The organism is Collinsella sp. AF14-35, assembly GCF_003464565.1.
GTDB lineage: Bacteria > Actinomycetota > Coriobacteriia > Coriobacteriales > Coriobacteriaceae > Collinsella.
This window is the reverse complement of the sequence record NZ_QRZD01000004.1, coordinates 57672-114056: the sequence shown is the minus strand read 5'-3', so window position 1 is coordinate 114056 and position 56385 is coordinate 57672. Positions and strand designations below refer to the sequence as shown.

The following is a 56385-nucleotide window of genomic DNA, read 5'->3' as shown; positions in this document are numbered from 1 at the left end:
CTCGAGGCTGGGGTAGAGGTGGTAGAAGCCGTCGAAAAGGCTCTTGAAGCCAAAGGCTTGCTGCCAGTCCGCCATTCCTGCGCGCGCCATGCCCGCACGGTTGTAATGGTTGAACCCGGCGGCGCTCGACATGCCCGAGCCGATGCCGACGATGATGGCGTCGGCATCGTCGATAAGGCTTCGAAGTTTATGTGCATCTCTTTCTAGGGGCGGCATCGGGCGATCTCCTCGAAAGCCGGGGCCATATCGCCGTCAATGAGAATCGTCTCGCACGATGCGTCGGGCGCCATGGCCTGGCTGTAGTTGAACACGATGTAGGTGGCGTGCTCGCAGACGTTCGCGATCTGGGCGAGCATGTGCTTTATGACGCCGTTGCGCAGTCCCACGCCAAGTTCGAGGATGGCAACCCTGTCGTTGCGATGGGCTTGCACAAGGCGCTCGAGCTCCTCGAGCTGGGCCGTGGCGAGGGCGTCTGGATGGGCGAGACGCCGCTCGTCGATCGACGTGCGTATGCTCCCCTCAGTCTCGAGCACGCGCTCCTCGTCGAACCCGGCGCGCGCGAAGTGCCCGTCGATGTTGCATGTGACCACGAAGGTGTCGGCGTGCTCCGTAAGACGCCGCAGCCCGTTCATGAGCGAGCCGGGCTCATATTCGAGATACTCCTTTTGATGGAACCGATCGGCCCATCGGCGTCGCACGCTGGCATCCGGGGAAGCGAGCCCCTGCAGTATGCAGCCGATGCCGTCTGCCTGAGCGAGGTCGCCGTACGCCTCTTGGAAATGAGCATCGGCGCAGAAAAGGTTGAGCCCCTCCGCCATGTCGAGTCCGTTGCTAGCGCCGATGATGACAAGATCCGCTTCGGCTAGCGCCCTGCCTATGCGAACTGCTTTCGCCGTCTCCATGCGCTACCTCCCCAGCGTCTTGCGCACGTCGGCATGCACGTCGGCGATGTCGGCGCGAACGGCGAGCCCCCGATCCTCGATCGCGCGGGGGAGAAACTGCGTCTTGTTGTTTACGGCGATGTAGCTGGCCTGCGGTAACTGCGCCGTGAGGGCCCAGAACGGCTCCTGGATAAACGCGGGCGTCATGCGGCCCACACCCAGCTCGAGGAAGAGGATCCTCTGCCGTGCGTGCGCGTCGAGCCAGTCGGACACCTTGCGGTACTGCTCCTCGTAGAGTTCGCCCTGCAGGAAGTTGCCGTAGCCGCGAACCCAGGGGAACGCCTCTGCCCCGCAGTGCGGGCAGCGCGGCACGAGCTCTGTCGGAACCTCAAGGCCGTCTCCCATGGCCTCTACCATGCGGGAGACCGGCTCGACCGCATCCCACACCGCGTCGGTGCAACAGTGGGAGCACTGAAAGAAGCGGTGGTCGCCTTGGATCTCTGCCACCTTCTCCCAGGGATAGAGCTTCACAAACTGCGTGTCCTGGTTGGTGGTGAGCACGAAGAAATCCTTCTCGGCGATAATGGTGTCGAGGTCCCTGTAGGGCTTGCGCAGCGGGGCGTTGAGCGTGGTGTCGAGGAAGGTGGCGAGGTATCCCCAGCGCGCCTCGGCGGTGGGCCAGCGGTAGAACGACCCCTCGAAAGCGCCCTTGAAACCGTAGCGCTCGGCGAATTTGCCGAAATGCCTGCGATAGGTTGCGTTGTCCTCGTAATAGAAGTCGCCGCCGCCCGCCGCGGAGAGCCCAGAGGCCCCGCCCACCAGCACGCAATCGGCTTCCTCGATCATGCGGGCGAAGTCCCTGATTTGCTGGTCGTAGGGCTCGGGCTCGCGGTCACTCAGCTCATAGGGCGTGCCGCCGCTGCGGTAGGCGGCCTGAAGGGAAAACGATTGGTTGGTGAGCTCGATAACGAGCTGCTCGTACAGGGTCACTGGATACCTTCTTTCAGCTATTATAAACAGGTGTCTATAAAAAGTATCCATGTCGATTTGCTTAAGAGCAATGAACAGCTTCGGCCTGCTGTCGATAAACGAGCGTTTGCCGGGCATTGTCGAGCGTTGCAATTGGAGGGGTAATGGAAGCGGGGAAGATCGATCGTCGCCGACGCTATACACTCTCGGTCATACGGGAGGCGTTCTTCGCGCTGCTGGCCGAGGTCGGCTTCGCGAAGATGACGGTAGCGGATATTTGCCGCCGCGCCGATATCAACCGTGGCACGTTCTATCTGCACTACGAGGACAAGTTCGCCCTGCTCGACGCGCTTATCGACGAGGCCTTGGCGGCGGTGCCGCCGCTCGAGGGAACGGAGGCGGGTGCCCTCTGCCAGCGTCCGCCGGCAAACGATGACTATTATCTGCTCTACTCGGATGACGACGCGTACGCCCGGGTGGCACAGCGCGTCGTCGAGCGCGGCGCCGAGCAGATGGTTCCCTCGATCATGGAGGAGACTGGGCTTTCGCGCGAGGACGCCTATCTGCTCTTCGTCCACAACGTCCAGGGAAATCTCGCGGTCAACCGCCTGCTCGGTTGGAGGCGAGGGCCCGAGTTTGCCCACGCTCAGGAGCTGCTCAGCGCCTATTCCGAAGGGGGCATGCGGGCGGTATCGGCTCGTCACGATCCTCGTAGCTCGTCTTGACCGCATGTCATTTCAGGTAGGTGGCGTTGCTATGGGCCCTCTTTGATTTTCGACGTTGTATAAGGCAATCGCAATCGTCTTGAGCTTCTTTAGGGAACTTGAACAAGAGATATGGCCTGCTGGCGATTGATTAACACCATTCGTTTTGGTTACAAGAAAGCATGCTGCGCGCCTGCAGCATGAGGGAGAGGGAATCCTATGAATATCGTTGTATTGAGCGGCAGCCCGCGTAAGGGCGCTAATACCGATACCATGGTCGAGGCGTTTGCCGAGACCGCGCGTGAGGGCGGCCATACGGTCGAGGTCATCCGCGTTGCCAGCAAGAAGATCGCCGGCTGCTTGGGATGCCAGTACTGCTTCGCCCATGAGGGCGTCTGCGTGCAGAAGGATGACATGGCCAACGTGATTGAGTCGCTGAAAGACACCGACATGGTTGTCTTCGCTTCGCCTATCTACTGGTTTGATATCACTGCGCAGGAAAAGACCGCCATCGACCGCCTGTACGCCTTCGGTGCCACGGGATTCCCGTTCACCAAGACGGCCCTTTTACTCGATAGCCACAGCGAGGGTGTCTATGATGCGGCGATCGCTATGTACAAGTCAACCTGCGCGTACTGCAAGTGGGAGGACCAGGGCATTGTCACCATCAGCGGTATGACCGAGCGCGACAGCATGGCATCCTCGCCCAAGTTGAAAGAGGTGCGAGAGCTCGCTCGCAAGCTTGCCTAAGGACAAGAAGAACGCATGGCGATCAGCGTTGGTGGAAATGCTTGCTGTCCTTACCGAGAGATAGGGGCGAATTCCCTCAAGTGCCGTATAGAACAATTTTTAAACGCAGAAAAATAACTGAAAACAAATTAATCCGCGTTAAAATATTGTCAAATAGAAGTTCATGAGGGAAGGTTACGTATGCGTCGCAAGGCAGACGAGCTCCTTAGGGAATGGCGAGACAGAGCTGATAGAAAACCTTTGCTGGTCAAAGGCGTGCGCCAGTGTGGCAAGACCTATTTGCTCAGAACGTACGCCCAGGATCTTTTCGAATCGGTTGTCTACGTTAATCTTGAGAACGACCGGTCGGCGCGAGCGGATTTTTCGGGCGGTCTTGACCCTCATTCGATTGTGCGCGCGATCGAGGCTCGTACGGGACAGCGTATCGTGCCTGGCAAAACCTTACTGTTCATTGACGAGATCCAGGCATGCGAGGAAGCGCTCACTTCCCTTAAATACTTTTGCGAAGATGCTCCCGAGTATTACGTTGCGGCTGCCGGGTCGCTTCTTGGGGTTGCCATTAACCATCAGTCGTATTCGTTCCCCGTCGGAAAGACCGACTTGATCGAGATGACTCCACTCGATTTCGAGGAGTTTCTCTGGGCAATGGGGCACGATCAGCTGGTCGATGAGATACGCTCGTCATTCGAGTTAATGGGTCCTCTTGCGCCAAGCCTTCATGAAAAGGCGCTTAGGCTCTATCGACAGTATCTTGTTGTTGGCGGAATGCCCGAGGCGGTCCAAACGTATATCGATGATCAGTCAATCATTGATGTGGCCGAAAAGCATCGGATTATTCTCGACGGATATTCCGCCGACACCAATAAATATGCTGATGAACGCTTGAGCGCAAAGACGCGTGCGTGCTTCGATTCCATTCCACAGCAGCTTGCCAAAGAGAATCGCAAATTTCAATACAAGGTAGTGCGAGCGGGGGGCAATGCGTCTCTCTTTGGAGATGCTCTCGACTGGCTTGTATTGTCGGGTACGGTGGCGCGCTGCAGCCTAGTCGGGCAGATCGAAAGCCCTTTAGAGGCCTTCGTTAACCCTTCTGCTTTTAAAATCTATCAGGCGGATACAGGGCTGCTCGTCTCCAAGGCCGGTGCTCAACGCGCCGATATTCTTGCCGGCATCGGCGGCACATTCATGGGTGCACTTACCGAAAACTACGTCGCCCAACAGCTTTCAGCCATGGGCTATCCGCTGCATTATTGGGCGCGAGATAATCGTGCGGAAATCGACTTTGTAGTAGAGAAGCAGGGATGCTTGTCTGCGATTGAAGTCAAGGCGGGAGAGAACACAAGATCTCGAAGCCTGTCCTCACTTAAAAAGACCCATCCGGGCGTACGCCTTATCAGGCTATCGACTAAGCCCTTTGGAATGAATGATGGGCTTATGTCTGTTCCACTTTATGCGGCATTTTGTCTATAGGGATGATGCTGGTGTAATGCATGGGGCCCAGGGCGCAGCGTTTACTGCGCTCCGGGCCCCGCTGCTTAGTTAAACCATGACGGTTTGGTCGCCGTCGTCCTAGTCAAACAAACTCGGCATGTCGTTTTCCTTCATGAGGGCACCGGCGGAGGGCAGGCTCTGCGCGGTGAACTTCTCGGCCGAGACGCCGGCGCCAAGGATTTCCTCGGTCGTGCCGACGGTGGTGACCGAGCGGCCCTTCTTGGCCGTAAAGGCCTGGACGCCCTGCGTGTTGGTGGTCGTCTTGGTCTTGAGCAGCGACGTGTTGAAGTTCATCAGGCGGTAGTCGCTCGAGACCAGCGCGAGGTCGCGGTCCTCCTTGAGCACCTGCGCATACAGCAGCTTGCTGCCGCCGTAGATGGCGTTCTTAAGGCGCTTGCGGTTGGTCTTGGTAACGTATCCAGAAAGCGCGACACGCACCACGCGGCCGTTCTCAAAGACGAACAGCACGTCGGCCTTGTAGTCCTCGGGGTCGATGACCCAGATGACGCTCTCGTCGGGTTCCATCTCAAGATCGGTCGGAAGGTACGAGCCCAGCTGGGCCGACTTGGTATCCTCAAACGCCGCGACCTTGCACTTGTACACCTGGCTCTTGTTGGTAAAGACCAGCAGCTCGTGAGTGTTGGAGGACGGGAACTCGATAAAGGGTTTGTCGCCGTCCTTGTACTTGAGCGTGGTCGCCTTCTTGAGCACGCGGTCCGTCATCTTCTTAAGGTAGCCATCGTGCGAGAGCATGATGGTGACCGGGTACTCCTCGACCTCGGGCTCCAAGCTTACCTCGATAACCTCATGGGGCTCGATCCTGCCCGTGCGGCGCGGCATCACGTACTTCTTGTTGACCGCGGCCAGCTCGTCGCTGATGACCTTCTTGATGTTCTCCTCGCTGGAGAGGATCTCCTCAAGCTCGGCAATCTCGCCCTCAAGCTTGGCAATGTCCTTGGTGCGGTTGAGGATGTACTCCTCGTTGATGTTGCGGAGTTTGAGCTCGGCAACAAACTCGGCCTGGGTCTCGTCGATGTCGAAGCCGCGCATAAGGTTGGGCACGACCTCGGCCTCGAGCTTGGTACCGCGGATGATGGCGATGGCCTTGTCGATATCGAGCAGAATCGCCTCGAGGCCGTGCAGCAGGTGCAGACGCTCGGACTTTTTTCCCAGGTCAAAGTTAATGCGGCGACGCGTGGACTCAATACGCCACTTGACCCACTCGTGCAAGATCTGGCGCACGCCCATAACGCGGGGATAGCCGTCGACCAGCACGTTGAAGTTGCACGAGAATGAATCCTGCAGCGTGGTCGAGCGATAGAGCTTGGCCATGAGCTTGTCGGGGTCGACGCCGCGCTTAAGGTCGATGGCGATGCGCAGGCCCGAAAGGTCGGTCTCGTCACGGATGTCGGCGATCTCCTTGACCTTGCCCTCTTTGGAAAGCTTGACGATCCGCTCGATGATGACATCGGTCTTGGTGGTGTAGGGGATCTCGTACACCTCGATGATGCGCTCTTCGGGAATCCAGCGCCAGCGGGAGCGGATCTGGAAGCTGCCAAGGCCGGTCTCGACAATCTTTTCCATCTCCTCGCGGCGGTAGATAATCTCGCCGCCGGTCGAGAAGTCGGGCATGGGCATGTACTCGAGCAGATCGCAGTCGGGATCCTGCAGGTAATGCATCGTGGCGGTGCAGACCTCGTTGAGGTTGAAACCGCAGATGTCGGACGCCATGGCGACGCCGATGCCCTTGTTGGCCGAGACAAGGATGTTGGGGAACGTGGTGGGCAGCAGGCGCGGCTCCTTCATGGCGCCGTCGTAGCTGTCGACGAAGTCGACCGGGTCCTTGTCGATGTCCTTGAAGATCTCGGCGCTGATGGGGGAGAGCTTGGCTTCGGTATAACGCGAGGCGGCGTAGCTCAGGTCGCCCGAATAGTACTTGCCAAAGTTGCCCTTCGACTCCACGAAGGGGGCGAGCAGCGCCTCGTTGCCGGTAGCCAGACGCACCATCGTCTCGTAGATCGCGGCATCGCCATGCGGGTTGAGCTTCATGGTCTGGCCCACGATGTTAGCGCTCTTCTGGCGCTCGCCCTTGAGCAGGCCCATCTTGTACATGGTGTAGAGCAGCTTGCGGTGCGAGGGCTTAAAGCCGTCGATCTCGGGGAACGCACGCGAGACGTTGACGCTCATGGCGTAGGGCATGTAGTTGACCTCGAGCGTCTGCGTGATTGGCTGGTCGGTGACCTCGGAGTGCAGGCCGATGACGTTCTCGGCGTTGACCTGCTTTTTCTTTGGCTGGTTCTTCGTCTTCTTCTTTGCCACGATATCCTCTTGAACTTCTTATGGGCCGTCGTTATCGATTTGCTGCTATTGCAGGTCCAGCTGGTCCAGGTATTCCTTGCCGTGCTCCGAGATATGGCGCTTGCGGCCCGCCTCGTCGTTGCCCAGCAACAGGTTGAACATGGTCTCCATCTTGGTGACGTCCTCGGGCTCCACCTTGATCAGACGGCGCGTCTCGGGGTTCATGGTGGTGAGCCACATCATGTCCGGATCGTTCTCACCAAGACCCTTGGAGCGGTTGATGGAGCACTTCTGGTCGCCGATCTCCTTGAGGATGCCGTTCTTCTCGAGCTCGGTGTAGGCAAAGTAGGTCTTCTCTTTGCAGTTGATCTCGTAGAGCGGCGATTCGGCGATATACACATAACCTTCGTCGATAAGCGTGGGCACCAGGCGGTAGAGCATGGTGAGCACGAGCGTGCGGATGTGATAGCCGTCGACGTCGGCGTCCGTACAGATGATGACCTTGTTCCAGTTGAGGTTGTCCAGGTCAAAGGCACCAAGGTTCTTGATGCGCTTGTCCTTGATCTCCACGCCGCAGCCCAGCACGCGCATAAGGTCCATGATGATGTCGGACTTAAAGATGCGCGGGTAGTCCTCCTTTAGGCAGTTGAGGATCTTGCCGCGGACGGGCATAACGCCCTGGAACTCGGCGTCGCGCGACGTTCGGATGGCGCCAGCTGCCGAGTCGCCCTCTACGATGTAGATCTCGCGACGGTCCTTGTCTTTGGAGCGGCAGTCGATGAACTTCTGCACGCGGTTGGCCATGTCGGTCTTCTGTTGCAGATTGGTCTTGATGCTCTGGCGCGTCTTCTCGGCGTTCTCGCGCGAGCGCTTGTTGATGAGCACCTGCTCCATGATCTTGTTGGCGGCGTCTTTGTTCTCGATCAGATAGGTCGAGAGGCGCTCCTTAAAGAATGCCGTCATCGCCTGCTGGATAAAGCGGTTATTGATGGCCTTCTTAGTCTGGTTTTCGTAGGACGTCTGGGTGGAGAAGCAGTTGGTCACCAGCACCAGACAGTCCTGGACGTCCTGCCACTTAATGCCGCTCTCGTTTTTGTTGTACTTGCCCTGTTGCTTGATGTAGGCATCGATGGCGCTGGTCAGAGCACTACGGGCGGCCTTTTCGGGCGAACCGCCGTTCTCGAGCCATGACGAGTTGTGGTAGTACTCCTGCATCATGAAGGTGCGCGAGAAGCACATGCACGCGGTGATCTTGACGTTGTAGTCGGGCAGGTCCTCGCGGTCGCGACCGCGGCGGTCGGCCTCGATAAAGAAGGGCTCGGTGAGGTAGTCGGCACCGACCTTCTCGAGCACATAGTCCTCGATGCCCTTGGGGTAGCAAAAGTCCTCTTCGGAAAACTCGCCATCGTCGCCCTCGATGCGCAGGCGGAAGGTAACGTTGGCGTTGACCACGGCCTGGCGGCGCATGGTCTCGCGATACCAATCGTGGGGGATGCTGATGGAGGTGAAGACCTCAAGATCGGGGCGCCACTTGATGGTGGTGCCGGTGCGGTTCTCGTCGCTGGGCTCAATCTCGAGCGCCTTCTTTTTGGCGCCGACGACCTTACCCTTCTTAAAGTGCAGAGAGTATTTGTTACCGTCACGCCAAACCGTGACGTCCATGTACTCAGAAGCGTACTGGGTCGCGCAGGAGCCCAGACCGTTGGTGCCGAGCGAGAAGTCGTAGTCGCCGCCCTGGTTGTTGTTGTATTTGCCGCCGGCGTAGAGCTCGCAAAAGACGAGTTCCCAGTTAAAGCGCTTCTCGGAAGGGTTCCAGTCGAGCGGGCAGCCGCGGCCGTTGTCCTCTACCTGGATAGAGCCATCGCGAAAGGCGGTGAGGGTGATGAGCTTGCCGTAGCCCTGGCGTGCTTCGTCAACGGCGTTGGACAGGATCTCGAAGGCGGCATGCGCGCAACCATCGAGTCCGTCCGAGCCAAAGATGACGGCGGGGCGCAGGCGTACGCGCTCCTCGTCCTTGAGCTGGCGGATACTGTCGTTACCATAGTTTGCGGTGTTTTTTGCCATACTCGCTCTCTCGGTGCTTCTTTTGCTGCGTTTAAGTCATATAGATAGTCAAGGTAGCATAGCCCAGGCCGTGGGCGATTCCAACCAACACGAATTCCATCGAACAATAGTTCGATTAGATAATGGATGCTTGGGATGCGGGTGGGGTCTGTCCTATTCAAACATCTGCGGCAGGTCGATGAAGACGGTTCGATCGCTTTCGTCAGCTTCGAAGCCCGAACGGGAGAAGAATCCGTAGCGATGGCATTTGAGCCCCGTTGCCTCGACTTGGGTGATTTCCTCGTCGACCATTTTTTGCGTGACGGGGGATTTGCGGAACTTTGCTTCGTAGAATGCGTAGCCCTCGGGGTCTTGCGTTACCACATCGAATTCGCCGCTCGTTTTGTTTGCGGGATCGTCGTACCAGTACTTGCCTATGGCATCGAAAGCCGGTTCGATCTTGCCAGTCCTGTTTTGCCGTACGAGGTATTGACGGCAGATCTCCTCGAACATATGTGGAGTGTAGTTTTCCTCGAAGTCTTGGGAGACGTGACGATCATAGAAGACTTCCGGGTCGAGCAGCTGACGCGCAGAAGCATTGCGGAAGACGTAGCGATAGTAAAAGAGCGAAAGTGGGTCCACCACAAAGTAGCCAGACTTGCGCTTATTCGTAGGGTCGTTGATGGGTGCACGCTTTTGGACGATTTCGAGTGACATGAGCTTGTCGAGTACGTCTGCCATGGCCGGACCGCTCGAGACGTGCGACTGTGCCAGCACGTCCCCCCAACGGGAGTAACCTTGTGCGAGAGCCCCGAAAACTTCGTTGGCGTTGGTCATCTTCGAGATCTCGGCGTTGAGATAGGACGGTACTTCGCTTTCTAAGCGGGCGCCAGGTTCTGTGACGAGCTCGATGATATTGTCGCGTACGCTTTGGGACTGATCGATGAGGCGATTGTAAAAGGGGATGCCGCCAAAAACGCTATAGAGCCGCACCTTGTCCTCGGGTGAGAACGCGGGATAGAACTTTGCAGCGTCAAAGTAATCCATGGGCTTAAGCTCAAGCGCGAGATCAATTCGCCCGTAGAGGGGGCTTTCATGCTCGATGAGAGATTTCATAATCTCAACATAGGAGCCGCACAGGACAATGTTTAAACGTGAGTCTTCCCTGTGAGCGTCGATTGAGGTCTGGAGAATGCTGTCTAAGCCTTTAACCGCATCTCTCAAGTAGGGGTATTCGTCGAGAACGAGGGTAATGTTCTTGTCTTTGGCTTGGGCAAACAGAAATTCGATGAGCTCGCGGATGCCCGTGAAGGCGAGCGGAGGAAAGCTTAGCGCTTCAGCAGCAAGGGCGGACAGACTCTCGAGGTTGTCTGCCTCGGAGGTTTGGCGGCACTCGTAATAGATCGTTGCGACGTCCGATAAATCGGTTAGCGCCTGCTTGATGAGCTCACTTTTGCCGACGCGACGCCTTCCGTAAATGAGAACATTGCGCTGCTCGGGCGCATTGAGTGTTTTCTTAATACGGGCGAGTTCAAGCTCCCTGCCAATGAATTCCACTTACTCGGTTCCTTCCGACTCGGTTTTGTCCGAGTTAATTGTATCGCATGAACAAGTTTATGCTCGAGTTTACTCGGACAAAACCGAGTCGGTTCTGTCCGAGTAAGTTTGAATAGCGAATCGAAATTGTTATGTCCACATGGCGATGGCGAACATGGTTTCCATAAGCGCCGCGTTCGCGCTTGTTATTGCCGCAATGCGCTGTGTCGCTGAGGCGCAGATCGTACCGCTCGAAAGCGTCTTTTGGTTGGCGAACCTGGCCACGGGCGTGTTCTGCGGTGCGACGATTTTCGCGGCCACGTTTGCTGTCCTGTGTGCAACGTTTTTCACGGCGAAAAGACGCCGTGCCAAGCTCGAGGCAGAACTCGACTCCTCAGACGACATCTAATGCGCAATGGGCCGGCTCTGGGTATCCAGAACCAGCCCATTTTGATGTTCGATTAGCCGAGTCGGCGCCTCTCACAAAAGTAAGTAGGAGCTAGCGAGGCCTATCCGAATTGACCTCATTGGCGGTGTCTTTTTCGAGCGCCGTGCGGCGGGCGCTGTAGGCGACAAGGCCGGCACCAACTGCGGCGAGCGCTGCTGCGGCTGCGGTTAGGGGGACGTTGCTGTCGCCCGTGCCCGCAAGCGCGCCCACTTTTCCGGAGCGCTTGTTATTGCCGTGGTCCTTGCCACTGCCGGAGCTGCTTCCGCCGGAGCCGCCGCCCTTGTCAGTACCGCCGCCACTCGAGCCACCATCGCCGTCTACTGTCATCGGGGCGTCGTGAAGTCCTGTCGTATCCGCGCTGTCGCATACGCCGACCTGCACTTCCGAGCGTTCGCATGCCGCGTCGGACACATGAAGCTCGTGCAGAACGGCACCCAGCGCCGAGTTTGCGTCCGGTCGGATCTCCTCGAGCGTTACGGGATCGAGCGCCACCAGATTACGCGCCTTCGCATACAGCGTGACGCGCTTGCCCACTTCGTCGCTCCAGCTCTCGGGGATGGCGAAGCTCATGCGGAACTGTGCCGTGCAACCCGGTGCCAGCACGGCGTTGCCGTTGTCGGCTACCAGCGGGTGCGTTGCAAAACGTGCGCCCAGCGTCTCGAGTGCGTACTTCGCGTGTGCCATGTCGTTGGCCGAAGCGTCCTCGGCAAGCTCCGGATCGTAGATCGATGCCATACGTGCGTTCACTCCGAATCCGATGGATGCGCTGGAGAACGGCTGGCTGGAGCCCTCTCGGTACAGATCGATTGTGCCGGCAGTCAGCAAAGTGTTGCCGTCGTTTCGCACCGTGACCATGAAGGATTCGCCTGCTGCTCCGGGCACCACCGCGCCCGAGGTGGCGACCGCGCCCGTCGGAGTGGCACACGCCACCAAGGGCACTTCGATGCCGTGCAGCTCTGCCTCGCTCTTCTCCGCGCTCACAATGTGCGTGGCGAGCGCGGAGAGCATGCCTCCCGACGTCAAAAATGTCGTTATCTGATCGATGGGATGGTCCAGCTCGCACATCACGAACGGCTTCGTGAACAGATCGCCTGCCAAGGTGCTGGCGAAGATGCGGAAGTGCTTGCCCATCACTGCTACCGGGTTGCCTTCTTCGTCGTAGGTTTGCCCCACCTTGCCATCGGTGTTCTCTACATAGAGCGCGCACCTGCCGTTGTTGCTTATGCTAAACGATGCCGGGCCACAGCCTGCGGCACCCACGGGCTGCGTTGCAAATGCCGATGCGCCTCGCGTCCAAGTAATATGCTGCAGCTGCTCGTTGACGGTGGCCAAAAAGCCCGAATGTTGTGGCCACGGCACCGCATGGGGCACCGTGGCGTCTGGTGGCATAACGCCCCAGCCCGCAATGGACTGGCCGATCACGGCGTACGATGCGCAGCCGCAACCGTCTGCGGTCTCGTACGCAACGGGCACCACCATTTTGCCGTTGATATTCTCGGGCTCGCTCAGCTCGATACTCGACGGTGCCTGCGGAAAGCGAAGAACTTGGCGGAACGTCAGGCTGTCGCCCAAATCATCTGACCACAGGGTAAAGCATTCCAGCGCAACCTCGGCCTCGCTGCCGAGCGCCTTCTCTGCGGTGGTTCCGCGGCGGTGGAGGTAGGCACCCGACAGGCGTCCGTCGACCAGCGTCTTGCCTACCGTGATGCGCGGGCACTGCAGGCAATGGTAGCCATCCTCCTGCAGGCGGCCGCGCGAGATGCTGCGCCACGACGTGTGCGATATCACTCGAACTCCGTCGTTGCTTATGCGCAGGCGCACAACGGACAGTATGCCGGATGTGCTCGCCGTATCGAAAAGGGTGTTGTCGCCGGCGGGGCGCTCGCCCGAGACCAGCAGCACGTAGGCGTCCTGGTTTCCTCTTCCGTCCGTATATTCCACCACGTCGAAGTCGTAATCGAATATGCCGTCGCGCTCCACGTCGCCCTCGCCAAACCCAAGGGGAAAGTCCACGGGCGTGGGAGCGGACCACGTGCCGTTTGCCTTTGTGTGCACCACCAGGCGCGAGCGGCCATTGTCGCCGTAGCGCACCGAGGCGATACGGAACAGGCATTCTACGCCGGCAATCATCGTTAGCTTCATGTGGGCTTCGCTGAGCACGCCGGAAAACAGCACGTTGTCGCTCGAGGGTTTTATGCCGCCACGCTCGTCCTCCGACACGCCGGCAGAATTGGCGTTCGGGTCCGCAACGGCGTTCGTTGACTGACCGATGTAGGTGTACTCATACATCGGTGCGGCATTTTCGTCGTTCTCCATCAGCGCATGGACGAAATGTTCGACCTGTCCCGTGTCGTCGCTCTCCGCGTTCGCCTCGAGCTCAATGCGCGTGACCGCTTGATCCCAATCACGTACGGTAGGCGCGATGTTTATCGCGGCGGCTGCAACCTCGGCGCGTGCGAGCAGCTCGGAATTGGTGACGATGGTGGCCGACGCGATAAACTGCGGCACGCCACCTGCCTCGGTGTTGCCGGGCGTGCCGAAGCAGGCATCCAGCGTGTAAGGCGTATCTCCACCCAATGCCAGCTCAGAGCGTTGGAGCACATACTGGCCGCCATTGTTCACCGACATATTCCACGAATCGATGAGTGTGGGCCACGACCCCGACCAAGCCTTGGTGGTCCACTTGAACATTACGAACTGGAGTATCACATCGACATCGACGTCTGCACCTACGCGCAGCCGCGGAAGCTGGTGTCCATCTGCCTTCTCGTACCCAATGAACAGTGTGAGGGATGCGGCGCCACGCACAGCGGACGAAGCGACGCCTGCAATGCCGGCTCCAAAGGTGACGGCAAGTCCGATCTGGATGGTGAACGAGCCCGACGTGTTGGAATAGTCGAGCGAAATGTTCTTGAAAAACGCCGCGCCGCTGCCGTGCGTGTGGGCGCCCACGGCGAGCGCCAGTTTTGCCAGCACCCAGGGGTTGACGTTTAGGAAAAACGGCACCGGTCCTAGGGTAAACTGCTCGGTCCAATTGAGGTCGGTTCTTACCTGGACGAGGGCCTTAATGTTGCCGTATGCGGGGTCGTTGTTGTCACCCCAGGTTTTGCCCACCCAATCGTAGGCGAGCGAGCCGTACAGCTGTGTGGCGATATCCATCGTGAACAGCGGCGTGCAATGGTGGCGAAGGAGCTTGGTGTTTCTTGGATCGGTGCCCGAACCGGCACTCATACTTTTGTACTGATTCCACTTCCCCTCCATTTCGTCGAGGTAGCGGTTTGCCTGCTTGGCGCCCGACTCGCGCGGTGACTTCTTCCAGTACTCCGGATCCGGATTGCCCGAATCGTTCATATAGCTGGCTGGTTTGTATCCTCCGCCAAACAGCACGTATCCAGCAAACGAGAAATCGAAGAGGATCGGAAATGTGGGCATCCAGCACGTGAACTTATTACCACCGATGCCGGGAAACGATGCGGGGAAATCAAACGGAGTGATCTCTTGGTCCATAGTGGTGGGGACGATAGTGGTCGATCCGGATTCCGCCTTTGCCGCCGGCGCGGTAACAACGGCCATGGGGGAGGAGAGCGTGTAGGTTTTGCCCTGGTAGTCGAGGACAAAGCGCAGCTTGCATCCTTCTTCCAGAAGGCTCGACGTTGCATCGAGGAACTTGTCTTCGAGTGTGAACGTCGCCAGACTATCTGCGCCCGATGCGCTGGCCTTGATCTGACCAATCTGCGTGACGGTTTCGGTTGAGCTGCCCGCAGCGGGCATCACTTTATTGATATGCAATGTTGCCTGCCCGCCCTGCGGCAGATGAGCCTGCACGGTAAAAGCGTGCGTGTCGGGCTGGTCGTTTGCTGCTTCGTCCGCTGGCATTGCCATAAACGTGGCGTCGGCGTACTGGATGTCCCATTCGTCGAACGTGAGCTGGCGGAAGTACGGCTCGCCGTCGGAAAGCGGACGTGTGGGTGCGGTTATGGCGGTGCCGCCCTGGATACGCGCAAGGGGAATCTCGACATCACGGTAGCCCGCCATGCTAATGGAGATGCCGCCGTTAAAGTCGTACGCGTCAAGGAGCGTTGCCTCGTCCACGTAGCCTTCCGAAAGAGGGGCGACCTCAAAGATGGCCGTGCCTTCGTCATCGGTCGTGGCGGTTAGCTGCTTGCCTACGGCATAGCGCGATGTGAGCGTGACCTGGGCACCTGCGATGGGCGTATTCTTGTTGGCGACGTCGACCACGACCACACCAAACATGGTGCGCGAGAGAACGAGCACCTTGAAGGGGTCTTCTTCGTCGGCATAGGCCGCGGTGGGCGCGAACGGCAGCAGGAAGGCATTTTCGCTTCCCGGCACGCGAGGCAACATAATGCTCGCCAGCGAGGACGCTCCAGCAACAAGTAACGAACGGCGATCAAGCATCTTGGGCTCCCATCCCGCAAATATCGGTGGAAATAATCCAATTTTGCGAGAAGACGCTTCGTGGCGGTAGTGCCGTTCAAGGGTCAAAATGTCCAAATTGATCGAGAGAAGCGCCGGGTTCCGGAACGCGTTCGATGCGCTTGGCAGCCCGGTCGCTAACGCAACATGTGCGCGACCAGCTCGGCGCGTGTGCCGATGCCAAGCTTTGCGTATACGCCGGATAGGCGGTTTTTGACGGTGCCCGGCGATACTCCCATATGGCGTGCGATTTCAGCGTTGGTCCATCCGCGGCAGGCGAGCATGGCCATGGTGAACTCTGTGGTTGTTAAATCGTCGGCAACGTCCTCGCCCGAATCGGGGTTGTGGATGCGCCGCCAGCCGTAGCTGAAGTGGTACGTGATCTCGATGATGCGTGCGAAGTCGTCAGGGTATTGCGTTTTTAGGCATGCCTCGATGAGCCCCTGCAAAAGGCCGTGGTGCTCGCCGATGAGCTCGATAAGGCCGTCGGGACGCGCAATGTTCCAAGCAGCTCCGAAATGCGTCCTTGCGGCGTCGACGTCTTTGAGACTCATGCAGGCCATGGAAGCTGCCAGGTGCAGGAACAGCTCCGAGATGGGATAGCTACCCTGTTTCATGATCAGGGCGTTTTCCGCCATGCCCAGACTGCGGCCATATTCGCCGCGCAGGTACAGGGCATGCGCCATCACGTAGCTGGCGAACAGTCGCAGGCCTTCGGGCAGATGCGCCGCAAGCGGATAAAACTCTTCGGCAGAATACGGGGAAGGCAAGTGCAGCAGGACGCTCGCGGCCGAGGCGAACAGGATATGCGTGGCGTGGACGGCGGGTGATTCCTCGTCGGCCGGCGTATCGAGGATGCCAGCAAGGCAACGGCGGGCATCGGCGATACGGTTGAGCGACAGACTGGCATATCCGCAGATAAAGCATGCGGAATAGCGCAGTGCGGGGTCGGTGGCGTCAAGATAGGGGCGTGCTGTCTTGGCGGCGAGTGCGGCCTGTCCGCGAAAGTACAGCGCTTCCGCCGTGGCGATGGTGCGTGAATCGGGGTCGGAAATGCCTGCAACCGCAGCGTCAATCTGCCCCGGCACAAAGGCGGTGCACATCAACGGCATGGGAATGAGCGGGTAACCATCGCAGTCCATCTTCCATCTCCCATCAGGTGGCAACAATAGCAGCAATTGTACTCCTGTTGCTCGGGACTGGAATTTGTGGGTATCGCCTACGATTATGCCGAACGTATAAAGGAAGAGTCTATTGGCGATGCTCTTAAGGTGGTTGTCGAGGCATGGCTGACCTTGGCATAAGGAAAAACTGCCGCCCCTGCAAAAAGCTCTGCCGAAGCGATGGGAAACGAACCTCGCTCTGCATATAATGAGGTCATATGACAGCGCGTTTGCATATGTGCGGCGCGTTCCATCGACCCGAAAAGGAGCCCTGCATGGATCCCAACAAGCGTCCCGACGATATGGTGCGTATCACCACTCCCGAACTTGCTCAGGCGTTCATCGACGAGCAGGTCACCGCAATCCGCGAGCAGATCGGTGACAAGAAGGTTCTGCTGTGGCCCTTTCTGGCGGCGTCGACAGCTCTGTTGTCGCGGCGCTGCTGATCAAGGCCATCGGCAAGCAGCTTATCTGCGTGCATGTGAACCATGGACTCATGCGCAAGGGCGAGAGCGAGCAGGTCATCGACGTGTTCCAGAATCAGATGGACGCCAACCTGGTCTATGTTGACGCGACTGATCGCTTCCTGGATAAGCTCGTGGACGTCGAGGAGCCCGAGGCCAAGCGTAAGATTATCGGCGCCGAGTTCATTCGCGTGTTCGAGGAGGAGGCCCGCAAGGTCGGTGACGAGGTCAGTTTCCTCGCCCAGGGCACCATCTATCCCGACATCCTGGAGTCCCAGGATGGCGTGAAGGCTCACCACAACGTGGGCGGCCTGCCCGAGGATCTGCAATTTGAGCTTTGCGAGCCCGTTAAGCTGCTGTACAAGGACGAGGTGCGCGTCGTGGGCCGCGAGCTCGGCCTGCCCGAGAACATGGTTGAGCGTCAACCGTTCCCCGGCCCCGGCTTGGGCGTTCGCTGCCTTGGCGCCATCACCCGCGACCGTCTTGAGGCGCTGCGCGAAGCCGACGCCATCGTGCGCGAGGAGATTGACAAGGCAGGTCTGACAATCTGGCAGTATTTTGCCGTCGTGCCCGACTTCCGCGCCACCGGCGTGCGCGAGGGTAAGCGCGCCTACGACTGGCCCTGCATCATCCGCTGCATCAACACCGTCGACGTCATGACCGCCGAGGTGCCTGAGCTCGACTGGGCGCTGCTCAAGCGCATTACCGCTCGCGTGACCGCCGAGGTCCCCGGTATTTGCCGCGTTTGCTACGACCTCACGCCGAAGCCCGTTGGCACGGTCGAGTGGGAGTAAGCTAACTCAGCTGGTAGGCGACGAGAACTAGCAGATGTGACAAAGGGACAGTCCCTTTGTCACATCCTCGATATTATGTGCGGGATGGTACGCCACGCGGCGTGCCATCCCGTTCGTTATTTTAATGAGCCGAGTGCGCGAGTGGGAAGAGTCACGAGCATGGTCGTTCCGCGCTCCGAGCTCTCTTCGACCTCGATGGAGCCGCCGTGGAGTGCGGCAATCTCCCAGACCAGTGCAAGCCCCAGCCCCACGCCGCCATATGCCCTGCTGCGCGATTTGTCGACGCGAAAGAAGGGCTGAAAGATGCTCGTCTGGTATTGCTCGGGAATGCCCGGTCCCTGGTCGCGCACGCGTAGCAGCACGCGGTCGCCTTCGGCGCAGGCGTTGATTTGCACGGTCGAGTTGGGCGCGCTATAGCGTATGGCGTTTTCGGTCAAGTTGAACAGCAACCGATAGATCAGCGTGTCGCTGCCGATCGTTTGCGCGTCGCCCTCACTTGTAAGCGTGATGTCTTTTTGCTCGGCAAGGGGTGCCAGGTCCGTGAGCACTTCTTCGATCATCGGCGCTAGGTCAATCACATCGTTGCAAGGGACACTGCGCAGCTCGCTCATCTCGAGCAGGGTCTTTGTCATGTGCGTCATTCGCTCGGTCTGCTCCTGCAGCAGCCCGAGCAGGCTCGCTGTATCGGCGTCGACGTCGGGGTGCTCGGCGCAAAACAGCTCAACCTGGGCCTGCATGAGCGCAAGCGGCGTGCGCAGTTCGTGCGCCGCATTGCCCGTAAACTGTCTTTGTGCGGAAAATCCCTCGTCAAGGCGGGTAATCATGTCGTTAAACGACGCGCTGCAGCGCCTGAGTTCAGAGGGCACGTCCTCGCTGATTTTTGTGTCGGCGAGGTTGTCGGGCCGCACGCTCTCGACTTGCGTCGCAAAGAAGCGCAACGGCCGCAGCGCATGTCCGCTCACAAAGTAGGCCAGCACGCCACCGAGCAGCGTCACCGCCGCGGTTATGCACCAGCTCGTCGCGCTAAACGATGCTTGGGCGTCACTCACGACGATGGTCAGCTCGTCATCGAGCTCTTTGCTTGCCGGGTCAAATGAGCTGGGCGATGCGGTCTCCACCTTGCTGTGCGCCGACGCTTCTGCACCAATCGAGTCCATGTAGCGCATGCCGGAGTAACCAACCAGACAATTCATAAGTACGCAGGTCGAACATACCAGCAGGGCCGTCATTAACGTGATGCGCCACTGCAGCGACAGCCGCTTCATTTGCCGCCCTCCATAACGTAGCCTTCGCCGATTCGGTTGCGGATGGGGTCGTGCCCCAACGCACCGCGCAGCTTTTTTCGCAGCGACGAGATATGCACGCGGGTCGCGTTGCTAAAGCTGTTGACGCTGCTGTCCCATACATGCTCGATAAGCTCTTCCTGGCTCACCGGCCGCCCCTGGTTAAGCATCAGGTATTCCAAGATGCCGGTCTCCTTGCGCGTGAGGGATAGAACCTCGTCGCCTACGGAGGCGGCGCGTGCTTTAGTGTCAAAGTTCAGCGGTCCGCAGGTCAGGACGACATCGCTTTGCATAAAGCGTCTGAGCGTGAGGCTGCGTATGCGTGCCGCCAGCTCCTCAAGATGGAACGGCTTGGTGAGGTAGTCGTTGGCGCCCGCATCGAGCCCCGCTACCTTGTCGGAGACCTCGCCACGTGCCGAGAGCACGAGCACCTTGGTCTCGCAATCAGTTGTTCTGAGTTGCCTGAGCACGGTCATGCCGTCGACATGGGGGAGATTGAGGTCGAGCACGACAAGATCAAATGTCTCGACATCGAGCAGATCGAGGGCTTGCTGCCCGTCGTAGCAGCAGTCGACGCTATAGGCCAAGTTGCGCAGGCTGCGTGCGATCGCATCGCACAGCGCCCGCTCGTCCTCGACGACCAAGATGCGCATAACGTTCTCCTTGCATAGTCATTCACGCTTAACACGGATTTTATAGTCGGTATGGTCCAATGGGTCGCGAAACGAAAGGAGTGGTCAGATTGTTCAAAGCGATTAAGCCTGTGGCGCAGGTGGCTTTGTTGATCGTTGGGATAGCCATGGTTGGCTTTGGAATTATGCGCGGCGAGGCAGATGCCGTGCTGGCAAAGGCAATCAGGCTGTGCTTGGAGTGTATCGGAATTGGATAAAAGAAAAAACACCGCATCGCATCTTTTAGCGCGATTTCGTGGATTGATTCAGGCGGCGGCGACGCTTGCGACCAATATTCACCTGCCTAACTTTGCCAAGGGAGGCATCTACCAGGGAGCGGGCAAAGCCGTCTGCGTGCCGGGCCTCAACTGCTACTCGTGTCCGGCGGCCTCGGGTGCGTGCCCCATCGGGTCGTTTCAGTCGGTGGTGGGCTCGTCTAAGTTCAGCTTTTCGTATTACGTCACCGGAACGCTCATTTTGATCGGCGTGCTGCTGGGGCGTTTTGTATGCGGCTTTTTGTGCCCGTTTGGATGGCTGCAAGAGCTTCTGCATAAGATTCCCAGCAAAAAGCTCTCCACGAAAAAGCTCAAGCCGCTCACGTACATCAAGTATGCCGTGCTGCTGTTTGCCGTGGTGCTGCTGCCCGTCTTGGTTGTCAACGATGTGGGTATGGGCGACCCGTTCTTTTGCAAGTACATCTGCCCGCAGGGCGTGCTCGAGGGCGCGATTCCGCTGTCCATCATGAACACGGGAATCCGCTCCGCGCTGGGAAAGCTCTTTACCTGGAAGCTCGCGATCCTCATTGTGGTTGCGGTGCTGAGCGTGCTGTTCTACCGCCCCTTCTGTAAATGGATTTGCCCCCTCGGCGCATTTTATGCACTCATGAACAAGGTGTCGTTGCTGGGGATTCGGGTCGATCATTGTAAATGCGTCTCGTGCGGCAAGTGCGCCAAGGTGTGCCAGATGGACGTGGACGTTACGCGTACGCCCGACCATGCCGAGTGCATTCGTTGCGGCAAATGCGTGGGCGCGTGCCCCGTCGATGCTATTAGCTTTCGCTACGGGCTGGGTGTGACGGGCGACAAACTCGCGCAGTCCACGCAAGCCTGCGAAAACAAATAGGTACCTATATAAGTTTCGATATAAACGGAGGAACCATGAAACTGTCAAAAATTGCGGCTCTGTTGATGCTGCCCGTGCTGGCGCTGACTCTCGCGGCGTGCTCTGCCCCCAAGGGCGACGCGAAGGATGCCACGAGCGGCGATGCGCAGATTGCCGAGCTTGTGGCACAAAAGCCGTCGAGCGCCGAGGAGGCGGCCAAGCTGTACCAGCAGCTGCTGCAAAAGGAAAACGAGATCTTTGCGAGCGATAACGCCCTATGGGAAAAGGTGTTCCTTGCGGCCAACAAAGACACTCCCATGATTGAGGACGGCAAGAACTACGGTGACTTCTTGCTCGATACCATCGAGGGCGCCAAGGATCAGTTTGCGGCTGACGAGCTTAAGACGCTTAAGGCCGGCGCGCAGCAGGTCAAGGAGATCGAGGACAAGCTCATGGCGCTGGAGAAGGAGTTCCCCGGATGTGGCAGCACGCCCGGCGAGGGAGAGAGCGTCGATGCCTCGACCGCGGGCATGACCAACGGCGAGAGCGGGGAGACGAAGTTCCCCAGCTTTAAGGGCAAGGACTTGGACGGCAACGATGTAAACAGCGACGAGCTGTTCTCCAAGAACAAGGTCACCGTCATGAACTTCTGGTTTACCACCTGCAAGCCGTGCGTGGGAGAGCTGGGCGATCTGGAGAAGCTCAACAAGGAGCTTGCCGAGAAGGGCGGCCAGGTCGTGGGCGTTAATTCCTTTACGCTCGATGGCAATAAAGACGAGGTGGCTGATGCCAAGGACGTGCTTTCCAAGAAGGGCGTGACGTATAAGAACATCTGGTTTAAGTCGGACAGCGAGGCCGGAAAGTTCACCTCCAACCTGTACTCGTTCCCGACCACCTACGTGATCGACCAGAACGGTAACATTGTGGGAGAGCCGATCATGGGCGGCATCAACTCCGCTGAGCAGCGCGAGGCGCTCAACAAACTGATCGATCAGGCACTCGCGAAGAGCGAACAGTAAGTCTGTGGGACAGACAACTGAAGGGGAGTCGCTGGAAACAGCGACTCTTTTTTCTGCTTCGGGGTAGCATCATGGGTATACGTCGAAAGGGCACGCAGCTTTTCGTGCATTGCCTGAGCGGTGCGCGAAGCAACCAAGCTGTGAGTTTTCTTAAGCGTTCTGGGTATGGCAGTGTCAAGAATATCGGCGGCATAAGCGGCTACACGGGAAAGGTGGTGCGTTAGCTATGAAGGTGGTTATCGTTGGAGGCGTCGCGGGCGGCGCATCGGCGGCGGCACGTTTGCGCAGACTCGACGAGCAGGCCCAAATTGTCATCTTTGAGCGCACGGGTTTTGTATCGTATGCCAATTGTGGGCTTCCGTACTACATTGGCGGCGTGATAGAAGAAGAGAGCGCATTGACGCTGCAGTCTCCCAAGGGCTTTTGGGATCGCTTTCGCATTGCGGTCAAGACGAGTCACGAGGTGTTTGCCATCCATCCCGATTCGCATACGGTCGAGGTTCGCAATATGCTGACGGGCGCGGAATTTGTCGAGACGTATGACAAGCTCATCCTGTCGCCGGGTGCAAAGCCGATTCGCCCTGCGTTGCCGGGCATCGACTCGGATAAAATCTTTAGCCTACGCACCGTTGAGGACACGCTGCGTATTCACAGCTATGTTCGAGAGCGGCGACCGAGCAGTGCCGTCGTGATCGGCGGCGGCTTCATTGGCGTCGAGACGGCGGAGAATCTGTGTGAGCTGGGGCTCCAGGTGACCCTTCTGCAGCGTCCCGTCCAGCTTATGAACAACCTGGATTACGACATGGCGACCCTTTTGCATACCGAGGTGCGTGAGCACGGTATCGATCTGCGCCTCAAGGCCGATGTGACAGGTTTTGAGGAAGTTGATGGCCGCGTTGTCACCCATGTTGCGGGCGATGACCCTATCGGAGCCGATATGGTGCTGCTTGCCATTGGCGTGGCACCTGAGAGCCATCTGGCGCAAGAGGCGGGGCTCGAACTGGGCATCAAGGGGGCTATTGTGGTCAACGACCGCATGGAGACCTCTGCTGCCGACGTGTATGCCGTGGGCGATGCCGTGCAGGTCACGCATCAGGTGACCGGCGAGGACGCGGTCATTTCGCTCGCCGGCCCCGCCAACAAGCAGGGGCGTGTCGTCGCCGATGTCATAGCCGGCATGGACAGCTGCTACCGCGGATCGTTGGGCTCATCGGTTATCAAGGTATTCGACTTGACGGCGGCAAGCACGGGACTATCCGAAAAGGCAGCACGCGCGGCGGGAATTGACTGCGACAGCGTGGTCCTGTCGCCCGGTTCGCATGCGGGTTATTATCCGGGTGCAACGCCCATGACCATGAAGGTTGTCTTCGAGAAGCAGGGATTGCGCCTGCTGGGTGCGCAAATCGTGGGCATCGATGGTGTGGACAAGCGTATCGACGTTCTGGCGACTGCCATCCAGGCAGGCATGCGCGGCGATAGGCTTAAGGATTTGGACCTAGCATACGCGCCGCCGTATTCATCGGCGAAGGATCCCGTCAATATGGCGGGCTTTATGATCGAGAACCTCAATCGCGGCATACTGGCGCAGTGGCATTGGGAGGATGAGCCCAACTTGCCACGCGATGGTAGCGTGCAGCTGCTCGATGTTCGTACGGAAGGGGAGTATGAGCGCGGGCATATCGATGGTTTCGTAAACATTCCCGTCGATGATCTGCGCAATCGCCTGGGCGAGCTCGACCGGGCCAAGCCGGTCTACGTGATTTGCCAGAGCGGCATTCGCAGCTACATTGCTTGCCGCATTTTGGCGCAGCATGGCTTTGAGTGCTTTAACTTCTCGGGCGGCTATCGCTTCTTTGCAGCCGTGACTGAGGCTCGCCGCGGCAGCGCTAACGTTATGCCGTGCGGGTTCGAAAAGTAGCGCGCATTGGAATGTGACAAAGTGACAGCCTCTTTGTCGCATCGGGGATGTTATATGCGGGACGGTGCGCCACGTGGCGTGCCGTCCCGTTCGTTTTTGGGGCAGTACGTTACATTTCTCACTGGAGCAGGCCAAAAATGAGGATAGAGTAGGACAAACGCGCCGAACGTGAACGGCGGGGGAGCGGGCGAGCGCGCCCGCGCGAGAGAGGTTGCCGTCCATGCTGGATCTCAGAGTTATTTGCAAAAGGTACGTTACGCAGTCGTTTACGCAGGTAGCGCTCGACAGCGTAAGCCTGTCTTTTCGCGATAACGAGTTCGTAGCCATTCTGGGTCCCTCGGGTTCGGGTAAAACTACGATGCTCAACGTCATCGGTGGACTCGATCATTTCGATTCGGGCGATCTGCTGATCGACGGCATCTCGACCAAGGACTTCAACGACCGCGATTGGGATGCCTATCGCAATAATCGCATCGGCTTTGTGTTCCAGAGCTATAACCTCATTCCGCATCAGAGCATTTTGGAAAACGTGGAGTTGGCGCTTACGCTCACGGGCGTGGGGCATGCCGAGCGCCGCCAACGTGCGCGCAAGGCGCTCGAGGCAGTCGGTCTGGGCGAGCACGTTGACAAGCGCCCGAGCCAGCTTTCGGGCGGGCAGATGCAGCGCGTGGCCATTGCCCGCGCCCTGATCAATGACCCCGAGATTGTGCTGGCTGACGAGCCGACCGGCGCCTTGGATTCAACGACGTCCGTCCAGGTCATGGATTTGCTCAAGGACGTTGCGCGCGACCGTCTGGTCATCATGGTCACGCACAATCCCGAGCTGGCGTACAAGTACGCCACGCGCATTGTCAACCTGGCGGACGGCAAGGTCACCGACGATTCAGATCCCTTTGATGCTGCCGAGGCCGCGCGTCGCGAGGCCAAGCCCACGCGCAAAACCTCGATGAGCTTTGTGACGGCGCTTGGGCTTTCTGCCCGAAACCTCATGACCAAGAAGGGCCGCACGGCCATGACGGCCTTTGCAGGTTCGATTGGCATTATCGGCATTGCGGCGATCCTGGCGCTCTCCAACGGCGTAAACGACTACATCAAAAAGGTCGAGGAGGACACGCTCTCGAGCTACCCGCTGACGATTTCCAAACAAGATTATGACCTGTCGTCCATGATGGGCGGGCATGGGGCTACGGATGATGAGGTGTCCGAGGGCGAGGATTCATCCGACGCCACCGGTGGCAAAGATAAGGGAACCGATAAGATCCCTGTGGTCACGGCCGTAAAAGACATGTTCGCAAGCGTTAAATCTAACGATATGACGAGCTTTAAGGCATGGCTCGATGCCGGTGGCGACGGCATCGATAAAGAGGTCAATGCTATCCAGTACGGCTATGGCGTGACGCCGGTTGTCTATCGTGCGGGCAAGGGCGATGAGAAACCTGTCCGGCTGGTGCCCAACGCTATGACCGAGGCCATGAGCGGCGGCGCAAGTTCGGCGGCAACGGTGAGCATGGATTCCATGGGGACCTCGGTCTTTAACGAGATGATTGACGACCAGAGCCTGCTCGACAGCCAGTACGATGTCGTTGCCGGCCATTGGCCTACGTCTGCCAACGAGGCCGTGATGGTGCTTTCGAGCCGCGGTACGGTGGGCGACTACACCCTCTATAGCATCGGTGCGCTGGATATCGATGAGCTCAACGACCTGGTCAACAGCGCCATGACGGCCGACGGCAAGGTCGAGACGCCCAAGGCCGGCACCGACTTTACCTACGACGATGCGCTGTCCACGACGTTTAAGGTGCTGTCGCCGTCCGATGCCTATCGCAAAAACGAAGAGACCGGCATGTGGACTGACATGTCTGGCGATGCCGACTTTATGGCGGCCAAGGTTGCCGACGGTATTGACGTGCGCATTGTGGGCGTGGTGCGACCCAACGAGGCGGCAAACGCGAGCGCATTGTCCCCGGGCATTGCCTATACGCATGCGCTGACTCGCCAGCTTATGGAGCGTGCTGCCGATTCGCAGATTGTGCAGGAGCAGCTTGCCTACCCCGAGACGGATGTCTTTACGGGCAAAACCTTCGACGAGCTGCAGGGCGAAGCCAAGCAGGGCGTGGATTTGGGCAGTATGTTCAGCGTAGACGAGGCGGCACTGAAGAGCGCGTTCTCTCTCGATTCGTCTGCGCTCTCGGGTGCGGCCGGCGGCATGGACCTTTCTAGCCTTGATTTGTCCGGGCTGGATATTGACCTTTCGGGTGTTGGGCGAGACATCGACTTCGGTGACATCATGGCCAAGGCGCCGGCCCCGGATTTCTCGGGCATCTTTGACGGTCTGGAGCTCACGCCCGAGCAAATGCAGCAGGTGGGAACGCTTGCCAATCAGCTGTTTGAGGGCTTTATGCAGTCCGATCAGTTTAAGGCGCTGTCGCCCGAAGATCTTAAGGATGCGTCAAAGCTTGCTGCCGCATTCTCGGCGTATCTTGAGAATGATGCCGCGGCCCAGCAATACCTGGCTCAGCTCAGGGCACTCGGCGGCGATGCCCTGGCCGAGCGTCTGCAGCAGGTGATGGGCGACTATGTGCAAAAGCAGCTGGCTCCGTATTTGCAGCAGTCTATGGATCAGGTGATGAAGGCGGTCAGCGAGCAGATTGCGACGACGGTATCAACCCAGCTCAAGGCGGGTGCGGCAGGGCTCATGGACCAAATGGCGACGCAGATGTCTTCGAGTTTTGCCAACTTGGCGAGCGCCATGCGCGTGGATGCAAACGCCTTTGCTCGCGCTATCCACTTTAGCATGGACGCTGAGGACCTGAGTTCGCTCATGATGAGCTATGCCAAGGCGTCAAAGCTCACCTACGAAAACAATCTGGCCACGTTGGGCTATGAGGACGAGGCGGACCCCATCTCGGTCAAGATTTTCCCGCGCGACTTTGAGGCCAAGGAGCGCGTGCTCGATCACATCGATGCGTACAACAAGCAGGTCAAAGCCGCCGGCCATGATGAACAGGCGATCTCGTACACCGACTACATGGGTATCATCATGGGTTCGGTGACCGACATCGTGAACACCATCAGCTTGGTGCTCATCGCATTCGTGAGTATCAGTTTGGTGGTGAGCTCCATCATGATCGGCATCATCACCTACATCAGCGTGCTGGAGCGCAAAAAGGAGATTGGCATCCTGCGCGCGATTGGCGCGTCAAAGCGCAACGTGGCCAACGTATTTAATGCCGAGACCTTTATCGAAGGTCTCATTGCCGGCGTCTTTGCCATTGTCGTCGTGGTGGCTGTGAGCCTTCCGGTTAATGCCTGGGCGCTTGCGGCCAAGCAGGTACCCAATCTGATGAGCCTGCCCGTGCAGGATGCGCTGGTGCTTATTGCAGTTTCGGTGCTGCTGACGGTCGTTGCCGGCCTGCTGCCGGCCCGCAGCGCATCCAAGAAAGACCCTGTGGAAGCCCTACGCTCCGAATAATGTGACAAAGGGACAGTCCCTTTGTCGCATTGGGGGCCCAATTACCGTTCGGCACGTTAAGGGTCCCCGCTCCCCGCTTAACACTTGACGAAGAATCTCCATCTTTATATACCTATCGGTAGGCATATAGGTTGCATTGCCGATAGAAACGGAGTAACCATGACTCTTATCGCACCAGCCGAAAAGGACCGCCCCCGTGAGAGCGGCGCATTTGCTTGGATTGTCGTTATTGCGCTCGGTTTAATGTCTGCGGGAACAACCGGCACCTACAGCATCATTGCCGGCTCATTCATCGCTCCTGTATGTGAAGACCTGGGCTTTGACTACACTTCTTTCTCTTTCTATTTCACCGCGATTCTTCTTGGCCTTGCGCTTGGGCTTCCGCTTTTGAGTCGTTTCATTCCAAAAGTAATCGGCAAACCATGGCATATTTGCGTTGAACTCGTCCTTATTGCCGCCGGCGCCGCAATGGCGTTCTACACCGAGGTCTGGATGTTCATCGTCTCCGCCGCAGTGATCGGCATCTGCTTTTCGTTCACAACGGGTGTCTGCATGTCCGATGTCATTGACCAATGGTTCAGTAAATCGTCTGGTCTTGCCATCGGCCTTGCGTGGGGCGTTAATTCTCTCTGCACGCTGCTATTGAGTCCTGTCATTACACTGGTCATCGAGCAGCAAGGCTGGCGTACGGGTTACATCGTACTTGCGGCCGTTTCTGCAGCCATGATATTGCCCACAAGCGCATTTATCATTCGCCTTAAGCCTTCTGATCGCAATATGCTTCCGTACGGAGAGACTACCTCCGAAACCCATGAGAGCTACAGCGCCGATGAAAAGGAAGATGTCTCTTCGGGCATGGCGCTCCGCGATGCCGCGAAAACGCCATCTTTTATTCTCTGCGCCCTTCTGCTCTGCGTGGCGCAACTCACCTGCTGCATGAACCAGCTGTTCCCGACCTATGCAAGCGAGGTCGGCTTCAATCCCATCGTGGGAAGCCTAATGGTTTCGGCGGCTTCGCTCTCCGATATTTTCCTAAATCCCTTCGTAGGCAAAACATGCGACAAGCTCGGTGCTATTAAAGCAACGGTCGCATGGACGGGAGTCAGCATTCTTTCATTCCTACTTCTCATCTTTGGCGGAAGCAACGAGACCGTTTCCATCATCGCGGCCGGCGTAAACGACGTCATGTTCGCCATCGTTGGAACTGCAATGCCGATGATTCTCCTCTCGCTCTTCGGATCACGCGATTTTGGAAGGATCTATTCGATTATTTGCTCAGCGGGCTATGTTGTCGGAGCTTTCGGAATGCCAGTCATGATGAAGGTTTACGGTATGGCAGGGTCTTTCCAAGGAGTATTCGTCTTCTGTATCATCTGCAACCTTCTGATTGCGACATTTGCTTTAGTTTCCGGTATCCTCAATAAGACTACCGCGAAATAACCTGACCAACGAACTGCCCTTCAGCCCTGTCATTTGTCTCCGCAAGTTAAAACGAAATTGGGGCCGATTCCAACATAGCTGGAATCGGCCCCAATTTCTATTCAACAACTTTTGCAATCATCGCGAACACGGGTTTCGAACCATTCCGCGACCCCGCAAGTCGTCGCATCGCGCTTGCCAAGGTGCCTCTGTTATTACGCGCCTATTTAAACATGAGTTCGACGATCCCTGCCCAAACAGCCTTTTCATCGATGTCTTCATCTTGGGCAACGGTATTGCTCGCTCCCTCAAGTACGGTGTAAAGAATCTGCACGTACAGCATGACGTCTGTTTCATCGGAAAACGCGCCAATTTCTAGGCCATGGAGAAGGATGTCTTTAAGCGCGTCCATAGTTCGGTTGATCGCCGTTGCCTGACGTTCCTGAACTGCAGGGATTCGATTTGCCTGAATACTGACCTCGGCCAGCACGCGACGGCGCTTTTCATCACTACGATAGCCGCCTATAACCGAATTGCCGAGCTCGATAAGCGCCGCCTTGAATCCGTCCCTATCGACTATTAGCGAGTAGTCGCGCTGATAGTCGATAGTCGGAAACATACTATCTAAGAGCGTGGTGAAAATATCCTCTTTAGAGGGAAAGTAGTAGTACACCGATGGCTTGGATATACCGACACGGTCGCAGATTTTTCCAATGGACGCCTTGTCGTAACCGACTTCTGCCACAAGATCATACATTGCGTCCAATATTTTTCCCTTTGTGCTCACGCTTCACTTCTCCATTGCAAATCACTTCCGCATTGCCAACATTATTAAGAATGGCAACGGAACATCAATTCGTGTCCAAACACGACCACTATAAACGGTGAACGGTAGGTATCGACAGGCGAATGGCAATTATACAAAAACACCTACCGAACGGTAGGTATAGTAGTACTATAGCTGGTGTAACCCCGCTATTGTCGCGGCCGGACAGCATTGCGGGAAACCCGACGGAAGGACCAACCATGTACGAGAACTATCGTATGCCGGGCGAGTTTGAGAAGCGCTCCAACGTCTATGTGACATGGCTTCCCGATTACATTCGCGCAGAGGGCTTCGATAATCGCCAGCCCTGCGTTGACGTAATTAAAGCTTTGCTTGAGTATGGCGACGTTACGGTCAATCTCAACTGTGGCACCCCCGGCTCCTACGAGGAAGCCTGCTCGCGCCTTAAAGAAGAAGGGGTGGATCTCGACCGTATCCAGATTACGCAGTTCGAAGACTCCAACTTCTACGTTCGCGACAACGGCCCCAGCATCATGGTCGACGACGAAGGCCATTCCTATATGGTCAACCCCGCTTGGACCTATTATGGCGTGTGGGACAAGAACTCCCCAGAGTGCCAGTCCGCACGCAGGGCAGCTGTTCACATGGCGGTTGCGCTCGGGTGCTTCGATATCGTCAATTCCGAAATGGTTTCGGAGGGCGGCGACCGCGAGTTTGACGGTCACGGCACCCTGATCGCCATCGAGGACACGGAATGCCGCAAGCGCAATCCCGAGTTCTCAAAAGAGGAAGTGGAGGCCGAGTACAAGCGCATCTACAACCTCAACAAGGTTATCTGGCTGCCGCAGCCTATGCTTGAGGACGACGACTATCGACTGGGCATCCTCGACGAGAAGGAAGATGGAACTCCTGTCTTCGGCATGAGCTTCGCCGCCCACATCGATGAGATGTGCCGCTTTATCACCCCGAACAAGATTCTTCTTGCCGAGGTATCCGATGAGGAGGCCGCCTCGAGCAAGGCGGGCGCGGAATCGCATCGTCGCATCGACGCCGCCTACGAGATTCTACGCGCCGAGACGGACTGGGAGGGCAAGCCCTTCGAAATCGTCCGCATGCCCACTGCCGAGCCGATCGAGGTTGTCATCGCTCCCGGCGACGAGGACTACGAGCTGTATAAGGGCTTCATCGACGAAATGGGCGGCAAGTTCATGGATGGCACCCCTTGGCCCGAAGGCCCCGTTCACTTTTATGCCGCAGCAAGCTACTGCAACTTCCTCATCTGCAACGGCGTCGTTCTTGGCCAGCGTTATTACCACGAAGGCATGAGCGAAGTCGTGAAGGAGAAGGACGAGCAGGCCAAGGCGGTTCTTGAGAGCTGCTTCCCCGATCGCAAGGTCATCATGATCGACTCTCTCGCGCTTAACCTGTCCGGCGGCGGCGTGCACTGCTGGACCAAGGACGTGGCCGCCAGCTGCTAGCAAGTTCTTAAACTTGCGCTGCCTGATCCAAGCGCCACACTTACAGTCCCCGAGGGATATCCGTGTTTCCCTCGGGGGCGCATTCGACACTTACCCATCAAACAATTGAAAGGAAATAGGCATGAACAACAGCCTTCGCGGTCGCGACTACCTCAACATCCACGATCTTTCCTCTGAGGATTTCCGTTACCTCATCGATCTTGCCTGGAACCTCAAGGCCCAGAAAAAGTCCGGTGTCGACCAGCGCTACTTCCCCGGCAAGAACGTTCTCGCCAACTTTGAGTGGGGCTCGACCCGCACTCGTTGCGCCTTTGAGACCTCTTGCAACGACCTGGGCATGGGCTTCACCTATCTGACCAACTCCCACATGGGCGATTGCGAGACCATCGAGGATGCCATGCGCGTCTTCAACGGCATGTATGATCTCATTGTCTATCGTGCACAAAAGGACGAGCAGTTCCTCTATGATGTCGCCGACTTGGTCGATATTCCAGTCATCAATGCCCTCACCCTCGGCGATCACCCGACCCAGATGCTCGCTGACGCTCTCACGATGGAGGAGCAGTGGGGTGGTCTGCGCACGAGCCGTGGCAAGAAGATGGCCTTTGTTGGCAACTGCGCCGGCGCCCCCGTGTGGTATGGCCGTCTGTGCGCGATGCTCGACATGGACTTCCTCGCCATCGGCCCCGACGACCTCCGTCACCAGATGTGCAAGGAAATGATCGAGGAGGTTGAGGCCTGCTACGCCAAGTACGCGCCTAACAGGACCTTCACCATCACCTCTGACCTTGATGCTCTGGACGGTGTCGACGTAATCGTTACCGAGGAGTGGCGCTACATCAACCCCGAGTGCGGCGACGAGGTTCTGGACCCTGACGACTACAACTCTTGGCTTGGCGACGCCGAGTCCCTGTACCCCTATCGCGTCACCAGTGAGCTGTGCAAGCGCACCAACAACCCCGACATCTTCTGCATGCACGAGCTCCCCTCTGTTCACAACGCAAATCACCGCGTTGGCAAGATGTTGCTCGACCAGTGCAAGAACGACCTGCATCGTGAAATCATCACCGAGGGCTTTGAGATTGCGGACGAGTGCTTTGAGGCCAACGCGTCGGTCATCTTCCGTGAGGCAGAGAACCGTCAGCACACCATCAAGGCCGTTATGTGCGCCCTTCTGGGTCTCTAGGAGCTGTATCAATGGAAAATGCAAAGTTAAAGAGCAGCAAGGTTTACGCATGGGTTCTCGTGATCGCGCTCGGCCTCATGTCTGCCGGTACGACCGGATCCTATAGCGTAATCGCTGGCTCCTTCGTCGCGCCCGTGTGCGAGGAGTTCGGATTTGACTACTCCATCTTCTCGTATTACTTCACTGCAACGCTCATTGGTCTTGCAGCGGCTCTTCCGTTTGTCGGAAAACTCATCCCCAAGGTTGTTGGCAAGTTTTGGCTCCCCGTCGTCGAGCTTATTCTGCTCGCCGCTGGCGCAGGCATGGCCTTCTACACCGAAGTCTGGATGTTCATCGCAGCTGGTGCTTTGATTGGCGTTTGCTTCGCCTTCACTACCGGTGTCGCCATGTCCGATGTTATTGACCAGTGGTTCAAAAAATCTGGCGGCCTGGCAATTGGTCTCGCTTGGGCAGTGAACTCGATTTACATGCTCATCATGAGTCCCGTCATCACCTCTGTCATTGAGGCTGCTGGCTGGAGGACTGGTTATCTGGTGCTCGCTGGCGTCTCCGCCGTGCTCATTCTTCCCGCTTCCATCCTGATTATCCGCTATAAGCCCCAGGACAAGGGCATGCTGCCCTATGGCTATGTCGAAGGCGAGACGGTCGCCGAGACCGAGGAGACGACCGAGGATAGTGCACGTGGCGTTAGCTACGCACGCGCTATTAAGTCGCCTGCATTCTTTTTCTGCATCGGCTTCCTCTGCCTCGTTCAGCTTACTTGCTGCATGAACCAGCTGTTCCCCACCTATGCCGCCGAGGTCGGCTTTAGCCCCATGGTGGGTGGCTTCATGGTTTCCGCCGCATCGCTGTTCGACCTGTTCCTCAACCCGATCGTCGGTACCACTTGCGATAAGTTTGGCAGCACCAAGGCCATTCTGAGCTGGCTCGCCGTCTCGATTCTCTCCTTTGTCATGCTCATGATGAGCAGCGGCAACTCGACGCTCAGCATTCTTGCTGCCGGTGTTAACGACGTCATGTACGTCATCGCCGGCACCGCTCTGACCGTTTTGGTGATGGACGTCTTTGGCTCCCGTGACTTTGGTCGCATCTTCGCGCTCATCTGCTCCGTGGGCTATATCGTCGGCGCCTTTGGCATGCCCGTCATGATGAAGGTATACGAGCTTGTCGGCTCCTTCCAGGGCGTTTTCATCTTCTGTATTGCATGCAACGTCATCATCGGTCTGTTCTTGCTGCTGGCAAAGAAGACTGGTAAGAGCCTCTCTTGGGACGAATAGTTCGATTCGTCTTAGTCATACGCTGTAGGAGTTAATCTGCAGCAGCTTTAGGGCATCGGCTAACGCCGGTGCCCTTTTTCATGGAATGTGACAAAGGGACAGTCCTTTTGTCACATTGGGCGCCTAGCTCGTTTTGCCCATCAACGTGATACGGATGCTTGGATGGGTGTACTCGTCAAACTCGTCCTCGGGATCCGTATCAAACGAGTAATACACCTTGATGGGGTCGTCACTCGTCCTGATAGAGATTCTCTCGTAGAGTGAGCCGTTCAAAAATGCCTGCCTAAACTCTTCGGGGAGCTTTTGCGGTGCTAGGAGCTCGGGACTCACGGTCTTGACGTCTACGGTTTGGACGACAGAGGAAAGTTCGTCCAAGTCGAGCTCGATGCGGGCGAGGTTGTCCTCAAGGCTCGCGTCGGGGTCGATCTCTGCTATGTAACTCACTTCCTTGAGCGTTCCCTTGTTGTCGAAATCCAGGTACGTATAGGTCTTCTGGGTATCGGAGTCGCCGTCGTGAAGGTAGCCGCGGACGTGATAGCCGTAATCTTGATATCGCTCGTAAGGGTCATCGGCGGATACGTACTCGCATGCGGGCTCTAGCGTCTTGCGGGCGATGGCGATCTGCTCGGCCGCGGCCGCGGCGTTCTGTTGCATCTCGATGTTTCCCTGCGCCAGCTGCGGGATATAGGCACCGCACACGATTGCGAGGGGCAGTGCCACAAGCGCGACGATCCACTTTTTTGCACGGGGGATAGGCACGCCACAGGCCTCTGCCATGGCCTTTGCGTTGGCAAAGCTTTCGGCAAGCACGTCTGCCGCGGTGGCGACGGCGCCTACGGCAGCGGCGACTTCTGCCGCACCGCCCAGGTTGCGTGCGGTCTCATTGTCGCTGTTCTTGAGCAGACGCGCGGCGGCCTGCGTGCCAACAACGCCTGCAATTTGTGCCGAGCGGTCTTTTTCGCTCTGCTCGACGGCGAGCCGGTGCTGCATTTCTTTCCACTGCTTGCCGCGCATGCCAAAGCGCGGCGCGAGCGCGCAGTAGCAGAAGATGGCGAGCTCGACGGCGGTGAGCGCCAAGGCGGTCATCATGCCCGTCTCCTGGAAGCTTTCATGATGGAAGACGATATCGTCAATCATTTCGAAGGGAATGATCAAAAAAGGCAGCACAAACGCCATGGCAAGCGCCGCGCCGGCAACCTTGGGACAGATGCAGTATCGCTGGATGCGCTTGCGTTCTTGTTCGGAAAGTGTAGCCATAGCTGCTCCTTGGTGTCGTGGCGGTCGTTGCGGCGCATGGGGTGCGGGGCGCATCAGTTTGAGCTAGCGCTGGATAAGAACATAGAGCAAGATGCTCATCGCGATGAGCAAGAAGCCTGCGATGTTAAACATCAGTGTGGCAAAGTTGCCCACGATGGGGCGTTCGACATAGCTTTTGTCTGGGTTGCTGGGGTTGTAGTACACGGTCATTTGGCTACCGAGGGGCCAAAGCTGCTCCGCGAGGGTGCCTAGGCGGGCGATGGGGCCTGTCTGCACGTGCAGCCAGCCCTTGGCGTCTTCGTAGGCGGTGGCTTGCGTGCGGATGGGGAGTCCCGACAAGCTTTTGGTCTTTATGCCACGGAATTGTTTTTTCGCGCGGTATTGCGTGCCGTCGACGGCGTATTCCAAAACGGGATACATCCTGCCTTCGCCCATAAAGCGATGGTCGATGACCGTTCCCATGGTCACGGCGGTACAGGCCTTGGCTTTCTTGCGAGCGGCGGCTTTCATGAGCGCGCTCACTCCGATAAGCAGGATGCCGATGCCCCCAACCAAGATGAGCGCGAGCAGGGATATCTGCGACGTGGTCACGGCGTTCTCCTTTGGTGCGATACCGTCATATGTGACCCAGTATAGAGGATCCCGCCATCGATGAGCTATTGCGGGGGGGGGTCAATTCTGAATGTGACAAATGGGCTGTTCCTTTGTCACATCGGGGACTGCGGAATCGAGGTCTAATACTTTTCCCGAGAAGTGAACGAGTGAAAACGGACTCCCGAAGCATCGACACTTTTGGCGTGCAATTTCCTGCGGTTTTGCCAGTCAAATCCTGCGGTTTTGACGCCTAAAAATGTCAATGCTTCGGGGGTCCAAATACAGCCGTTCACTTCTCGGGAAAAGTATTAGACCTCGAAATATGGGCGGCGTTCGCGAACGGCAACTAGCTTGCGTCCGGTAGCCGGCACTTGGGGCAAAGGGACTGCCCTTTTGCCCCTTCACCATTGCATCGTATCTGGTGTGGAAAAAATATCGCCTGCGTTCTCGCGCCTGCGAAGAGTTCCTGAACCGCTTGAATGGGACGTGACAAAGGGACTGTCCCTTTGTCACATTGATTTGAGAGTGGATGTTGATGAATTTATCGCTGGCCCCTATGGAGGGGATTACCGGGCATGTGTTCCGTCGCGTGCATGCGGAGTGCTTTGGCGCGCTCGATTGTTATTACACGCCGTTTTTGCCGCCGCCGCGGGTGGGCAACCGCTTTGGTGGCAAGGCGTTTAAAGAGGTCGATCCTGCCAATAACCAGGGGCTTAACGTAGTACCTCAGCTGATGTCCAAGAATGCGGACGAGTTTGTGTGGGCGGCGCAGGTGCTCGCCGAGATGGGGTACCGCGAGGTCAATCTCAACCTTGGCTGCCCCTCGGGTACGGTTGTTGCCAAAGGCAAGGGTTCGGGCTTTCTGCGCAACCTGGATGAGCTCGAGGTGTTCTTGAGCGACGTGTGCGAACGCTCACCCTTGCCGGTGTCGGTCAAGACCAGGTTGGGGTTGGAAAGCGATGACGAGTACGAACGCGTGCTCGACCTCTATTGCCGCATGCCGCTGGCAGAGCTGGTCGTGCATCCGCGCGTGCAAAAGGACCGTTATACGGGCTCGCCGCGTAAAGAGTTTTACGGCGAGACGTTGGAGCGGGCACCGTTTCCTGTGGCATACAACGGCGATATTTTTGATCTTGAGGACATGGATGCGCTGGTGGAGGCTTATCCCGGCACGCGCCATGTGATGTTGGGGCGTGGCCTGCTTGCGAACCCCGCGCTGCCTCGCATGGTTAAGGTCGGCCCTGCCGCCACGGCCGCTGAGCTGCAGCGCTTCCACGACATGCTGTTTGCGGCCTATGCGGACGAGATTGGGGGCAACGCGGTCTTTCGCATGAAGGAGTGGTGGTTCTACGCCAAATGCGCCTTCGCCGATCCCGCGACCGTTCACAAGCTCGTTCGCAAGACCAAAAAGGTCGATGAATACCGCGCTGCTGTCGAGCGCGTCTTTCGCGAGCAGCCGCTTGCGCCTACCGCGCGCTTTTGCGGCTAGTTAGTCATCGGGGACGTTCTTTAACGACTACTCATTTAAGTGCGTCCCCAACGACTATGTTGCAAAAGCTGTACGTCAGCACCCAAAGATGTCGAAAAAAGTCGACTTTGGATGCTGACATACACGTTTGGGTTCGGCGGGGGACTAGGCAATCCTTGCGTCAAGGGTAATGAGCTCCCTGAGCCGCTCTGCGCGTGTCTGCCCATGACGCTTTGCCTTTGCGTCAAATGCTTCAAGAACCGATTCACCCACACGTGCCGATAAAACAACGCTTGGTTCATCGGAAATCGGCGGCCTTCCCAACTTGACGGTGTGGCCCTTTGGCCACTCATCTTTTTCGTATGCCGCTGCGGCTTTTTCTAGCTCACCGGGAGCAAACCCCATCATCTTTTCGAGCTGCTTGGCGTCCATAGTGCCTCCTATCGATCGATTCCGATTTCCCTGAGCACCTTGCGCGTAGGAGGGACAAGGGCGTGGTAAATGATGTAGCCATCCCGATCGGGGCAACATCGAGCGATGAGCTCCATGAGGCGGCTTCTCTTTTTGTATACAATTTTGTAGACAAAAATACAAGTAACTAGTCATTTAAGAACGTCCCCAATGACTACCTGTGGTGGGCCCATGCAAAAAGCTGTACGTCAGCATCCAAAGATGTCGGAAAATGTCGACTTTGGATGCTGGCGTACATGTTTGGTTCGTATGGGTTCGGCTCGGTTGGCGCGAACTGGCCGCAGTGCGCGTGCTAGAGCAAATTCTCCTGCACCCACGCGATGATGTCGCCCGACTCGTAGAGTGGCGTGCCGTCAATGAACAGGCAGGGAACTTGGCGCTTTCCGCCGACGGCGATGAGCGTCTGCTCGGCATCGGAATCGGTCGAGATATTACGCTCGGGGATGGTCACGCCGTTATCGGCCAGGAAGCGCTTGACCTTTATGCAATACGGGCAGCCGGTCATAACGTAGAGCGCGAGCTCGTGATCAGTAGCCATAGGTCTCCAATCGGTTGAGGTTTCGATTGAAATACCCAAAGCCGCCGCGGTCTATGCACGCGTCAACGACGACTCGATTGCCTGTACCAGAAACGCCGTGGCTCCGGTGCCGCAGGGCTTGTCGTAGTAGTCAACAAAGCGCTGGTCGGCAAGATAACCATTGGCGAGGCCCAGGTATGCTTCGTCCTGGGGCTCGTGTCCCCAGTTAAGGCTAACCCATCGGCGGTGCATTGCGACAAGCTTGCGGGCTTCGTTGCTCTTGGGGTCACCGTCGTCCATGGCAATCGAGAGCTGGCCCAAAATTGCGCGCTCGAGTTCTTTCATGTCGTTCCAGGTTTCGGGGTCCATATCCAACAGCGCCTCGTTTGACACATCAATGGCCTCATCGCCATAGCGCGCCCGGGCTTCGGCCCCGTAGCGCTCCTCGTTTTCCTGCACGGTGCGCCAGCGCTCCAGTTGGGGCAGCACGGCGCCCATGAGCGAGACGGCTTCGTCGAGCGACATGCCGGTGTTTTGTGCCAGCCGCGGAGCACAATCCTCGATCATTGCCTCCATCGTGGTGTCGTAGGTGTACTTGCCGCGGTCGTAGCACCACTTGCAGTAATGGTCGGTCGTGGCGCCCGTGGCATCGGTGCCGCAGTCGTCGGGCGTGAGCATCATGCCGCAGCTCTGGCAATAGTGCTCGGGCATTTCGAGCAGGTGGGACAGCGGCTCTCCGGTTACGGCGGCAATGAGCTTCATCATGTCGATGCCCGGGGTGACTTCGCCGCGCTCCCAGCGGCTCACGGCCTGGCGCGTGACATAGAGCTTGGCGGCGAGCTGCTCTTGGGTGAGGCTGTTGGCACGACGGACGGCGATGAGTTTTTCTGCAAAGGCCATGATAGCTCCTTTCTGCTGCTTGCGGCTTTAAGCATACGCGGCGGCCGACGCCCTTCCAAGCAACCGTTGGTTGCAAAAAGGGCGGTCGTGGTGGGGGATTGCACGCAGCGTCCATGCCCTCATGCCGTACAATGACCGGCATGGAACCTATTGCACACATACATACCGACCTGCCGCAGAAGTTCGGCATTCCGCGCAACAGCTTTTTGGCGCCCCATCTGCAGGGGCGCATCGTCTTTGAGCCGGAATTTGCCTCCAATGCAGCGGTTGAGGGCCTGGACTCCTTCTCTCACCTATGGCTGCTCTGGCGCTTTGAAAACGGAACGCCCGGCGGCACGGCGGAAGACATCGCCGCCGATGCCAAGACGCAGGACAGGTCCGGCACCAACGCCAAGTGGTCGAAGACCGTGCGACCGCCGCGCTTGGGTGGAGCCGAGCGCGTGGGCGTATTTGCCACACGCAGCCCGTTTCGCCCCAATCCCATCGGTCTTACCTGCGTCAAGCTCGATTGTGTCGAGCTTACCGACGACGGCCCCATCATCCATGTGCTGGGAGCAGATCTGCGCGACGGCACGCCCATCTACGATATCAAGCCCTACATTCCGTTTGCGGACTGTCACCCGGATGCGACCGGCGGCTGGATTGAAGATGCGCCATGGCAAGAGCTCGACGTTGAGTTTCCGCATGCGCTGCAGGAGATGGTCCCGCCTGCAAAGCTCTCCGGCTTGATAGAGGTCCTTCGCCAAGATCCGCGCCGCGCGGGCAGCAAGCACGAGCCAAACCGCGTGTACCACTTGGCTTACGCCGGGCTCGATATATCGTTTACGGTTGACGGAACCAGGCTGACGGTAACCGCCGTCGACGACGCGCAGGACTAACCGGCCATTTGTCCGCATTCCCATAGTGGTGCCGCGAGCATGGCTGCGATATTCAGTGGCTGCTCGACGAGGGGGCGCGTGTGGGCGTGGGCTATCAGGACGGCCGTCCATTCCATGGACCTTGCCACATTCGCGTGAATCTGGCGCTGCCGCTTTCGCGTGTAAGGGAGGCGTGCGACCGCTTGGACCGCTACGTTTTTAATGCACGGTAAGTGAGCGCTGCATGCGGGGCTGTCTGCCAGATTGGCTGGAAGGCCCCGTATGGTAAAGCATCTGTAACCATTGAGCGCAAGCGCGGTTTTGTCTGCTATTATTCAGCTCTTGAGTCTGTAAACAGGATCGTCTGGAGCTCGATGAAAAGACCTCGTCGCTCGGCCGCCATATCGTTGTTTGTTGCGCTTGCAGTGGTGGGCGCCTTTGTCGTGGCGATAGCTGGCTGTTCCGGGTTGAATGACGGGGCCGCGGCGTCTGCTTCAGAAGGCGCGGCCGCCTCGCAGGTCAAAGACGACAACCTTAAGACGCTCAACGTTGGCAGCGACCTCTATCCACCGTTTGTGTATAGCAACGAGTACGGCGATATCGTTGGCCTGGATGTCGATATTTTGACCGAGGCTTTGGGCCGCATTGGCTACAAGCCAAAGTACCAGCTGATCGACTGGGAAAAGAAGAAAGAGCTGCTGGCGAGCGGCGAGCTCGATTGCGTCATGGGCAGCTTTAGTATGACGGGCCGCGAAGGCGAGTATCGCTGGGCCGGCCCGTACCTTGCGAGCCGCCAGGTGGTCGCGGTCGATCCCGAGAGCGATATCTACACGCTTGCCGATCTTGAGGGTAGGGTCGTGGCGGTCCAGTCCACCACCAAGCCCGAGTCGATTCTGCTCAATCGTACCAGTGAAAACGTTCCGCAGATCAAGGAGCTCTACAGCTTTTCGGACCGCTCGTACCTGAACCCGGCGCTTGTCGAGGGCCTAGTCGACGCCATCGCCGCGCATGAGTCCTCGCTGCTCACCTACGAAAAAGACTATGGCGTGACGTATCGCATTTTGTCTGAGCCGCTGCTAGAGGTTGGTTTGGGCACCGCTTTCGATATCAACGACACACGCGGCATCGACGTTAAGCTCACCCATGCCTACCAAGAAATGCTTGCCGATGGCACCATGGAGCGCCTGGTGTCAAAGTATTTTGATGACCCTTCGCCCTTTTTGAATGTGGAGGGCCTGTCATGATTGATGCGTCCGACCACACCGCTCAGGAGCGGGGCGATCGTTCGGCACGGGAATGGCTCATCGTCGTCCTGTTGGGGATAGCGCTCTCGATTGTTGCCGGCGTGACGAGCTACGCCTACACGACAGCTCAGGCCGAGCAGCGCTTTGCCGACGTTGTCGATTACGTGGCGACACAGAGCCTTTCCTACGATGCGTTCAACAGCGCCTATGCGACCAAAAACCTGATTCGCGTTATGGAGATCGCCGGAGAGGCGGCGCGCGATATGGAGCGCGACGGCTCGGTGGATAACGCTACGTTGGAGCAATATGCTGACCAGTTTAATGTGACAGCGCTGATCGTAACGGATGCATCGGGCAACTTGGTGTCCGAGTCCTCGAAGGATGACGTGGGCTACGAGTCGCTCGCTGCGAATCTCAAAGAGGCGCCTGTGCTGGAGGTGGCAGCCCATCCGCTTAAGTCCTATACCGCTCGCATTACGCTTACGGACGATTCGGTCGCAGACATTGGCTGCGTGGCCCGGCGGGACGGTGAGGGCATCGTTGTCGCGGTGAGGCACCAGAGCGCCAAGGCGGTCGCGAGCAATACGCTCAAGTTGCAGAGCTTGCTCGATGGTTATGAGACTATCGATAGCGGCAATATCGTGATCGAAAACGACGGTAAGGTCGTTGCGACCAACGCTGTCGAGCCCGCCGTGTCAGGCGTGTTCGATTTGCCTGCGACGGATGCCATCGTTGTCAACGGCATTAAGGAGCGTTGCCTGGCTGGTAAGGTCAGATTGGTTAACGACAGCGGTGAGTGGTATCTGGGCACATTTGGTAAAGCGCGCGATTTTTACGTGTACACCTATGCTCCCGCGCAGCGTTACTTTGAGGTTGTTGCCGCTGTTGTTGCCAGTGTGTTGGCACTCTACGGCGGTGTTATAGCCACTGTTGTGTTGGTGCGCCGCCGCGCCGAGAGCCAACGCTTTGCCGACCTGTTGCTGCAGGAGCGCGACTATGGCGACAAGCTGGCAAAAGCGGCGCGCGAAGCTTCGTCTGCCAACTCTGCAAAGACGGAGTTCCTGCGTCGCATGAGTCACGACCTGCGCACGCCCATCAACGGCATTCGCGGTATGGTCGAGGTGGGCAATGCCAACGCGGACGACTTGCAAAAGCAGACTGAGTGCCGCTCAAAGATCTGGACGGCGTCGGGACTGCTGCTCGACCTTGCGAACGAGGCACTCGATATGAGCCGCTTGGAGAGCGGGCAGGTCGACCTGAATCTCGTGCCTACAGATATGGTGGCCCTCAACCGTGAGGTGTGCGATATTCTGGAGCGCCAGGCCGAGGAGCGCCTGGTGACAATTATCTGCGACCAACGGACTCTTGATCATCCCTATGCCCGGGTGAGCGTGACGCACCTCAAGCGTCTGTTGCTCAATATTGCCGGTAATGCCGTCAAGTACAACCGCCAGGGCGGCTATGTTCGCCTGACATGCCGCGAGGTGGAGCCGGTGGACGGTGTCCCCGTCTATGAATACACGATCGCCGATAACGGCATTGGCATGAGCGAGGAGTTTCAACAGCACCTCTACGAGCCGTTCAGCCGCGAGGAACAACAGGTGGAAGGCGCTTCATCGGGAACTGGCCTGGGCGCGTCTATTGCCAAACAGTTGGTCGAGCTTATGGGCGGAACCATGAGCTTTACGAGCGCCTTGGGGCAGGGGACGACGTTTACCATTTGCCTGCCGTTTGATAAGTGCAAGAGTTCCGAGATTCCCCAGGCAGTTCGCGTGGATGCAGGCGACAGCGACGTGCTCCAGGGCCTGCGCGTTTTGCTCGTAGAGGATAACGACCTGAATGCCGAGATCGCACAGTTTACGCTCGACCGTGCCGGTGCCGTCGTGACACATGTCAAAGATGGCGAGTCTGCCGTCGAGACGTTTGCCGCGAGCGCGCCGCACGAGTACGACGTGGTATTGATGGACATCATGATGCCCGGCATCGATGGCCTTGAGGCCACGCGCCAGATTCGAGCGCTCGATCGCGAGGACGCCGCGACCACGCCGATTATCGCCGTGAGCGCCAATGCCTTTGCCGACGACCGTAGGCTTTCGCGCGAGGCGGGCATGAACGCGCATCTGAGCAAACCCGTGAGTTCTCAGGATCTCGTTGAGGCGCTTGCGCACATAGCCGCCGACGCTTCATAAACAAATGGCTCGGTTCCAATACTGGTTGGAACCGAGCCATTTTGCTATTTGTAGGACCTGTTTTTGGGCTTACTTTTCATGGATCTGCTTGCCGCAAAGATGCTCAATCGAAATCTCGTAGAGTTGGACGCCCTTGATGTCTTTGGCGATTTCCTCTTCAACTTCTTCGGCAGAGGGGTAGTACTTAAGCGCGAGCTGGCGGACTTTGTCCTCGATAAACGCAGGTGTCTCATTTACTAGGCGGCAACGACCAAAGACCACGGTGCTCATAACATAGGGAGCCCAGTCATCGTCTTTGTACCACTCGTTGCCGTAAACGGTAAAGCAGACTTTATCATCACGCCTGAGTGAATCGACCTTGTGGCCAGCCTTGGCACCATGGAAATAAATCTTGTCGTGCTTGGCGTCAAAGAAGTAGTTGACGGGAATGGCATACGGGTAGCCATCGTCGCCGTTGACGGCAAAGACGCCGCGCTTGCAGGTGGTCAGCAGTTCACGTGCTTCCTCGTCAGTGATGGCGCGTTTCTTTCGACGCAGGGGCCTAAACATCGTCGGCTTCCTTTCTAACTGTGCATGGTGGGTGAGCACAAACTATAGCGAAACAGTTCCGTTTTTCTTGATGCGGGCGAGGATGTTTTTGAGCTTGTTAAAGTCGAGCGGTTTGGGCAGATGGGCGTTCATGCCGGCATCGTGTGCCGCCTTGGCGTCCTCGGCAAAGGCATTGGCGGTGAGCGCGATGATGGGGATGTCGGCTGCATCGGCCTTCTCGCTCAGACGAATCGCGCGAGTTGCCTCGTAGCCATCCATACCCGGCATCATGATGTCCATCAGGATCGCATCGAAGCTGCCGGCGGGACGACTAGTGTATAGTTCGACCGCTTCTTTGCCGTCGGCGGCGCGAGTTACGACGATGCCTTCGCTTTCGAGCAGGGCCTGGGCAATTTCGGCATTGAGCTCGTTGTCTTCGGCCAAAAGAACGTTCATGCCGGCAAGCGAGCAGCTGATCGCCTGCTCGTCCGCACCTTCTCTTGCCTGAGGGTTCTTGTCGATATCGAGCGGAATCTGGACGTTGAACGTACTTCCCACGCCGACCTCGCTCGAAATCTCAATCGTGCCGCCCATCATGTCTATGAGCGATTTGACGATCGGCATGCCCATGCCAGTTCCCTGAAATTTACTGCGGGCATCGTTGCCCTCTTGGGCAAACGGTTCGTAGATGTGCTTTAGAAACTCGGGCGACATGCCGATGCCGGTGTCCGAGACGCTAAAGCAAAACACGGCGTGCTCATCGTCGAGCGGTTTGATGGTCGACGAGAAGGTGACGGTGCCACCGCGTTTGTTGTACTTGATGCTGTTGTCGAGCAGGTTGACGAGGATTTGCCGAATATGGGTGGGGCTGCCGATCATGTATTGGTCGACAACGTAGGGTTCGCTGGTGTCGAGCATTGTTATGCCACGGTCCGATGCGCGAAGCTTGCATAGTACGAGCGCATCGTCGCACAGTCCTTTAAGATTGAACGATTCGTGATCGAGCGTTACTTTGCGTTCCTCGATCCGGCCCATCTCGAGGATGTCATTAATGAGCGACAGCAGGTGGTTGGCGGCAACACGCGCTTTGGTGCGGCTTTCGCGGGCGACTTGCATGTCGCCTTCTTTCAATTCCTCAATTTCGATAAGGCCCAGGATGCCGTTGAGCGGCGTGCGGATGTCGTGGCTCATGCGCGTGAGAAAAGCGGTTTTGGCGGCGTTGGCGGCGTCGGCTTTCTGCCGTGCTTCCTGTGCGCGTTGAAGCGACCAGGCAAGGATGGCGATGCCGGTGAGCAACATGCAGATGATAACGGTCGCAATGGCGGCGCGGTTGCGGTAGACAAACTGGAACGTGTCCGATTCTTGCACCGAGTACGATGCGGAGGAATAGTTGCTCGCAGAGAGCGATTCGCCTGCATTGATGATGCCCTTATTGATGATTCCCAACAGCTCGGGTTTGCCGCGCGGAATCATGCACGATAGTTCTGCCGTGTTGGTGAGTTCCTGTGTTTCAAAATCCTCGATGTCGTAGGTGTCGCGGATGGTTTCCAGGCGCGTGCTGGGGACAACGATGCAATGTGCCTTTCCCACACGGAGAGCATTGAGCGCTTCGTCTTTATTCGGATATTCGGTTACCGCTGCGTCGGGGAAGAGGCTTTCGAGCTCAAACCGGTTGATGATCGCGTTCTCTGTGCAAGCGATGTCCTTTAGGTCGCTGTCTAGGTCGTTACTGACGTGAATAGCGGTTAGGGAAACCGTTCCCATCGAGTTTGACTGGGCGACCCCCTTCTGTTCGGCAAGCCAGTAGTCGCGAAAGAATGGCAGAGCGGCATCGATGGTTCCGTCGGAAAGGGCTTCAACCATCTTCTCGTTGCTGGAGAATGCGACGGTTTTAACCGTAATGCCAAACTTGTCATGCAGCGTCGTTGCAAGCGAGGTGAGCGATCCCTCCATCTCGCCATCGTCATTTTGCGTGCAGTAGGGAAGCCGGTTGACAAGATAGCCGAGCGTGACGGTGTTGCCGTTTGCTTTGAGCCAGGAGACCTCGGGGCCGGTGAGTGATGACGAGCCGCTGTTTTGGGCCGAGTAACTCGATTTGACTTCGTCGTTATAGCGCGGGTTGACGCGGGCGATGGCCGTCATGGCGGCGTTGATGTCGTTCATCAAATCGGGGCGGCTTTTGGGAACGGCAAAATAGTATTCGCTCGAGCCTACGTAGAACATGGGCGACGCATCGGGCGACGAGATGGTGTCGTTCATGATGATGGCGTCGACCTCGCCGGCCGCAAGCGCTTCAAAGAGGGCACCGCCGGTGTCGATTTCTTTATAGGTGCAGGTGATGCCTTGGTCGGCGAGCCACTGCTGGCCGACGATGGTTTGCATAACGCCAGCGTTGCAGCCGATGGTAAGGCCTTGGAGCGCTTGAGGGTCGCCCTTGGCCAGATCGTCGCGGTCGGGCTTGGCGTAGATGTAGTAGCGCTCGGTGCCCTCGGGGTTCGAGGAAAAGAGCAGCGTCTGCTCGCGTTCTTCCGAATACGAGATGTTGGGCATGAGGTCGATCTCGCCTGCCTCGAGCATGTTCATAAGCTCGGTGAAGGTGCCGCTGACGTATTCGTATTGCCAACCCTTTGTGTAGTACGAGAGGGTCTGGAGGTATTCGTAGCCCCATCCCGAGAGGCGCTCGCCCGGCGTGCCTTCCTGGAAGCCTGCATTGTTGACGAGCCAGCCAACGCGGACTTTCTTGACCTGCTGGTCTGAGTCAGCGGCAAAGGCAGGTGCTGGCAGGACGGCGCTCAGTACGGTGAGCGCGGCAAGCGCGACGGCCAGGGTGCGATATAGAGCTAAGCGAAGGACGGCGGAAGGTTTCACATGCAATCCCATCGAGTCGAGATAATACCGCATAAGGATACCAGCTCAGCTGTCCAGCTGCCGGACGCGCCGCTAAGTGGTCGCGCCCGGCACTGGCGACTAGTCATCGGGGACGTTCTTGTTTGACTAGTCATTTAAGAACGTCCCCAATGACTACTTTCTGCCGGCACAAAAGGAACGTCCCCAAGTGCCGGATGTGGGACAATACCGAGCGAATGTGATTGGGCGTCTGGGAAAAGGGGTCGCGATGAACAAGTTGAGGACGCTTGCCGACGTGCTGCGCCAGGCTGGCTTTGCGCGCATCACGGGCCTGTTTCTTGTCTTTTACCTGCTGTGCTCGACGGCCGTCTGGCTGTCCGAGCCCACGACCCTCACGTTTGGCGATGGCCTCTGGTTTAGCTTCGAGACCGTGTCGACGATCGGCTTTGGTGATATTCCGGCCGAAACGCCGGTCGCCCGTGCTATCACCGTCGTCCTGAGCGTCATCAGCATCTTCTACATCGCCATGCTCACAGGCGTGGCGGTGAACTACTGCAATACGCTCATCAAGATGCGCCAAAAGGACACCATGGCGCGCTTTATGGACGATCTTGAGCATTTGGAAGAGCTCGACCGCGATGAGCTCGCCGATCTGTCGCGCCATGTGCGCGAATATCGCCGACGCCAACGCTAGAGCGGGCGCCGCGCGTCACGATGAGGGGGACAAAATATGAATATCACGGTATACCTGGGCGCCAGCGTCGGTAACGACCCGGCGTTTCTGCCTGCGGTGCGGCAGCTCGGCACATGGATTGGCTCTAACGGCCACGCGCTGGTGTACGGTGGGTCCAAGTCGGGGCTGATGGGCGCGCTTGCCGATAGCGTGCTCGATGCCGGCGGACACGTGACCGGCGTGGAGCCAAGCTTTTTTATCGAGGCGGAGTATCAGCACGATGGTATCGATGACCTTATCGTGACGAGCGACATGGCCGAGCGCAAGGCCAAGATGATTGAGCTCGGCGATGCGTTTGTCGCCTTTCCGGGCGGCACGGGCACGCTCGAGGAGATCGCCGAGGTCATGTCGGCCGTGTCATTGGGACATCTGAGTACGCCGTGTATTCTGTATAACTTGGACGGCTACTACAACGACCTCAAGTCGCTGCTCGAGCATATGATCGATAAGGGCCTATCGAGCCTGCAGCGCCAGCAAGGCATCTACTTTGCCGATGACCTGCACGAGATCGCATCGATTATCGGCAGCTAAGCCTTAGGTCTGTCGCGCGTGCGGTGCCCAGTAGCGCCGTTTACGGCGTAGATGGTTTGCCCGCCTGCGCGGTACCCGTCTTACAATAAAAGTTATCTTTGTCGCTTTTGACCAACGGGAGGTCCCGATGGATAACCTGGCAAAACCCAAAAACCGTGCGCTGTTTTTAGTGAGTGTGGCTGTGACAGGTGCGTTTGCTGGTGCCGCGGTCTGGCTGTTTTTCTTTGCGATGGAGCATGGTATCGACTATCTATGGACCGAGATCCCGCATATGCTGGGCGTCGCCTCGCCCGAACTCGCGAGCGGTCCGTTCGGTTTTTTGCCGTATCCGTTTTTCGTCTGCCTGCTGGGCGGCCTGCTGATCGGTCTGTACGAGAAGATGACGGGCGCCAAGACCGATGACCTCAACCAGGTGATGGTCAAGGTAAAGCGCGACGGCCGCTACCCGTACGACAACCTCGGCAAGCTTTCGCTCGCGGCATTGCTGCCGCTGCTGTTTGGCGGAAGCATTGGACCGGAGGCCGGCCTGACCGGCGTTATCGCGGGCCTGTGCAGCTGGGTCGGCGACCGCATGCGTCGCTTTGGCGCCGAGTTTAGAGAGCTCACACTGCTGGGTACCCAGGCTGCCCTGACGGCGCTCTTTACTGCGCCCGTCTTTGGCTTTGTGGCGCCGCTCGCCGGCAGCGCTGACGGCCAGGGAGCCGACGACGATGAGTCCGCGTCCGACGAGATCACCATCAAGCTTCCCAAGGCGCAAAAGACCGTGGTCTACGGTGTCGCGATTGCCGGCGGTTTGGGCACCTATCTGCTTCTCGGCCAGCTTATGGGCGGCGGTATGGGTATGCCCAGGTTCGAGGCCGCCCAGGTGGGCAACCTCGAGCTCGCCTGGCTTATTCCCCTGGCGCTCATCGGCACGGCCTGTGGCTGGCTGTACTTTGTCTCGGAGCACGCAAGCGAGGCGTTGGCCCACGCCATAGGGGAGCGCCCTGTCGTCAAGGCCATGCTCGCCGGTTTGGCGCTCGCCATCTGCGGTACGGTTCTGCCCTACACCATGTTTGCCGGCGAGACGCAGGCCGATGTGCTTATGAAGACCTATATGACCATTCCCGCTGGCGTGCTTATTGCAACCGGTCTTGTCAAGGCCATGCTGACGCCCGCCCTCATCAACCTGGGCTGGCGCGGCGGTCACTTCTTCCCCGTTATCTTCTCGGGCGTGAGCCTGGGCTACGGCCTTGCCGTCCTTACGGGCGCCGACCCGGTCTTTTGCGTCGCCGTCTGTACCGCCTCGACGATGGGTGCCGTCATGCGTCGACCGGTCATGGTCGTGGGCCTGCTGCTCATGTGCTTCCCACTCAAGGGTATCGTCTGCATGATCGTCGCCGCGGCCATTGCGGCGGGCATTCCGCTGCCCAAGCCGCTGCGCAAGTAGCGCGGTGGCGCACGCCGGGGACATGCCGTTTGCCACGGATTTGCGGGGAGGGGACGACCGCGTCCTTCGTGGATCGAGGCTCGCGTGGCTACAGGTCGCGTGTTCGATAGACCTTGGTGCTGATAGCGCAGCTCAGTCCAAATAGTACGAGGGCCAGTGCGGCAATTCCTGCGCATAGGCAGCCGAGGACGGCGGGATCGGGATTTGCCCCGGCAATCGACATGAGCCAGTTGCTGATGGGGTTGGAGGAGCTCAGCGTGGCCATGACAAGGCATCCGAGCAGGGCAAACAGACCAACGGACAGGCGCAGCGCCTCCATGTGTCCAAAACGAAAGAACAGCGGCTGCGCCAAAAACACCATCATGAGGGAGATGAGCATCGAGGCTGCCGAGGCGGCTGCGATCTCAAAGACGGCCTGTCCCGTCGGAGGGATGCCTGCATTATTGAAGAGTGGGATGGTGACGATGTTCAACAGTGCAGCCGCACATGCCATGATGGCCGAGAAAGCAACGATACACAGGTAGCGTGCGCAGATGATGTCTTTGCGCGAGAAGGGCAGCGTTGCCCGATAACGCTCCCAACCGTTTTGATTGTCGAAGCCGGCCAGCGAGCTCATGACCATGATGGGTGACATGGCACTGACCGCGCAGGCGCCGGCGCTCATGCCGGAATCGCCATCCGACGCGTTGGCGAGCGTCAGCACGACGAAGATGAACAAGCCGACGCCCGCAATGCTCGGGACAAGCGTGCGAACGATGGCGAGCTCGGACATAAAGGCGCGTTTCATTTCGAAGCCCCTTTCAGCATGAGGCGAAGATAATCATCAATGGTTGCCCGGTCGCAGGGAATCTCGGGGAAAGCCTCGAGCGTATCGCGACGGTTGGGCACGAGCACGTCCACGCTATAGGCGTGGCGGGCGGCACGGGCGCCTTCGACGCAAGCCATGAGCTCTGCGGCCTGTGCTTGCGTGCAGTGGGCGATGCCGGCGCGGTCGGTAATGTCCTCGCGCGGCAGGTCAAACACAATCGAGCCGTTATCGATGCAGATGACGCGGTCGGCAGTGCGATCGAGGTCGGATGTAATGTGGCTTGAGAGCAGCACGCTGTGCTGGCCGTCGGCGACAAAGGCGAGCAACTCGTCGAGCAGTTCCTCGCGCGCCATGGGATCGAGGCCCGCGGTGGCTTCGTCCAAAACGAGCAGCTTAGCATTGTGACTGAGCGCACAGGCGAGCTGCAGCTTCATGCCCATGCCGCGGGAGAGGTCCTTGACCTTCGTCTTGGGATCGAGGCCAAATCGGTCGATGAATCCGGCGAACGTTTCGCAGCTCCACGTGGGGTATGCCGGGCCTACGAGCCTCTCGACCTGGCCCACCTTGAGCGTGGAGGGGAAGGGACACGTGTCCAGGACAAGCCCGATGCGGGAGCGCAGGTGGCGCTGCGTCTCGTCGGGCGCGTTGGCGTCGCAGCGCTGGCCAAGCAGCTGCACCTCGCCGGCATCGAGCTTTATGAGCCCGAGCGCGGCGCGAATGGTCGTTGTCTTGCCGGCGCCGTTTGCGCCCACAAAGCCGACAATCTGGCCGGGCTCCACGGTGAGTGTGACATCGCGTAGCGAAAAGCGGTCGCTTACGCGGCGTGAAACGCCTTTGAGTTCTAGCAAGTTTTGCATGGTATAGCCTTTCTTGCAGATGGCTACTGCATGGTTTCGGGGGCTACGAGGTCGAGCATTTCGTGCAGTTTGTCGCGCGTGACGCCCAGGGTTTCGGCTTGACTCGCCGCTTTCGCAAGCAGCTCTTCGATATGGCAGAGCTGGTTTTCGCGCAAGAGTTCCTGGTTTCCCTCGGCGACAAAGCAGCCCTTGCCCTGCATGGTACAGATAAAGCCAAGTTGTTCCAGGTCGGCATAGGCGCGCTTGGTGGTGATGACACTCACACCGAGGTCGCTCGCGAGTGCACGGATGCTGGGGAGTTTGGCTCCCGCAGCGAGTGTGCCCGAAAGGATCTGAGCTTTGACCTGCGAGGATATCTGCTCGTAGATGGGCTTGTCGCTCGAATTGGATAGGATGATGTCCACAGCGGCTCCTTAGCTGTTGGGCTACACGTGTATATAACCGGTAAGCACAGTATATATACACTATGTACAGTTACGCAAGAGACAAATTCGGATTGGGCCGGCTACCCAGGCTCCAACTGATGAATTTGTCCTGATAGGTGCCCTATGGCGGGATTTCGCGGCTACAATAGTGCGGTTACATCGACGTAATGCACTCAATGCAAGAAAGGATCCGCATGGCAAGCCTGTCGGATGAAATCTCGTCGCGCCGCACATTCGCGATCATCAGCCACCCGGACGCCGGTAAGACCACGCTTACCGAGAAGCTGCTGCTCTATACCGGCAGCATCCAGACCGCCGGCTCGGTCAAGGGCAAGAGCTCGGCCAAGCACGCCGTCTCGGACTGGATGGACATCGAGAAGGAGCGCGGCATTTCCGTTACCTCCTCGGTTCTGCAGTTCACCTATAACGGCGCCTGCGTCAACATCCTCGATACCCCCGGCCACCAGGACTTCTCGGAGGATACCTACCGTACCCTTATGGCGGCCGACGCCGCGGTCATGGTCATCGACGGCGCCAAGGGCGTCGAGGCCCAGACCAAAAAGCTCTTTAAGGTCTGTACGCTGCGCCATATTCCCATCTTTACCTTTGTGAACAAGCTCGACCACGAGGCTCGCGACCCCTTTGAGCTCATGGAAGAGATCGAGAACGTTCTGGGCATCAATACGTATCCCATGAACTGGCCGATCGGCAGCGGTCGCAACTTCCGCGGCGTGTTCGACCGTCAGACCCGTCGCGTCATCGCCTTTGAGGGCGACGGCCACGCTAACGCCACCAAGAAGGTCGCCGAGGTCGAGGCCGAGCTAGGCGATCCGGCCATGGATGAGCTTATTGGCGAGGAGAACCATAAGAACCTGATGGATGACATCGAGCTGCTCGATGGTGCTGGCGACGAGCTCGACCTGGATGCCGTGGCCTGCGGCAAACTGAGCCCGGCGTTCTTTGGCTCGGCGCTCACCAACTTTGGTGTGGAGCCCTTCCTTAAAGAGTTTTTGCGCTTGGCTCCGACGCCACGCGCCTATACTGATACGCTCACCAGCGAGCCGGTCGCGCCCGCCGAGAACGACTTTAGCGGCTTCGTGTTTAAGATCCAGGCCAACATGGACAAGAACCATCGCGACCGCATTGCCTTTGTGCGCATTTGCTCGGGCAAGTTCGAGCGCGGCATGGATGCCTTCCATGTGCAGGGCAACCGTAAGCTCAAGTTGGCGACGGGCACTTCGATGATGGCCGATGACCGCGCCATCGTGGACGAGGCGTACGCGGGCGATATCGTGGGCCTGTTTGACCCCGGCATCTTTAGCATCGGCGACACCGTGTGCTCCGGCAAGCGTCACGTGCAGTATCCGCAGATCCCGACGTTTGCCCCCGAGATGTTCGCCCGCATCACGCAGGTCGACACGCTCAAGCGCAAGCAGTTCGTGAAGGGCATGGAGGAGCTTGCCCAGGAGGGCGCCATCCAGATCTTCCGCGAGCTGGGCGCCGGCATGGAGAGCGTCATTGTGGGCGTGGTCGGCGTGCTGCAGTTTGAGGTACTCGAGCGCCGCCTTAAGGCCGAGTATCGTGTTGAGGTCCGTCGTCAGCCGCTGCCCTATACGGACATTCGCTGGATCCAAAACGACCCCGATACCATCGATATCCCGGGTCTTTCGCTCACGCGCGATACCCTGCGCGTCGAGGACATGCGCGGCGGCAAACTGCTGCTGTTCACGAGCCCGTGGAACGTGGACTGGGCGACCGACCATAACCCCGACCTTATCCTGTCGGAGTTTGGCAACGTAGCGTTTTAGCGCATCGGCGCGGTGGACCTGCGGGGCTGCCGCGCCGGTTGCTTGCCTGATGCCGTGTGAGCGGCTATCATACCCACCGTCGTCTCAAGACCGGGGCGTCCGAGCAGTTCGGGTCCGATATCCTGCTCGTTAAACCTAAAACCAAAGGAGTACACAATGATCAAGAAGGTCATGGAGGACTATAAGGTCCTGTTGCGGAGCATTCCCGCGGCAACGGTTTCGCTGTTTTTCGTGAGCGTCATCATGATGAACCTGCTGGCCAACAAAGAGCTCATCAGCCTGCCGTATCTGGCACTCGATTGCGGCTTTGTGGTGAGCTGGGTTTCGTTTTTGTGCCAGGACATGATCTGCAAGCGCTTTGGCGCCAAGGCATCCATCAAAATCTCTATCCTCGCGCTGCTGGTCAATCTGGCCGTGAGCCTGTGCTTTTGGGCATGCTCGCTCACGCCCGGCATGTGGGGCGCTTACTACGACACGGGCATGATCGAGGTCAACACTGCCCTTAACGCCACCATCGGCGGCACCTGGTACGTGGTGCTTGGCTCTTCGCTGGCAATGCTCGTTTCTGCCGTGGTTAACTCCACGCTCAACCAGTCGCTCGGTCGTATGCTCAAAAAGAATAACTTTGCGAGCTTTGCTTTCCGCTCCTATGTCTCCACGGGTGTTGGCCAGTTTATCGACAACCTGGTCTTTGCCATTGTAGTGAGCCACACGTTCTTTGGTTGGACCTGGGTGCAGGTCCTTATGTGCTCGCTGACCGGCGCTGTTGCCGAGCTGCTGTGCGAGGTCTTCCTGAGCCCCGTGGGCTACAAGGTCGTGCGTGGCTGGGAGCGCGAGAATGTGGGCGCCGAGTACCTCGAGCGCCACGCAACCGCCTAAGGAGCAGATATGCGGGTTTTGATCACGGGCGCTTCGGGCGGTATCGGAGCCGCGTGCGTGCAGCGCTTTTTGGACGAGGGCCACGAGGTCGTGGGCTTTGATCTGCTGCCGGCGGCGGTCGAGCACGAGCGCTATCGCCATCTGATCGTCGATGTCCGTGAGCCGGACTCGTTTCCAGACGACCTTGAACCCCAGGTGATCGTGAATGTTGCCGGCACGCAGGACTCGGCGGACGACATCGCCGCCAACCTGTGCGGCACCATCAACGTGACCGAGCGCTATGCCTTTGTGGGGGAGGGGCTTGCCGCCACGCCGGCGCCGGCTATCAAATCCGTGGTCAATGTGGGCTCGGCGAGCGGGCATACGGGATCGGAATTTCCCGCCTATGCTGCCAGCAAAGGCGGCGTTATCGCCTACACCAAAAACCTTGCAAACCGCCTGGCGCCGCAGGCCATCGCCAACAGTGTGGACCCGGGCGGCGTTATCACGCCGCTCAACCGTTGCGTGATGGAAGACGAGCGCCTGTGGAGCCAGATTATGGAACTCACACCGCTTAAGCGCTGGGCGAGCGCCCAAGAGATTGCCGAATGGATCTACTTTGTGGGCGTGACCAACCGGTTTATGACCGGGCAGAGCCTGCTGATCGATGGCGGCGAGGCCGGCCGCACCCAGTTTATCTGGCCCGAGTAACAAAACGCGCTCGATGGCAATTGCCGTCGAGCGCGTTTTTACATCATTAATCGTTAACTTTGGCGGCGCACCATCTCTGTAACGTGCCTTTGAGCTGGTAGAATGAACTCCTAAACAAAAAGGGGGCATATTGGGGCTGTTCGGTTCACACGAGAAGCGCGACGCGGACCGAGCGCGTCGACTGTTTGAAGAGGCGCTTGCGCAGCAAGGGCCCAACGTTGCGCTGGTTTTGCGCGCCAACGACTGTCTTCCGCTCTATATCACTCCAAATTTCGAACGCATATTTGGCGTATCGCCCGAGCGTATTGGCGACGACATCGAGACGCTGTACCGATTTATTCCCGATAGCGACCGCATTCGCATGCAACGACAGGTGAGGGACTGGGACCGCGCGACCCCGCTCAACCTTCTGTGCTCCTATCATGCACCCCATGGAGAAAAATCACAGCTCAGCATGAGGTTTACGATTTCGCTCATTTCGGGCGGTACACAGTACCTGGTTTCTGCAGTCGATGTAACGACCGAAAACGAGCGTATCGCCAAGGCGGATTCCGAGCGCGATCGCGCCGTCGAGACTGCCAACGCGCGCACGGACTATATGAACCAGATGAGCCACGAGATCCGCACGCCGCTCAATGGCATCGAGGGCATGATTTCGCTCGCCCGCGAGCATCATGCGGATGAGTCTCGCCTGATGGATGACTTGTCTCGTGCCTCACAGCTTTCGGCCTACCTGCTTTCGCTTATCAACGACATGCTCGACATGAGCCGTCTCAACAGCGGGCGCGTGCGCATTGATGGTGCGCCGTTTGATATGCGTCTGTTTGCCGATGAGATTGAGCGCATGTTTAGCTCGCAGGCAGCCGATAAAGGGCTTACGTACTCGGTCAATCTCGAGGACTGCGAAAACGTATTTGTCGTGGGCGACCGTATGCGTCTGTCGCAGATCGTCATCAACTTTATCTCCAATGCAGTCAAGTTTACCGAGCGGGGCGGCAGCGTTACCGTGACCCTGCGCGAGATGTACCAGGCAGACGGCGGCGTGAGCTATATGCTGCGCGTGCGCGACACGGGCAAGGGCATGGACCCGCGCTACGTCAGCAAGATCTTTAAGCCGTTTGAGCAGGAGGACCGCACCATTGCGCGTCGCTACGGTGGAACGGGTCTGGGCATGGCCATTACGAGCGCGCTTGTCGAGCTGATGGACGGCGAGATCGTCGTCGATACCGAGCCCGGCCGCGGCTCGACGTTTTCGGCCTACATTCCGTTGCGACTGGCCACGGCGGCGCAGATCGAGAGCCTAAAACTCAAGGAGCAGACGCTCGAGACGGCGTGCGATTCCATTGGCTCGTCGTTTACCTATCAGTTTGAGGACAAGCGATTCCTGTTGGCCGAGGATAACGAAATCAACGCCATGATCGTGATTGAGCTGCTGGCAAGACGAGGCGCGGCGGTCGATCGTGCCGAGAACGGCCAGGCGGTTGTTGAGCGATTTCGGAGCATGCCCGCGGGCACGTACGATGCGATTCTCATGGATATCCAGATGCCCGTGCTTAACGGCTGGGAAGCGGCGGAGCGGATTCGAGGGCTTAATCGTGAGGACGCCGGCGCCATTCCCATCATTGCGCTTTCTGCCAATGACTACACCGAGGACGTTGAGCGCTCGCGCGCCGCGGGCATGAACGGACATGTGGGCAAGCCCATCGACCTAAACGTTTTGAAAGCACAGCTGGCGGCCGCGACGGCCGAGGCAGCTTACCGGGG

46 protein-coding genes and 1 pseudogene (1 of these 47 cut by a window edge) are annotated in these 56385 nt (G+C 58.2%); 26 read left to right on the top strand and 21 right to left on the bottom strand.

Annotated elements, in window-relative coordinates; translation table 11 throughout:
• From DWW12_RS02650 to DWW12_RS02640, 3 genes and pseudogenes are all read right to left on the bottom strand, one after another.
• Positions 1 to 216, bottom strand: a pseudogene (locus DWW12_RS02650) (hypothetical protein); the annotation flags it as partial.
• Complete coding sequence (locus DWW12_RS02645) at positions 204 to 902, bottom strand: hypothetical protein (RefSeq protein ID WP_117854852.1); 699 nt, start codon at positions 900 to 902, stop codon at positions 204 to 206. The gene DWW12_RS02645 and the pseudogene DWW12_RS02650, both read right to left, overlap by 13 nt.
• 3 nt (positions 903 to 905) lie before the next feature.
• Positions 906 to 1871 (bottom strand): hypothetical protein, encoded by a 966-nt coding sequence (locus DWW12_RS02640; protein WP_199570638.1) that lies wholly within the window; start codon positions 1869 to 1871, stop codon positions 906 to 908.
• 143 nt (positions 1872 to 2014) lie between these two features.
• Here DWW12_RS02640 and DWW12_RS02635 point away from each other — a divergent pair, with 143 nt between their 5' ends.
• From DWW12_RS02635 to DWW12_RS02625, 3 genes are all read left to right on the top strand, one after another.
• Complete coding sequence (locus tag DWW12_RS02635; protein ID WP_089572815.1) at positions 2015 to 2575, top strand: TetR/AcrR family transcriptional regulator; 561 nt, start codon at positions 2015 to 2017, stop codon at positions 2573 to 2575.
• 198 nt (positions 2576 to 2773) lie between these two features.
• Entirely contained in the window at positions 2774 to 3304 is a 531-nt protein-coding gene (locus DWW12_RS02630; RefSeq protein WP_055252412.1) for a flavodoxin family protein, read from the top strand.
• A gap of 180 nt (positions 3305 to 3484) precedes the next feature.
• The gene (locus tag DWW12_RS02625; RefSeq protein WP_117583295.1) at positions 3485 to 4774 is read left to right on the top strand and encodes an ATP-binding protein; all 1290 of its coding nucleotides are present in this window, start codon (positions 3485 to 3487) and stop codon (positions 4772 to 4774) included.
• Positions 4775 to 4873: 99 nt separating this feature from the next.
• Here DWW12_RS02625 and DWW12_RS02620 read toward each other — a convergent pair whose 3' ends face one another.
• From DWW12_RS02620 to DWW12_RS02610, 3 genes are all read right to left on the bottom strand, one after another.
• On the bottom strand, positions 4874 to 7114 hold the full coding sequence (locus tag DWW12_RS02620; protein WP_117854851.1) for a DNA gyrase subunit A: 2241 nt from the start codon (positions 7112 to 7114) through the stop codon (positions 4874 to 4876).
• A gap of 45 nt (positions 7115 to 7159) precedes the next feature.
• Positions 7160 to 9157 (bottom strand): type IIA DNA topoisomerase subunit B, encoded by a 1998-nt coding sequence (locus tag DWW12_RS02615; RefSeq protein ID WP_117854849.1) that lies wholly within the window; start codon positions 9155 to 9157, stop codon positions 7160 to 7162.
• A 153-nt stretch (positions 9158 to 9310) separates the two neighbouring features.
• On the bottom strand, positions 9311 to 10693 hold the full coding sequence (locus tag DWW12_RS02610; RefSeq protein WP_117655545.1) for an ATP-binding protein: 1383 nt from the start codon (positions 10691 to 10693) through the stop codon (positions 9311 to 9313).
• Positions 10694 to 10832: 139 nt separating this feature from the next.
• Here DWW12_RS02610 and DWW12_RS02605 point away from each other — a divergent pair, with 139 nt between their 5' ends.
• Complete coding sequence (locus DWW12_RS02605) at positions 10833 to 11081, top strand: hypothetical protein (RefSeq protein ID WP_117655544.1); 249 nt, start codon at positions 10833 to 10835, stop codon at positions 11079 to 11081.
• 90 nt (positions 11082 to 11171) lie between these two features.
• On the opposite strand, the gene DWW12_RS02600 is transcribed toward DWW12_RS02605, so the two are convergent.
• Positions 11172 to 15539 (bottom strand): hypothetical protein, encoded by a 4368-nt coding sequence (locus DWW12_RS02600; RefSeq protein ID WP_117854847.1) that lies wholly within the window; start codon positions 15537 to 15539, stop codon positions 11172 to 11174.
• 155 nt (positions 15540 to 15694) lie between these two features.
• Positions 15695 to 16699 carry a helix-turn-helix transcriptional regulator gene (locus tag DWW12_RS02595; RefSeq protein WP_117854846.1) on the bottom strand — a complete coding sequence of 335 codons (1005 nt, stop codon included), beginning with the start codon at positions 16697 to 16699 and terminating at the stop codon, positions 15695 to 15697.
• Positions 16700 to 16995: 296 nt separating this feature from the next.
• Here DWW12_RS02595 and DWW12_RS09995 point away from each other — a divergent pair, with 296 nt between their 5' ends.
• Both DWW12_RS09995 and guaA read left to right on the top strand, forming a co-directional pair.
• Positions 16996 to 17166: a hypothetical protein gene (locus DWW12_RS09995; RefSeq protein ID WP_233544213.1), complete on the top strand. Its 171-nt coding sequence runs from the start codon at positions 16996 to 16998 to the stop codon at positions 17164 to 17166.
• Positions 17118 to 17978: a glutamine-hydrolyzing GMP synthase gene (gene guaA, locus DWW12_RS02590; RefSeq protein ID WP_233544212.1), complete on the top strand. Its 861-nt coding sequence runs from the start codon at positions 17118 to 17120 to the stop codon at positions 17976 to 17978. Before DWW12_RS09995 ends, guaA begins: the two co-directional genes overlap by 49 nt.
• 116 nt (positions 17979 to 18094) lie before the next feature.
• On the opposite strand, the gene DWW12_RS02585 is transcribed toward guaA, so the two are convergent.
• Together DWW12_RS02585 and DWW12_RS02580 are read right to left on the bottom strand one after the other, a co-directional pair.
• A complete protein-coding gene (locus DWW12_RS02585; RefSeq protein WP_117854844.1) occupies positions 18095 to 19243 on the bottom strand; it encodes a HAMP domain-containing sensor histidine kinase in 1149 nt (382 codons plus the stop codon).
• The gene (locus DWW12_RS02580; RefSeq protein ID WP_117854842.1) at positions 19240 to 19914 is read right to left on the bottom strand and encodes a response regulator transcription factor; all 675 of its coding nucleotides are present in this window, start codon (positions 19912 to 19914) and stop codon (positions 19240 to 19242) included. Before DWW12_RS02580 ends, DWW12_RS02585 begins: the two co-directional genes overlap by 4 nt.
• Positions 19915 to 19973: 59 nt before the next feature.
• Here DWW12_RS02580 and DWW12_RS10110 point away from each other — a divergent pair, with 59 nt between their 5' ends.
• The 6 genes from DWW12_RS10110 (at position 19974) to DWW12_RS02550 (ending at position 28882) form a co-directional block, all read left to right on the top strand.
• Entirely contained in the window at positions 19974 to 20150 is a 177-nt protein-coding gene (locus DWW12_RS10110) for a CD1871A family CXXC motif-containing protein (protein ID WP_117854840.1), read from the top strand.
• Positions 20143 to 21054, top strand: coding sequence for a 4Fe-4S binding protein (locus DWW12_RS02570; RefSeq protein WP_369832398.1), 912 nt, complete (start codon positions 20143 to 20145; stop codon positions 21052 to 21054). The genes DWW12_RS10110 and DWW12_RS02570 overlap by 8 nt, the downstream gene beginning before the upstream one ends.
• 35 nt (positions 21055 to 21089) lie before the next feature.
• A complete protein-coding gene (locus DWW12_RS02565; RefSeq protein WP_117635847.1) occupies positions 21090 to 22052 on the top strand; it encodes a redoxin domain-containing protein in 963 nt (320 codons plus the stop codon).
• A 226-nt stretch (positions 22053 to 22278) separates the two neighbouring features.
• Positions 22279 to 23970 (top strand): FAD-dependent oxidoreductase, encoded by a 1692-nt coding sequence (locus DWW12_RS02560; RefSeq protein WP_117854837.1) that lies wholly within the window; start codon positions 22279 to 22281, stop codon positions 23968 to 23970.
• A 220-nt stretch (positions 23971 to 24190) separates the two neighbouring features.
• Positions 24191 to 27442, top strand: a complete 3252-nt coding sequence (locus DWW12_RS02555; protein WP_117854835.1) for an ABC transporter ATP-binding protein/permease — start codon at positions 24191 to 24193, stop codon at positions 27440 to 27442.
• 159 nt (positions 27443 to 27601) lie between these two features.
• Positions 27602 to 28882 carry an MFS transporter gene (locus tag DWW12_RS02550; RefSeq protein WP_117635845.1) on the top strand — a complete coding sequence of 427 codons (1281 nt, stop codon included), beginning with the start codon at positions 27602 to 27604 and terminating at the stop codon, positions 28880 to 28882.
• Between the two features lie 202 nt (positions 28883 to 29084).
• Here DWW12_RS02550 and DWW12_RS02545 read toward each other — a convergent pair whose 3' ends face one another.
• Positions 29085 to 29648, bottom strand: a complete 564-nt coding sequence (locus tag DWW12_RS02545; protein WP_117563584.1) for a TetR/AcrR family transcriptional regulator — start codon at positions 29646 to 29648, stop codon at positions 29085 to 29087.
• A gap of 239 nt (positions 29649 to 29887) precedes the next feature.
• Between DWW12_RS02545 and DWW12_RS02540 the strand changes: the two genes are divergently transcribed.
• The 3 genes from DWW12_RS02540 (at position 29888) to DWW12_RS02530 (ending at position 33589) form a co-directional block, all read left to right on the top strand.
• On the top strand, positions 29888 to 31126 hold the full coding sequence (locus tag DWW12_RS02540; protein WP_117635844.1) for an agmatine/peptidylarginine deiminase: 1239 nt from the start codon (positions 29888 to 29890) through the stop codon (positions 31124 to 31126).
• Between the two features lie 121 nt (positions 31127 to 31247).
• Complete coding sequence (locus DWW12_RS02535; protein WP_117635843.1) at positions 31248 to 32312, top strand: ornithine carbamoyltransferase; 1065 nt, start codon at positions 31248 to 31250, stop codon at positions 32310 to 32312.
• Positions 32313 to 32323: 11 nt separating this feature from the next.
• Positions 32324 to 33589, top strand: coding sequence for an MFS transporter (locus DWW12_RS02530; protein ID WP_117635842.1), 1266 nt, complete (start codon positions 32324 to 32326; stop codon positions 33587 to 33589).
• Positions 33590 to 33712: 123 nt separating this feature from the next.
• Here DWW12_RS02530 and DWW12_RS02525 read toward each other — a convergent pair whose 3' ends face one another.
• Positions 33713 to 34846, bottom strand: a complete 1134-nt coding sequence (locus DWW12_RS02525; protein ID WP_117854832.1) for a hypothetical protein — start codon at positions 34844 to 34846, stop codon at positions 33713 to 33715.
• A 63-nt stretch (positions 34847 to 34909) separates the two neighbouring features.
• Entirely contained in the window at positions 34910 to 35437 is a 528-nt protein-coding gene (locus tag DWW12_RS02520) for a DUF3592 domain-containing protein (RefSeq protein WP_117635840.1), read from the bottom strand.
• A 538-nt stretch (positions 35438 to 35975) separates the two neighbouring features.
• Between DWW12_RS02520 and DWW12_RS02515 the strand changes: the two genes are divergently transcribed.
• Positions 35976 to 36929 (top strand): tRNA-dihydrouridine synthase, encoded by a 954-nt coding sequence (locus DWW12_RS02515; RefSeq protein WP_117854830.1) that lies wholly within the window; start codon positions 35976 to 35978, stop codon positions 36927 to 36929.
• 144 nt (positions 36930 to 37073) lie between these two features.
• On the opposite strand, the gene DWW12_RS02510 is transcribed toward DWW12_RS02515, so the two are convergent.
• The 3 genes from DWW12_RS02510 to DWW12_RS09795 all read right to left on the bottom strand — a co-directional run bounded on the left by DWW12_RS02510 (position 37074) and on the right by DWW12_RS09795 (position 38796).
• Entirely contained in the window at positions 37074 to 37340 is a 267-nt protein-coding gene (locus tag DWW12_RS02510) for a ribbon-helix-helix protein, CopG family (RefSeq protein WP_117645840.1), read from the bottom strand.
• 331 nt (positions 37341 to 37671) lie between these two features.
• On the bottom strand, positions 37672 to 37917 hold the full coding sequence (locus DWW12_RS02505; protein ID WP_117854828.1) for a glutaredoxin: 246 nt from the start codon (positions 37915 to 37917) through the stop codon (positions 37672 to 37674).
• 51 nt (positions 37918 to 37968) lie between these two features.
• Complete coding sequence (locus DWW12_RS09795; protein WP_158564354.1) at positions 37969 to 38796, bottom strand: TipAS antibiotic-recognition domain-containing protein; 828 nt, start codon at positions 38794 to 38796, stop codon at positions 37969 to 37971.
• Between the two features lie 140 nt (positions 38797 to 38936).
• On the opposite strand from DWW12_RS09795, the gene DWW12_RS02495 reads away from it, so the two are divergent.
• From DWW12_RS02495 to DWW12_RS02480, 3 genes are all read left to right on the top strand, one after another.
• Positions 38937 to 39674 (top strand): tRNA (N6-threonylcarbamoyladenosine(37)-N6)-methyltransferase TrmO, encoded by a 738-nt coding sequence (locus DWW12_RS02495; protein WP_233544210.1) that lies wholly within the window; start codon positions 38937 to 38939, stop codon positions 39672 to 39674.
• Positions 39675 to 40027: 353 nt separating this feature from the next.
• Entirely contained in the window at positions 40028 to 40897 is an 870-nt protein-coding gene (locus DWW12_RS02485; protein ID WP_117854827.1) for an ABC transporter substrate-binding protein, read from the top strand.
• The gene (locus DWW12_RS02480; RefSeq protein WP_117854825.1) at positions 40894 to 43086 is read left to right on the top strand and encodes an ATP-binding protein; all 2193 of its coding nucleotides are present in this window, start codon (positions 40894 to 40896) and stop codon (positions 43084 to 43086) included. The genes DWW12_RS02485 and DWW12_RS02480 overlap by 4 nt, the downstream gene beginning before the upstream one ends.
• Positions 43087 to 43155: 69 nt before the next feature.
• Here the strand turns inward: DWW12_RS02480 and DWW12_RS02475 are convergent, their stop codons facing one another.
• Positions 43156 to 43635, bottom strand: a complete 480-nt coding sequence (locus DWW12_RS02475) for a pyridoxamine 5'-phosphate oxidase family protein (RefSeq protein ID WP_117842971.1) — start codon at positions 43633 to 43635, stop codon at positions 43156 to 43158.
• A 42-nt stretch (positions 43636 to 43677) separates the two neighbouring features.
• Positions 43678 to 46482 carry a transporter substrate-binding domain-containing protein gene (locus DWW12_RS02470; RefSeq protein ID WP_158564352.1) on the bottom strand — a complete coding sequence of 935 codons (2805 nt, stop codon included), beginning with the start codon at positions 46480 to 46482 and terminating at the stop codon, positions 43678 to 43680.
• Positions 46483 to 46729: 247 nt separating this feature from the next.
• On the opposite strand from DWW12_RS02470, the gene DWW12_RS02465 reads away from it, so the two are divergent.
• From DWW12_RS02465 to DWW12_RS02455, 3 genes are all read left to right on the top strand, one after another.
• Entirely contained in the window at positions 46730 to 47155 is a 426-nt protein-coding gene (locus DWW12_RS02465) for a potassium channel family protein (RefSeq protein ID WP_117854822.1), read from the top strand.
• 36 nt (positions 47156 to 47191) lie between these two features.
• Positions 47192 to 47725, top strand: coding sequence for a TIGR00730 family Rossman fold protein (locus tag DWW12_RS02460; protein WP_117854821.1), 534 nt, complete (start codon positions 47192 to 47194; stop codon positions 47723 to 47725).
• 127 nt (positions 47726 to 47852) lie between these two features.
• Positions 47853 to 49154, top strand: a complete 1302-nt coding sequence (locus DWW12_RS02455; protein WP_117854819.1) for a chloride channel protein — start codon at positions 47853 to 47855, stop codon at positions 49152 to 49154.
• An 88-nt stretch (positions 49155 to 49242) separates the two neighbouring features.
• Here DWW12_RS02455 and DWW12_RS02450 read toward each other — a convergent pair whose 3' ends face one another.
• Genes DWW12_RS02450 through DWW12_RS02440 form a run of 3 tightly spaced genes read right to left on the bottom strand, consistent with a single transcriptional unit; the run spans position 49243 to position 51223 of the window.
• Positions 49243 to 49941 carry an ABC-2 transporter permease gene (locus DWW12_RS02450; RefSeq protein ID WP_117854817.1) on the bottom strand — a complete coding sequence of 233 codons (699 nt, stop codon included), beginning with the start codon at positions 49939 to 49941 and terminating at the stop codon, positions 49243 to 49245.
• The gene (locus tag DWW12_RS02445) at positions 49938 to 50819 is read right to left on the bottom strand and encodes an ABC transporter ATP-binding protein (RefSeq protein ID WP_117854816.1); all 882 of its coding nucleotides are present in this window, start codon (positions 50817 to 50819) and stop codon (positions 49938 to 49940) included. The genes DWW12_RS02450 and DWW12_RS02445 overlap by 4 nt, the downstream gene beginning before the upstream one ends.
• Positions 50820 to 50842: 23 nt before the next feature.
• Positions 50843 to 51223, bottom strand: coding sequence for a GntR family transcriptional regulator (locus DWW12_RS02440; RefSeq protein ID WP_117854814.1), 381 nt, complete (start codon positions 51221 to 51223; stop codon positions 50843 to 50845).
• A 215-nt stretch (positions 51224 to 51438) separates the two neighbouring features.
• Here DWW12_RS02440 and DWW12_RS02435 point away from each other — a divergent pair, with 215 nt between their 5' ends.
• From DWW12_RS02435 to DWW12_RS02420, 4 genes are all read left to right on the top strand, one after another.
• Entirely contained in the window at positions 51439 to 53052 is a 1614-nt protein-coding gene (locus DWW12_RS02435) for a peptide chain release factor 3 (RefSeq protein WP_117736492.1), read from the top strand.
• A 156-nt stretch (positions 53053 to 53208) separates the two neighbouring features.
• Complete coding sequence (locus DWW12_RS02430; RefSeq protein WP_226812554.1) at positions 53209 to 53931, top strand: VUT family protein; 723 nt, start codon at positions 53209 to 53211, stop codon at positions 53929 to 53931.
• Between the two features lie 9 nt (positions 53932 to 53940).
• The gene (locus tag DWW12_RS02425; RefSeq protein WP_117854813.1) at positions 53941 to 54621 is read left to right on the top strand and encodes an SDR family NAD(P)-dependent oxidoreductase; all 681 of its coding nucleotides are present in this window, start codon (positions 53941 to 53943) and stop codon (positions 54619 to 54621) included.
• 130 nt (positions 54622 to 54751) lie between these two features.
• Positions 54752 to 56385, top strand: partial view of an ATP-binding protein gene (locus DWW12_RS02420; RefSeq protein ID WP_117854811.1) — the 5' portion only. Its footprint extends 10 nt past the window's final position; 1634 of the gene's 1644 nt are visible here — the first part of the coding sequence; the start codon lies at positions 54752 to 54754; its stop codon lies off the right edge, out of view.

What these genes read in the sequence shown, in the direction of transcription:
- DWW12_RS02605 (WP_117655544.1), top strand. Translation starts at nt 10,833, where the DNA reads ATGGCGATGGCGAACATGGTTTCCATAAGCGCCGCGTTCGCGCTTGTT.
- DWW12_RS02580 (WP_117854842.1), bottom strand. Translation starts at nt 19,914, where the DNA reads ATGCGCATCTTGGTCGTCGAGGACGAGCGGGCGCTGTGCGATGCGATC.
- DWW12_RS09995 (WP_233544213.1), top strand. Translation starts at nt 16,996, where the DNA reads ATGGATCCCAACAAGCGTCCCGACGATATGGTGCGTATCACCACTCCC.
- DWW12_RS02625 (WP_117583295.1), top strand. Translation starts at nt 3,485, where the DNA reads ATGCGTCGCAAGGCAGACGAGCTCCTTAGGGAATGGCGAGACAGAGCT.
- DWW12_RS02510 (WP_117645840.1), bottom strand. Translation starts at nt 37,340, where the DNA reads ATGGACGCCAAGCAGCTCGAAAAGATGATGGGGTTTGCTCCCGGTGAG.
- DWW12_RS02630 (WP_055252412.1), top strand. Translation starts at nt 2,774, where the DNA reads ATGAATATCGTTGTATTGAGCGGCAGCCCGCGTAAGGGCGCTAATACC.
- DWW12_RS10110 (WP_117854840.1), top strand. Translation starts at nt 19,974, where the DNA reads ATGGGTCGCGAAACGAAAGGAGTGGTCAGATTGTTCAAAGCGATTAAG.
- DWW12_RS02480 (WP_117854825.1), top strand. Translation starts at nt 40,894, where the DNA reads ATGATTGATGCGTCCGACCACACCGCTCAGGAGCGGGGCGATCGTTCG.
- DWW12_RS02615 (WP_117854849.1), bottom strand. Translation starts at nt 9,157, where the DNA reads ATGGCAAAAAACACCGCAAACTATGGTAACGACAGTATCCGCCAGCTC.
- DWW12_RS02525 (WP_117854832.1), bottom strand. Translation starts at nt 34,846, where the DNA reads ATGGCTACACTTTCCGAACAAGAACGCAAGCGCATCCAGCGATACTGC.
- DWW12_RS02465 (WP_117854822.1), top strand. Translation starts at nt 46,730, where the DNA reads ATGAACAAGTTGAGGACGCTTGCCGACGTGCTGCGCCAGGCTGGCTTT.
- DWW12_RS02645 (WP_117854852.1), bottom strand. Translation starts at nt 902, where the DNA reads ATGGAGACGGCGAAAGCAGTTCGCATAGGCAGGGCGCTAGCCGAAGCG.
- DWW12_RS02445 (WP_117854816.1), bottom strand. Translation starts at nt 50,819, where the DNA reads ATGCAAAACTTGCTAGAACTCAAAGGCGTTTCACGCCGCGTAAGCGAC.
- DWW12_RS02515 (WP_117854830.1), top strand. Translation starts at nt 35,976, where the DNA reads ATGAATTTATCGCTGGCCCCTATGGAGGGGATTACCGGGCATGTGTTC.
- DWW12_RS02550 (WP_117635845.1), top strand. Translation starts at nt 27,602, where the DNA reads ATGACTCTTATCGCACCAGCCGAAAAGGACCGCCCCCGTGAGAGCGGC.
- DWW12_RS02430 (WP_226812554.1), top strand. Translation starts at nt 53,209, where the DNA reads ATGATCAAGAAGGTCATGGAGGACTATAAGGTCCTGTTGCGGAGCATT.
- DWW12_RS02455 (WP_117854819.1), top strand. Translation starts at nt 47,853, where the DNA reads ATGGATAACCTGGCAAAACCCAAAAACCGTGCGCTGTTTTTAGTGAGT.
- DWW12_RS02435 (WP_117736492.1), top strand. Translation starts at nt 51,439, where the DNA reads ATGGCAAGCCTGTCGGATGAAATCTCGTCGCGCCGCACATTCGCGATC.
- DWW12_RS02585 (WP_117854844.1), bottom strand. Translation starts at nt 19,243, where the DNA reads ATGAAGCGGCTGTCGCTGCAGTGGCGCATCACGTTAATGACGGCCCTG.
- DWW12_RS09795 (WP_158564354.1), bottom strand. Translation starts at nt 38,796, where the DNA reads ATGGCCTTTGCAGAAAAACTCATCGCCGTCCGTCGTGCCAACAGCCTC.
- DWW12_RS02565 (WP_117635847.1), top strand. Translation starts at nt 21,090, where the DNA reads ATGAAACTGTCAAAAATTGCGGCTCTGTTGATGCTGCCCGTGCTGGCG.
- DWW12_RS02540 (WP_117635844.1), top strand. Translation starts at nt 29,888, where the DNA reads ATGTACGAGAACTATCGTATGCCGGGCGAGTTTGAGAAGCGCTCCAAC.
- DWW12_RS02450 (WP_117854817.1), bottom strand. Translation starts at nt 49,941, where the DNA reads ATGAAACGCGCCTTTATGTCCGAGCTCGCCATCGTTCGCACGCTTGTC.
- DWW12_RS02635 (WP_089572815.1), top strand. Translation starts at nt 2,015, where the DNA reads ATGGAAGCGGGGAAGATCGATCGTCGCCGACGCTATACACTCTCGGTC.
- DWW12_RS02485 (WP_117854827.1), top strand. Translation starts at nt 40,028, where the DNA reads ATGAAAAGACCTCGTCGCTCGGCCGCCATATCGTTGTTTGTTGCGCTT.
- DWW12_RS02460 (WP_117854821.1), top strand. Translation starts at nt 47,192, where the DNA reads ATGAATATCACGGTATACCTGGGCGCCAGCGTCGGTAACGACCCGGCG.
- DWW12_RS02505 (WP_117854828.1), bottom strand. Translation starts at nt 37,917, where the DNA reads ATGGCTACTGATCACGAGCTCGCGCTCTACGTTATGACCGGCTGCCCG.
- DWW12_RS02425 (WP_117854813.1), top strand. Translation starts at nt 53,941, where the DNA reads ATGCGGGTTTTGATCACGGGCGCTTCGGGCGGTATCGGAGCCGCGTGC.
- DWW12_RS02560 (WP_117854837.1), top strand. Translation starts at nt 22,279, where the DNA reads ATGAAGGTGGTTATCGTTGGAGGCGTCGCGGGCGGCGCATCGGCGGCG.
- DWW12_RS02555 (WP_117854835.1), top strand. Translation starts at nt 24,191, where the DNA reads ATGCTGGATCTCAGAGTTATTTGCAAAAGGTACGTTACGCAGTCGTTT.
- DWW12_RS02600 (WP_117854847.1), bottom strand. Translation starts at nt 15,539, where the DNA reads ATGCTTGATCGCCGTTCGTTACTTGTTGCTGGAGCGTCCTCGCTGGCG.
- DWW12_RS02530 (WP_117635842.1), top strand. Translation starts at nt 32,324, where the DNA reads ATGGAAAATGCAAAGTTAAAGAGCAGCAAGGTTTACGCATGGGTTCTC.
- DWW12_RS02535 (WP_117635843.1), top strand. Translation starts at nt 31,248, where the DNA reads ATGAACAACAGCCTTCGCGGTCGCGACTACCTCAACATCCACGATCTT.
- DWW12_RS02595 (WP_117854846.1), bottom strand. Translation starts at nt 16,699, where the DNA reads ATGGACTGCGATGGTTACCCGCTCATTCCCATGCCGTTGATGTGCACC.
- DWW12_RS02475 (WP_117842971.1), bottom strand. Translation starts at nt 43,635, where the DNA reads ATGTTTAGGCCCCTGCGTCGAAAGAAACGCGCCATCACTGACGAGGAA.
- DWW12_RS02495 (WP_233544210.1), top strand. Translation starts at nt 38,937, where the DNA reads ATGGAACCTATTGCACACATACATACCGACCTGCCGCAGAAGTTCGGC.